The 47,693-nt window shown below is 65.5% G+C and carries 44 protein-coding genes; 36 read left to right on the top strand and 8 right to left on the bottom strand.

The features are described from left to right. The 5 genes from ACWIQA_RS06745 to ilvC form a co-directional block, all read left to right on the top strand. Window positions 1-263: PEPxxWA-CTERM sorting domain-containing protein (locus tag ACWIQA_RS06745; RefSeq protein WP_448582303.1), on the top strand; the 263-nt coding region annotated here is incomplete at its 5' end. Window positions 264-436: 173 nt separating this feature from the next. Next, window positions 437-2,188 carry an acetolactate synthase 3 large subunit gene (locus ACWIQA_RS06750; RefSeq protein ID WP_448582304.1) on the top strand — a complete coding sequence of 584 codons (1,752 nt, stop codon included), beginning with the start codon at window positions 437-439 and terminating at the stop codon, window positions 2,186-2,188. A 34-nt stretch (window positions 2,189-2,222) separates the two neighbouring features. Continuing rightward, the gene (locus tag ACWIQA_RS06755; protein ID WP_448582305.1) at window positions 2,223-2,714 is read left to right on the top strand and encodes a DUF2306 domain-containing protein; all 492 of its coding nucleotides are present in this window, start codon (window positions 2,223-2,225) and stop codon (window positions 2,712-2,714) included. Next, a complete protein-coding gene (ilvN, locus tag ACWIQA_RS06760) occupies window positions 2,711-3,226 on the top strand; it encodes an acetolactate synthase small subunit (protein WP_448582306.1) in 516 nt (171 codons plus the stop codon). Before ACWIQA_RS06755 ends, ilvN begins: the two co-directional genes overlap by 4 nt. Before the next feature lie 27 nt (window positions 3,227-3,253). Then, entirely contained in the window at window positions 3,254-4,273 is a 1,020-nt protein-coding gene (ilvC, locus tag ACWIQA_RS06765; RefSeq protein WP_448582307.1) for a ketol-acid reductoisomerase, read from the top strand. 38 nt (window positions 4,274-4,311) lie between these two features. Here ilvC and ACWIQA_RS06770 read toward each other — a convergent pair whose 3' ends face one another. Further along, a complete protein-coding gene (locus ACWIQA_RS06770) occupies window positions 4,312-6,399 on the bottom strand; it encodes a hypothetical protein (RefSeq protein ID WP_448582308.1) in 2,088 nt (695 codons plus the stop codon). A gap of 32 nt (window positions 6,400-6,431) precedes the next feature. After that, window positions 6,432-7,292, bottom strand: a complete 861-nt coding sequence (locus ACWIQA_RS06775) for a CDP-alcohol phosphatidyltransferase family protein (protein WP_448582309.1) — start codon at window positions 7,290-7,292, stop codon at window positions 6,432-6,434. A 69-nt stretch (window positions 7,293-7,361) separates the two neighbouring features. Between ACWIQA_RS06775 and ACWIQA_RS06780 the strand changes: the two genes are divergently transcribed. The 15 genes from ACWIQA_RS06780 (at window position 7,362) to ACWIQA_RS06850 (ending at window position 24,226) form a co-directional block, all read left to right on the top strand. After that, window positions 7,362-8,714, top strand: coding sequence for a CDP-alcohol phosphatidyltransferase family protein (locus ACWIQA_RS06780; protein ID WP_448582310.1), 1,353 nt, complete (start codon window positions 7,362-7,364; stop codon window positions 8,712-8,714). Between the two features lie 59 nt (window positions 8,715-8,773). Continuing rightward, window positions 8,774-9,892, top strand: coding sequence for an inositol-3-phosphate synthase (locus tag ACWIQA_RS06785; RefSeq protein ID WP_448582311.1), 1,119 nt, complete (start codon window positions 8,774-8,776; stop codon window positions 9,890-9,892). A gap of 19 nt (window positions 9,893-9,911) precedes the next feature. Next, on the top strand, window positions 9,912-10,598 hold the full coding sequence (locus tag ACWIQA_RS06790) for a phosphocholine cytidylyltransferase family protein (protein WP_448582312.1): 687 nt from the start codon (window positions 9,912-9,914) through the stop codon (window positions 10,596-10,598). Between the two features lie 2 nt (window positions 10,599-10,600). Further along, a complete protein-coding gene (locus tag ACWIQA_RS06795) occupies window positions 10,601-12,076 on the top strand; it encodes a capsule assembly Wzi family protein (protein ID WP_448582313.1) in 1,476 nt (491 codons plus the stop codon). Window positions 12,077-12,116: 40 nt separating this feature from the next. Continuing rightward, window positions 12,117-12,788, top strand: a complete 672-nt coding sequence (gene pdeM, locus ACWIQA_RS06800; protein ID WP_448582314.1) for a ligase-associated DNA damage response endonuclease PdeM — start codon at window positions 12,117-12,119, stop codon at window positions 12,786-12,788. Further along, window positions 12,785-13,444 (top strand): fumarylacetoacetate hydrolase family protein, encoded by a 660-nt coding sequence (locus ACWIQA_RS06805; RefSeq protein ID WP_448582315.1) that lies wholly within the window; start codon window positions 12,785-12,787, stop codon window positions 13,442-13,444. Before pdeM ends, ACWIQA_RS06805 begins: the two co-directional genes overlap by 4 nt. A gap of 69 nt (window positions 13,445-13,513) precedes the next feature. Beyond that, window positions 13,514-14,095, top strand: coding sequence for an EipA family protein (locus ACWIQA_RS06810; protein WP_448582316.1), 582 nt, complete (start codon window positions 13,514-13,516; stop codon window positions 14,093-14,095). A gap of 204 nt (window positions 14,096-14,299) precedes the next feature. Then, a complete protein-coding gene (locus ACWIQA_RS06815; protein WP_448582317.1) occupies window positions 14,300-16,423 on the top strand; it encodes an LPS-assembly protein LptD in 2,124 nt (707 codons plus the stop codon). A gap of 131 nt (window positions 16,424-16,554) precedes the next feature. Further along, on the top strand, window positions 16,555-17,898 hold the full coding sequence (locus ACWIQA_RS06820) for a peptidylprolyl isomerase (protein WP_448582318.1): 1,344 nt from the start codon (window positions 16,555-16,557) through the stop codon (window positions 17,896-17,898). Window positions 17,899-17,981: 83 nt separating this feature from the next. Then, window positions 17,982-18,971: a 4-hydroxythreonine-4-phosphate dehydrogenase PdxA gene (gene pdxA / locus ACWIQA_RS06825; RefSeq protein ID WP_448582342.1), complete on the top strand. Its 990-nt coding sequence runs from the start codon at window positions 17,982-17,984 to the stop codon at window positions 18,969-18,971. Next, window positions 18,968-19,861 (top strand): 16S rRNA (adenine(1518)-N(6)/adenine(1519)-N(6))-dimethyltransferase RsmA, encoded by an 894-nt coding sequence (gene rsmA / locus ACWIQA_RS06830; protein ID WP_448582319.1) that lies wholly within the window; start codon window positions 18,968-18,970, stop codon window positions 19,859-19,861. The genes pdxA and rsmA overlap by 4 nt, the downstream gene beginning before the upstream one ends. A gap of 10 nt (window positions 19,862-19,871) precedes the next feature. Next, window positions 19,872-21,095, top strand: a complete 1,224-nt coding sequence (locus tag ACWIQA_RS06835) for an LptF/LptG family permease (RefSeq protein ID WP_448582320.1) — start codon at window positions 19,872-19,874, stop codon at window positions 21,093-21,095. Further along, window positions 21,095-22,216, top strand: coding sequence for an LPS export ABC transporter permease LptG (gene lptG, locus ACWIQA_RS06840; RefSeq protein ID WP_448582321.1), 1,122 nt, complete (start codon window positions 21,095-21,097; stop codon window positions 22,214-22,216). Before ACWIQA_RS06835 ends, lptG begins: the two co-directional genes overlap by 1 nt. A gap of 115 nt (window positions 22,217-22,331) precedes the next feature. Then, window positions 22,332-23,081 (top strand): sterol desaturase family protein, encoded by a 750-nt coding sequence (locus ACWIQA_RS06845; RefSeq protein ID WP_448582343.1) that lies wholly within the window; start codon window positions 22,332-22,334, stop codon window positions 23,079-23,081. Window positions 23,082-23,086: 5 nt separating this feature from the next. Then, window positions 23,087-24,226, top strand: a complete 1,140-nt coding sequence (locus ACWIQA_RS06850; protein ID WP_448582322.1) for an N-acetyltransferase — start codon at window positions 23,087-23,089, stop codon at window positions 24,224-24,226. Here the strand turns inward: ACWIQA_RS06850 and ACWIQA_RS06855 are convergent. The 4 genes from ACWIQA_RS06855 to gltX are packed head-to-tail and all read right to left on the bottom strand — an operon-like array spanning window position 24,221 to window position 28,100. Next, complete coding sequence (locus ACWIQA_RS06855; RefSeq protein WP_448582344.1) at window positions 24,221-24,985, bottom strand: exodeoxyribonuclease III; 765 nt, start codon at window positions 24,983-24,985, stop codon at window positions 24,221-24,223. The two genes, ACWIQA_RS06850 and ACWIQA_RS06855, sit on opposite strands and share 6 nt — an antisense overlap. Further along, entirely contained in the window at window positions 24,982-25,302 is a 321-nt protein-coding gene (locus ACWIQA_RS06860) for a HesB/IscA family protein (protein WP_448582323.1), read from the bottom strand. The genes ACWIQA_RS06855 and ACWIQA_RS06860 overlap by 4 nt, the downstream gene beginning before the upstream one ends. Window positions 25,303-25,342: 40 nt before the next feature. Then, window positions 25,343-26,626 carry a citrate synthase gene (locus ACWIQA_RS06865; RefSeq protein ID WP_448582345.1) on the bottom strand — a complete coding sequence of 428 codons (1,284 nt, stop codon included), beginning with the start codon at window positions 26,624-26,626 and terminating at the stop codon, window positions 25,343-25,345. A gap of 28 nt (window positions 26,627-26,654) precedes the next feature. Continuing rightward, window positions 26,655-28,100: a glutamate--tRNA ligase gene (gltX, locus tag ACWIQA_RS06870; RefSeq protein ID WP_448582324.1), complete on the bottom strand. Its 1,446-nt coding sequence runs from the start codon at window positions 28,098-28,100 to the stop codon at window positions 26,655-26,657. A 53-nt stretch (window positions 28,101-28,153) separates the two neighbouring features. Between gltX and ACWIQA_RS06875 the strand changes: the two genes are divergently transcribed. Both ACWIQA_RS06875 and ligA read left to right on the top strand, forming a co-directional pair. Further along, window positions 28,154-30,301, top strand: a complete 2,148-nt coding sequence (locus ACWIQA_RS06875; RefSeq protein ID WP_448582325.1) for a ComEC/Rec2 family competence protein — start codon at window positions 28,154-28,156, stop codon at window positions 30,299-30,301. Next, on the top strand, window positions 30,277-32,418 hold the full coding sequence (gene ligA / locus ACWIQA_RS06880) for an NAD-dependent DNA ligase LigA (protein ID WP_448582326.1): 2,142 nt from the start codon (window positions 30,277-30,279) through the stop codon (window positions 32,416-32,418). Before ACWIQA_RS06875 ends, ligA begins: the two co-directional genes overlap by 25 nt. 183 nt (window positions 32,419-32,601) lie before the next feature. Here ligA and ACWIQA_RS06885 read toward each other — a convergent pair whose 3' ends face one another. Further along, window positions 32,602-33,534, bottom strand: a complete 933-nt coding sequence (locus tag ACWIQA_RS06885; RefSeq protein ID WP_448582327.1) for a 50S ribosomal protein L11 methyltransferase — start codon at window positions 33,532-33,534, stop codon at window positions 32,602-32,604. Further along, on the bottom strand, window positions 33,534-34,043 hold the full coding sequence (locus ACWIQA_RS06890) for an AAA family ATPase (protein WP_448582328.1): 510 nt from the start codon (window positions 34,041-34,043) through the stop codon (window positions 33,534-33,536). Before ACWIQA_RS06890 ends, ACWIQA_RS06885 begins: the two co-directional genes overlap by 1 nt. 55 nt (window positions 34,044-34,098) lie before the next feature. On the opposite strand from ACWIQA_RS06890, the gene ACWIQA_RS06895 reads away from it, so the two are divergent. The 14 genes from ACWIQA_RS06895 to ACWIQA_RS06960 form a co-directional block, all read left to right on the top strand. Further along, window positions 34,099-35,139: a phosphotransferase family protein gene (locus tag ACWIQA_RS06895; protein ID WP_448582329.1), complete on the top strand. Its 1,041-nt coding sequence runs from the start codon at window positions 34,099-34,101 to the stop codon at window positions 35,137-35,139. Then, window positions 35,136-35,483 carry a DUF6285 domain-containing protein gene (locus tag ACWIQA_RS06900; protein WP_448582330.1) on the top strand — a complete coding sequence of 116 codons (348 nt, stop codon included), beginning with the start codon at window positions 35,136-35,138 and terminating at the stop codon, window positions 35,481-35,483. Before ACWIQA_RS06895 ends, ACWIQA_RS06900 begins: the two co-directional genes overlap by 4 nt. Continuing rightward, entirely contained in the window at window positions 35,480-35,950 is a 471-nt protein-coding gene (locus ACWIQA_RS06905; RefSeq protein WP_448582331.1) for a DUF1330 domain-containing protein, read from the top strand. The genes ACWIQA_RS06900 and ACWIQA_RS06905 overlap by 4 nt, the downstream gene beginning before the upstream one ends. A gap of 47 nt (window positions 35,951-35,997) precedes the next feature. Further along, a complete protein-coding gene (gene sdhC / locus ACWIQA_RS06910; protein ID WP_448582332.1) occupies window positions 35,998-36,387 on the top strand; it encodes a succinate dehydrogenase, cytochrome b556 subunit in 390 nt (129 codons plus the stop codon). Continuing rightward, window positions 36,387-36,803, top strand: coding sequence for a succinate dehydrogenase, hydrophobic membrane anchor protein (sdhD, locus tag ACWIQA_RS06915; protein WP_448582333.1), 417 nt, complete (start codon window positions 36,387-36,389; stop codon window positions 36,801-36,803). Before sdhC ends, sdhD begins: the two co-directional genes overlap by 1 nt. Continuing rightward, window positions 36,796-38,583, top strand: coding sequence for a succinate dehydrogenase flavoprotein subunit (sdhA, locus tag ACWIQA_RS06920; RefSeq protein WP_448582334.1), 1,788 nt, complete (start codon window positions 36,796-36,798; stop codon window positions 38,581-38,583). Before sdhD ends, sdhA begins: the two co-directional genes overlap by 8 nt. 2 nt (window positions 38,584-38,585) lie before the next feature. After that, the gene (locus tag ACWIQA_RS06925; protein ID WP_448582335.1) at window positions 38,586-39,368 is read left to right on the top strand and encodes a succinate dehydrogenase iron-sulfur subunit; all 783 of its coding nucleotides are present in this window, start codon (window positions 38,586-38,588) and stop codon (window positions 39,366-39,368) included. Window positions 39,369-39,676: 308 nt separating this feature from the next. Next, window positions 39,677-40,120: a PaaI family thioesterase gene (locus tag ACWIQA_RS06930; RefSeq protein ID WP_448582336.1), complete on the top strand. Its 444-nt coding sequence runs from the start codon at window positions 39,677-39,679 to the stop codon at window positions 40,118-40,120. Beyond that, window positions 40,117-41,232, top strand: coding sequence for a cell division protein ZapE (zapE, locus tag ACWIQA_RS06935; protein WP_448582337.1), 1,116 nt, complete (start codon window positions 40,117-40,119; stop codon window positions 41,230-41,232). The genes ACWIQA_RS06930 and zapE overlap by 4 nt, the downstream gene beginning before the upstream one ends. A 152-nt stretch (window positions 41,233-41,384) precedes the next feature. Beyond that, window positions 41,385-42,347 (top strand): malate dehydrogenase, encoded by a 963-nt coding sequence (mdh, locus tag ACWIQA_RS06940; protein ID WP_448582338.1) that lies wholly within the window; start codon window positions 41,385-41,387, stop codon window positions 42,345-42,347. A gap of 10 nt (window positions 42,348-42,357) precedes the next feature. Then, window positions 42,358-43,551: an ADP-forming succinate--CoA ligase subunit beta gene (gene sucC, locus ACWIQA_RS06945; RefSeq protein ID WP_448582346.1), complete on the top strand. Its 1,194-nt coding sequence runs from the start codon at window positions 42,358-42,360 to the stop codon at window positions 43,549-43,551. Window positions 43,552-43,554: 3 nt separating this feature from the next. Next, a complete protein-coding gene (gene sucD, locus ACWIQA_RS06950; RefSeq protein ID WP_448582339.1) occupies window positions 43,555-44,439 on the top strand; it encodes a succinate--CoA ligase subunit alpha in 885 nt (294 codons plus the stop codon). Window positions 44,440-44,528: 89 nt separating this feature from the next. Beyond that, window positions 44,529-47,372, top strand: coding sequence for a 2-oxoglutarate dehydrogenase E1 component (locus tag ACWIQA_RS06955; protein ID WP_448582340.1), 2,844 nt, complete (start codon window positions 44,529-44,531; stop codon window positions 47,370-47,372). Between the two features lie 11 nt (window positions 47,373-47,383). Further along, window positions 47,384-47,693: biotin/lipoyl-containing protein (locus tag ACWIQA_RS06960; protein WP_448582341.1), on the top strand; the 310-nt coding region annotated here is incomplete at its 3' end.

Here is a 47,693-nt window from a genome sequence, read left to right on the forward strand (position 1 = left end):
TCTATGGCCTGCCCGCCGGCCTCGATCTCGTCACCCCCTGCCTTGCTGCGGTTCCGCCAGGGCCGGGAATCGACTGCACCGGCTTCCTCTCGTTCGACGGCATTCACGTCACCCGCGCGGTGCAGCAGGCACTTTCGGTCCAGATCGGCAGGCTGGTCGGAATCGCGGTCGTGCCCGAACCGGCAAGCTGGGCGATGATGATCGCCGGCTTCGGGCTGGTCGGCGGCGCGCTGCGGCGGCGGCGGGAGGCGCTTGCCGCCTGACCCGTGGCGGCCGGGCAACAGACGCTGCAACTTCCCGGCGCGCGGTCGGAATCTTGTTGCGGTCTCAGATAACGCCCTGTCACGAAGCGATTCCGCGCGCGTTGACAGTCTGCGATTCGCTCCCTAGCCAGCCCGCCTTCGCGGCCATTGCCGCATGTGCGAAGGAGTGATCCATGTCAGGCCGCGACCTGTCGGGTGCAGAGATCCTGCTCGAGGCCCTGTCGGACCTCGGGGTCGAGGTCATCTTCGGCTATCCCGGCGGCGCGGTCCTTCCTGTCTATGACGCGCTCCACCGCCAGAAGCGCATCCGCCACATCCTAGTGCGCCATGAGCAGGGCGCAGTCCATGCGGCCGAAGGCTATGCCCGGGCATCGGGCAGGCCGGGCGTGGTGCTCGTCACTTCCGGTCCTGGTGCCACCAATGCCGTCACCGGCATCACGGATGCCCTCATGGATTCGATCCCCATCGTCGTCATCACTGGCCAAGTCGCAACCCACCTCATCGGCTCGGATGCCTTCCAGGAGTGCGACACCGTCGGGATCACCCGCCACTGCTCGAAGCACAATTATCTCGTGAAAGAGACGGCACGGCTTGCCGAGGTGGTGCACGAAGCCTTCCATATTGCCACCACCGGCCGGCCAGGCCCGGTTGTCATCGATCTCCCGAAAGATGTGCAAGTCGCCCGCGCGCGCTACCGGCGGCCGGGTGCCATCGCCCACAAGAGCTATCGTCCACGCCTCAAGGGTGACCTTGACGCCATTGCCGCTGCTGCGGAAATGCTGGCTTCCGCAGAGCGACCCATTCTTTACACCGGGGGTGGCATCATCAACGCTGGTCCTCTTGCTAGCGCGAAACTGCGTGAGCTTGCCAGGCTTTCGGGTGCTCCTGTCACATCGACTCTCATGGGCCTTGGCGCCTTTCCCGCCTCGTCGCCGCAGTTCCTCGGCATGCTCGGCATGCACGGCACCTTTGAAGCCAACATGGCCATGAACCAGTGCGACTTGATGCTCTGCCTTGGCGCCCGCTTCGACGATCGTGTCACTGGCCGGCTGGACGGTTTTTCGCCCGGCAGCCGCAAGATCCATGTCGATATTGACCCTTCCTCCTTCAACAAGACGGTGAGGGTGGATCTTCCGATTGAAGGCGACGTTGGCCATGTCCTCGACGACATGGTCAAGATCTGGAAGAGCCGGGGCTTGAGGCCGGCGGTGTCCGAGGAATGGTGGAACCGGATCCGCGGCTGGCGCGCCCTCGATTGCCTTGCCTTCAACCAGCAGGGCCCGGAAATCGAGCCCCAGCACGCAATCGTCCGCTTGCGGGAAGCAACCGCCCATCTCGACCCCATCATCACCACCGAAGTCGGCCAGCACCAGATGTGGGCTGCTCAGCATTTCCACTTCGAGAAGCCGAACCGCTGGCTCACCTCGGGCGGGCTTGGCACCATGGGCTATGGCCTTCCGGCTGCAATCGGTGCCCAGGTCGCTTTCCCGGGCAAGCTTGTGGTCGACATCGCCGGCGAGGCTTCCATCCTCATGAACATGCAGGAAATGTCGACTGCCGTCCAATATCGGCTTCCAGTCAAGGTGTTTGTTCTCAACAACGAGTATATGGGCATGGTCCGCCAGTGGCAGGATCTGACCTACGAAGGCCGCCATGCCGAAAGTTATACGGCTGCCCTTCCTGATTTTGTGAAACTGGCCGAGGCCTTCGGCTGGAAGGGCATCCGCATTGAGACCGAAGAGGAGCTGGACCCCGCGATTGCGGCCATGCTCGCTCACCCGGGCCCCGTCTTCGTCGATTGCCGGGTGAGACGCCACGCCAATTGCTTCCCGATGATCCCAAGCGGTGCTGCCCACACCGAAATGCTGCTTTCGCAAGCCGATGTTGCAGGCGAACTCGACAGTAGCGCCGAGGCGCTGGTCTGATACGCGCGGGGCACGGCAGAAAGGGGCGGGTGCAATGACTGCCATGATCGGCCTCTATCTCGCGCTGGCGAGCGCTGCGCTCCTCCTGGGCGCCATGACTCTCGCCAACCCCAAGGGCAGCGTTCGCCACCGGTTCCCTGGCTGGTCCTATTGTGCTGCCATGCTGGGTGCGGCGCTCACAGGCCTTCTCGTCACCCTGGAATATGGCCGCTTCTTGCCCTTCCTGATCTTCAGCCTGATCGTGCTCGTCACGGTGCCGGCTGGGGTGTGGGCGATCTGGCGAGTGGTCGTGCGTCAGCAACGCGGCCTGCTCGAAGGGCATGCAACCGCCATGGTCTGGTCTTACGCTGGTCTTCTCTTGGCGCTGGGCTCTCAGATCGGGCTGACAGTGATGAAGCTCGGCCTCGTCTCCGATCGCAAGATGTTCACGATCCTGGTCTTTGTGCTTCTTGCCCTCGGCAATGTCTTGGCTTCGGCGGTGGTCCCCCGGCAGGTCCGCTGCATGCTTGCATCCCTTTCGGCATGACGCGGGCGCAGGAGCCATCCGAGCGCCACACGCTCTCCGTCATCGTCGACAATGAGGCCGGCGTGCTGGGGCGGATCACCGGCCTCTTCTCGGCGCGCGGCTATAACATCGAGTCGCTGACCGTCGCTGATGTCTCGCCCGATCACGCGGTCTCTCGCATCACCATCGTGACGACGGGCCCGCGCCGTGTCATTGACCAGATCCACGCCCAGCTGGAGCGGCTGGTCCCCGTGCACTCCGTCACCGACCTGACGGAAGCCGGCCCCCACGTCGAGCGCGAGCTTGCCCTCGTCAAGGTAGCCGGCAGAGGCGATGCGCGTGTCGAAGCCCTGCGCCTTGCCGACATCTTCCGCGCCCGCCCCGTGGACACCACAACATCGAGCTTCATCTTCGAGATTTCCGGCTCGACGCAGAAGGTCGACCAGTTCATCGCCCTCATGCGCGAGGTCGGCCTCGTCGAAGTCGCCCGCACTGGCGTCGCCGCCATGGCCCGCGGCGCCGGGCCGGCCTAGATTTTCTTTGAAGAGACTGGGGGAACCATGCGTGTCTTCTATGAGTCCGATGCCGATCTGGCGCTCATCCGGGCAAAGAAGGTGGCCGTCATCGGCTATGGTTCGCAGGGCCATGCCCACGTGGCCAACCTTCGCGATTCCGGGGTTGCCGAGGTTGCAACAGCGCTGAAGCCTGGCTCCGCGACGGCCGAGAAGGCGCGCGCCGCTGGCTTCACCGTGATGACAAACGCGCAAGCCGCGCAATGGGCGGACATTGTGATGATGCTCGCGCCTGATGAGCATCAGGCCGCCATCTGGGAAACAGACCTCAAGCCTCACATGCGGGAAGGTGCCGCGCTTGCCTTTGCTCATGGGCTCAACATCCACTTCGGCCTTATTGAGCCGCGCCCTGATCTCGACGTTTTCATGGTCGCGCCCAAGGGCCCCGGCCACACGGTGCGCTCGGAATATCAGAAGGGCGGCGGCGTTCCCGCGCTCGTGGCCGTCGCCCAAAATGCCAGCGGTAACGCGATGGACTTGGCCCTCAGCTACGCGTCCGCACTCGGCGCCGGCCGCTCGGGCATTATCGAGACCAACTTCCGCGAGGAGTGTGAGACCGACCTCTTCGGCGAGCAGGTGGTGCTCTGCGGCGGTCTCTCGCACCTCATCATGGCCGGGTTTGAGACGCTCGTTGAGGCTGGCTATGCGCCCGAGATGGCCTATTTCGAATGTCTCCACGAAGTGAAGCTCATTGTCGACCTCATGTATGAAGGCGGGATTGCCAACATGCGCTACTCCATTTCCAACACTGCCGAATTTGGCGACTATGCAACCGGCCCGCGCATCATCACCGAGGAGACGAAGGCGGAGATGAAGCGGGTGCTGGCCGATATCCAGAAGGGCCGCTTCGTCGCCGACTTCATCACCGACAATCGCGCCGGCAGCCCGCGCCTGAAAGCCGCAAGGAAGCTCCAGAACGCCCACCCGATCGAGGAGGTGGGCGAGCGGCTGCGCGCCATGATGCCCTGGATCGCCAGGACCAAGCTGGTGGACCGGGCAAGGAACTAGCCCGCCTGTCCGCCTCCCTGCCGGGCCGTCTTGCGGCCCTAGTCCTCGAGCACCTCGGCCAGCGCTGCCGCCAGCCGCCCGACCTCGGATGAGCGGAGGATGGCGGCGAGGCCCGTCGGCTCGCCGCTGTCCAGCCGCGCCACCATGGCTTCGAACCCGGCTGTCAAGCGGCGCGCAGCGCTTGCAAACTCCGGGTCTCTTGCCACCAGCGCCTTCAGGGCCTTGGCTTCCCGCTTGTCCAGGAGCGCCAGCGCCCGACGATGGAACAGGCCCCGTTCGCCCATGCGCCATTTCGCCCAGTCCTCGGCATCCATTTCCCGGCCGAGGGCTGAGGCAATGGTGACAGCTTCGGCTGCCATCCGGTCCGTCAGCAGCTGTGCAGCTGCCACCAGCTCGCGGGTGCCAAGGTCGGCAAGCTCGCGGAACCGCTCTTGCGCCTTTGTGTCGACAAGCTTGAGCGCTTGCGCAAGCCCGGCAAGCGCTTGTGCCGAACGTTCGGCCGCGGCCCGCGCGCTCGCCTCGGCAGCTGCTGCCTGCTCGGCAATCGGCTTGACAAAGCCAGCCTCGAGCGACTCCTGTGCGGCTTTGCCGAGTGCCTCGCGCGCCTCGGCAACCACGCCTTCGAGCATCTCGCGCATGGTTCCCGTCGCTTGGGCGGAAACATCCCGGACTCGGCTCAGGGCATCGACAAGCCGGGTGGCCGCCGCCAGCGAGCTTGCCTCCGTCGTCCGCTCCACTTCCGCAACCAGCTGGCGCGCCTGCTCAAGCTCGACGACCAGGGCTTCGCCGGCAATCTGCACAGCCTCACGTTGGGCCTCGAACCGGCGGGTCGCCTCCTCGACCACGGCGCGGCTGTTCGCAACCGGGTCGGCGAGCGCCTCGGCCCGGGCATGGGCACGTTCGATCGCATCGAGCAGGTCGCGCACTTGACGGCCCAGGGTTTCCGCTGCCGCCGCAGCCGCCACCGCCTGCTGCGGCAGAGTGCCGGCCAGAAGATCCGTCACGGCGAGCGCTGTCTCGCGCACGCCGCCTATCGCCTGGTCGAGTTCACCAACAGTGGCGCGGCCAGTCCGCACTGGTTCCGCCAGCGCATCGATTGCTGCGGCTGCCGCCTGGATGCGGGCCTGGAGCTGGTCGAGTGTTTGCCCGGTCGTCGCAGTCGTGTGCGCGAGCCGCTTGTCGAGAATCTGGAAGCCCTGATCTGCGGCCTTGACCAGCTCCTCGGTGGCACCCGCCTGCCCGGCGATCCGCGCCTCAAGCTCCCGCGCCTGGCCGACCAGAACATCCAAGTGCCGCCCGAGCGCTCGCGCTGCTTCCGAGCCGATCGCAGCCACAGTGGCTCGCGCTTCGGCAGTCGTCTGCTCCATTGCTGCCCGGTGCTCAGCAATCGCGCCTGAAAGCGTCCTGGCGGCATCCTGGGCGAGCGCCATCGCAGTTTCGGCGTCGGCGGCAATCCGCGCTGTCTCGTTTGCAAGTGCTGCAGCGCTTGCATCCGTTGCTTGCGTTAGCGCTGCATGCCGGGCGACTGCATCGGCCTGGATCCCTGCCAGGCGCTCGCCCATGGCGGCAAGATCATCTCCCGCCTGCACCAGCAGGCCACGTTGGGCTTCGATATTCCCGGCGAGGCTTGAGAGGGCAGCGGTGAGCTCCCCAGTTGCGGCAAGTCCACCACTTACGCTTGCATCGAGCCTCTGTGCCACTTCGGATATCCTGTCGGCAGCAGCAGTTGCGTCGCGAAGCTGTGCAGCCGCTGCTCCTGCGCGCTCCTCAAGCGTGCTGGTCAGCGCTTCAACGGCAGCGATATCAAGCGCGAGCATCTCCCTTGCCGCCGCGAGCCGGGCCGCCAGCGCGCCGGCAGTCGCCACTGCTTCCGACTCTGTTCCTTGGGCTGCCGCGATGAGATCCTGTTGCACCACCACCTCAGCCCGGCGGAATGCCGCGGCGATGGCAAACAGGAGCGCTGGCACAACAAGAACTTTTGTTGCGAGGTCGAGGAGGGTTGCCGCCGAAGGCCCAGCCCGAAGCGCTGCCGCCACCCCGGGCTCGGAAAGCGCAAAGGCGATCCAGGCGAGGCTGAGGAGGGCGGCAATCACTGCCAGCACAGGGATACGCTGCGCTCTTTCCATGCCCTTCATTCCCAGCGCCAGAATTTTGGGGATTAGGCGGCAGGTGGCGGGCCTGCAACCGTCGGAGCCCCTTCGGCTTCATCCAGCCGCTCAGCCCGCCCCAGCACGCGGGCGCAAAGCAAGGCAATTGGCGTCAGCACCAGCAGTTCCCACCACCATGCCAGGCGCGGGTTGCCAAGCAGACAAGCGACAAGGATGACATGGGTGCGGGCATTGGCACTCAGAAGCCACAGCAGCCGCATCGCCGGAAGCGCCGTCCGCGCCCATCGCATGACAAGCCGCAGCCGCATGTCGGGGCCGGCGGCAGCAAGCCGATGGTCGAAGGCCGTCGCCTGGTGACCCAGCCGAGCCTCCATCGCATTGTAGAGCCGCTCGATAACGCCGCCAGCAGCCGTTCTCGGCGGCACGCAGACTAGGCCGGCCAGCCGCCGGTACCACATCGCCCGGCGCGCTTCATAAAAGGCGGACTGGACGGCATGGGCAAGCCCCGCTGCAATCGCTAACGCAAGCGCGGCCACCGGGTCGGGCAAGGACAAGGCCAGCGCCACATGCACCAGCACGAACACACCATAGTCGGCGAAGCCGTCGAGAAAGCGACCGAAGGGCGAAGCGGTGCCGGTTGCACGGGCAATCCGGCCATCAAGCCCGTCTAGCAGGTGCCAGAGAAGCATCAGGACCCAGCCAGCGACCGCCAGCCGCCAGTCCTGCCAGTGGAAATAGGCGAGCGCTGCGGCGAGCCCGACTGCAAGCCCGGCGAGGCTTGCCATGTTGGCGCTCAATCCGGCAGCGATCGCCGGCCCGACCAGCCGGTCGGCAAGCGGATGCAGAAGGAACCGATTCGACGGCACCTCAATGGCGCGCGGATCGGGCAGCGGAGGGCGAAGGGTGGTCACGCAGCACCGCCTTGCCGAGCAGGCGTGCCTTGGCAAGCCGACGCGCCCGGTCCTAAGGGCGCGCCGGCCATGGCTAGCACATCGCGCCTCCTCGCCCTTGTGTCAGCTGGCGATGCCGTGCCTGGCGAGCGTCGGTCCGGCCTGCAGCATGTCGCTGGCCAGACCATTCTTGAACGCCAGGTCCGCCTTGCCTTGCGCGCTGGCGCGCATGCTGTGCTCATCGTCTCCCCGCCCTTGCCAGCCGAGCTTGAAAGGCGGCTCTCACGACAAGGCCCAGTCACGCAGCTGAGCGATTCGGCGGCGCTTGCAACCCAGCTCTCCCATGCGCAGGCAGACCTGCTGCTGCTCGAGCCGGGAGCCGTGGTCGATGAGCGTTTGGTCGAATCGATCGCTGCCGAGGGGGAGGGGGGACGCGTGCTGGTGTTTGACTGCGACCCGCCGCCCGGTGCCGAGCGCATTGGCAGCAGCGAGCACTGGGCTTCGGTTGCGCGCCTGCCGGCCAAAGAGGCAGCAGCAGCGCTTGCCCGGCACCCGGAGTGGGAGCCCGTTGCCACCTTGCTGCGCGCCGCCCTTGCTGGCGGTGCAGCGCTGGTTCCCGTCGAGTCGCTGTCGACCTATTCGGAAGGCCGGCGTCGCAAGGTTCCGTTCGTCTGGGCTAAACCGGCTGCGGCTGGCGGCCGGGCCGAGGCGGAGCAGCAGCTTCTCGCTGCTGCCCAGAAAGGATGTCTCGACTGGCCAGCCAGGTTTCTCCACCCGCCGATTGAGAATGCGCTGGTCCGGCTGCTGTGGCCCACACCCGTCACGCCGAACATGGTCACGCTTGCAACTGCGCTCCTCGGTGTTGTTGCCCTTGCCCTTATCGCCTCCGGTGCGCTTCTGTCGGCGCTTCTCCTCATCCTGGTGATCGGCCCGCTCGATGGAGTCGACGGCAAGCTTGCCCGCACCCGGATCGAATTCTCGCGCTGGGGCGATCTTGAGCATGTGCTCGACAAGCTGCTCGAATATGGCTGGTTTGCAGCCTTTGGCTTCTGGTTCGCAGGCGTCGGCCATGGCCTTGCCGCCATGCTTGCAGCTTTCGCACTCATCCTCTTTGCCTTTCTTGAGGCTGTGCATGGCGAGATTTTCCGCCGCATCACGGGCCGTCAGCTCGACGACTGGGGCAGTTTCGAACGCCGATTCCGGCTCATCGCCGGGCGGCGGAACACCTTCTTCTGGACCCTTCTTCCCTTCGGTCTTGCCGGGCTGTGGTGGCAGGGGTTTCTCGTGCTCCTTGCCTATGCAGCTGTCACCTTCGCTGTTGCCCACTGGCGGTTCCTGCGCGGGCTTCTTGCGTTCCTTCGCCGGGAGGCGCCATCTGTGCGCCGAAATCTGGAGGTCACGCGCTATGCTTTCTTGCCCAAGTCGGGCCGGCAGGGTAGCTGAACGCGCGAAAATTTCACTTGTGTGTCAACGCAGCGCCTGCTGCGGCCACCAGGAAGAGGATGCCAGCCTTGGCTATCAATGTCGCGCTTGCCGGGGTCGGGAACTGCGCCAGTTCCTTGGTGCAGGGCATCGCCCATTACAGCAATGGCGGCGCCAACGAGGCCATCGGTCTCAGCCGCTGGGACATGGGCGGCTACCGGCCGAAGGACATCCGGATCGTTGCGGCCTTCGATGTTGATCCGCGCAAGGTTGGTTTGGATGTCGCTGACGCCATTTTCGCGCCGCCCAACTGCACCACCACTTTCTGCACCCATGTCGCGCCAACCGGTGCGATTGTCGCCATGGGTCCCGTGCTCGATGGCGTCTCCGCCCATATGCTCGAGGCCCCGCCCGAGCGCAGCTTTCGTATTGCCGATCTTCCCCAGCCCAGCTTGCGCGAGGCTGCCGAACTGCTGCGGCGGGCCGAGACCCAGGTGCTGGTGAACTACCTGCCCGTCGGCAGCGAACAGGCCGCTGCCTTCTACGCCGAGGCCGCGCTGCGTGCTGGCGCTGCGTTCGTGAACGCCATGCCAGTTTTCATTGCAAGCGATCCGGGCTGGGCCCGCCGCTTCGCTGAAGCCCGGCTTCCGCTCATCGGTGATGACATCAAGGCCCAGCTTGGCGCCACCATCCTGCATCGCACGCTTGCAGACCTGTTCGCACGCCGCGGCGTGCGCCTTGATCGTACCTACCAGCTCAACACCGGCGGCAACACGGACTTCCTCAACATGCTCAATCGCGACCGGCTCAAGAGCAAGAAGCGATCGAAGACTGAAGCGGTGCAGGCGGCCGCCGAGCACCGGCTCGATTCTGATGACATCCATGTCGGCCCGTCCGACTATGTCGCCTGGCAGAAGGACAACAAGGTTGCCTTCGTCCGCCTCGAAGGCCGCCTTTTCGGGGGTGTCCCGATGAACATCGAGCTCCGTCTGTCGGTTGAAGACAGTCCGAACAGTGCGGGTGTTGCAATCGACATGATCCGCGCTGCCCGGATCGCACTCGACCGCGGCATTGGCGGTGTCCTTGCCGGTCCTTCAGCAGCGTGGTGTAAGCATCCGCCCGCCCAACTGCGGGATGAAGAGGCCGAGGCAGCAATCGAGGCCTTCCTGCGCGGCGGCAGCCCCCACGCGACCCACTGACGCCTCCATCCCGCCGGCCGTGCCGCGCCCTGCCATCCTTCTTGCTGCCGGCGCAGGGACCCGGTTGCGTAACCAGGCCCCCATCAAGCCACTGGCAACGGTCGCGGGCAAGCCCCTCATCTTCCACGCAATCGAGTCCCTGCGGGCCGCCGGTGTCGGGCCTGTCACAGTGGTCACTGGTTACGCCGGCGACGAGATTGCGGCAGCGCTTTCTGCCCTTCCTGCTGTTGCCGTGGTTCCCAATCCGCGGTGGGCAGAAGCTCCCAACGGCGTGTCGCTGCTTGCCGCCCGCGATCATGTCGCAGAAGGCACCCTCCTCTTCATGGCGGACCATCTGGTCGCGCCTGCACTCCTTCACCGCCTCATCCAAGGGGGCCAGCCTGCAGGCGGCCTTGCGCTTGCAGTCGACCGACGCCTCGGGCATCCGGCAATCGACGAAGCGGATGTGACTCGTGTCCGCACCCGGGGGAACCGGATCATGGACATCGGCAAGTCGCTCAGGGTCTATGATGCCTATGACTGCGGCGCCTTCCTCATAGGCCCGTCTCTTGTGGCAGCGTTATCGGCCCTCGTGTCCCCGGCTCTGACCGACGGCGTGCAGGCGCTTGCGGCTGCCGGTCGCGCCCAGGCAACCGACATCGGGGATGCCTTCTGGCTCGACGTCGATGACGCCCGCGCGCTGGCGCTTGCCAACGCCATGGTCTGAGCATGCGGGTTGCGCTTGCCACCATGCTGCTCACGCTCACAGCCCCGGCTGCAGCCGGCCCCTGGGCGGAGCCCGGCGATGCCCGTCTTCGCGCCGATATCGAGCTCATGCGCTCCAACGGCCTGATTTCTGGCCCGATGGGCAGCTGGCCGCTGCCCTGGGCGCAGATCGATCGTGGTCTCGCGCGTGCAGACGGCCTGGCGCTGCCGCCAGGCGTTGCAGCAGCCGTCCGGCGCGTGAAGGCGCTTTCCGATTACAACCGAAAGAAAAACCGGTTCCGGGCGGAAATGACCGTAGCCAACGCCCCAGCGCTGGTGCGCGGCTTCCAGGAGAGTGCTCGCGGCCAAGTCGACATGGAAGTCGGCGCCGAGCATGATTTGGACTGGATCACCCTCGGCTGGGGTGCAAGCTACATCAAGCCCGGCGACACACCGGCAACCGCGCAAGGCGGCGGGGTCCAGCTGCGGCCGCTCTATGCTGCCGTGCCCATCGGCAATTGGGCCTTCTATGGCGGCCATGTCGAGACCTACTGGGGCCCAAGCGAGGAGGGCGGGCTTCTCTTCTCAACATCCGCACGGCCTTTCCCGAAGATCGGCTTCAAGGTGCTGGAGCCGCGGCCTCTCAGGGCACCTGTTCTGCGGTGGCTCGGGCCAGTCGGATTCGATATCTTCGGGGGAGTCCTCAACGAAGAGCGCGACTTTGCGAACACGGCCGTCATTGGCATGCGGCTTGCATTCGCGCCCGCCCCCGGATTGAGCGTCGGCCTCAACCGGGCCATGCAGCTTTGCGGCCGCGGACGTCCCTGCGATGCACGCATTTTCGCTCTTGCCTTCGTCGGCTTCGGCGATGCGGACAACACAGGCACGCCCGATGAGCCCGGCAACCAGCTTGCCGGGTTCGATCTTGCCTACAGCTTCCGAATCGGCCGCGCTGGCCACGGTGGCAAGCTGTTCTTCGAAACGGTCGCAGAAGATGCCGACAACATCGTCATCGAGCAGTTTGCAAGGCGCGGCGGCGGCCGCCTCCATGGCCCGCTTGGAACGGCTGGCGCCGTCTACTCGGCGGGAATCGAATATGTGGACTCGCTTGCCTCCAACTTCTTCGGTGGCAACAAGTTCCCAGGTTCCCTCTACAATAACTTCATCTATGTGAGCGGCTTTACTTATGATCGCCGTCCGATCGGCTTTTCTCTCGACGGCGACACCCGGCTCCTCACATTCGACGCTGCAGTGACGGACGCGCGCAACCGGCGCGTCTACGGCTCCATCCGGCAAGTAAACATCAATGTGAGCGAAAGCCCGAGCTATCGCATTTCCAAAAACAACGAACGCTTCCTTCTCGCAACCGTTGGCGCCGAAATGCCGACCCGTTTCGGCGATGTTCGCCTCGAGCTTCGGGCCCAGGGCGACCAGCCCGACACGCCAGGCACAAGAGACGGCGCAGTCCAGTTCGAGGCTGGTTGGAAAACCCGCTTCTGATGCTTGCACATGGGTACGCGTTCGCGCAATGTTCCCCCCAATGACGGATTCGCTCCTGCTCGGCGGCCACCGGCTGGTTCCGCTTGCCTGCGGCGCCCTCTACTGGCCAGCGCAGGCCCTGCTTGCCGTTGCTGACCTTCACCTTGAGAAGGGGAGTGCATTGGCGCGCCGGGGTTGGATGCTGCCCCCTTATGACAGCTGCGATACCTTGGTTCGGCTTCAGCGCGCGATTCGGCAGACCGGTGCCCGCGTCGTCCTCGCGCTTGGCGACAGTTTCCACGATCCGCTGGGCCCGGCCCGGCTGCCAGCGCAAGCGCGGCAGATGCTTGCCGAGCTGATCGGCGCGGTTGCCTGGACCTGGATTGCCGGCAACCATGATGGCGTGGCGGCCGGGCAGCTTGGCGGCGCCGTCGCTGACGATGTCGTGGTCGCCGGTATTGCCTTCCGCCATATCACCGATCCGGCTGCAGAGGGTCCGGAAATCTCCGGCCATTTCCACCCCAAGACGCGGCTCTTGAACGGTCACGGGGCTGCCCGTCGCTGCTTTGCCCTCGCTGGCGAGCGGCTGCTGCTGCCAGCCTATGGCAGCTACGCGGGAGGACTTGATATTTCGCGCCCTGAGCTTGTGGCAGCGCTTGGCCAAGCTCCGCTCGGCCTGTTGCCGACTGCCCGGGGCCTCGTCTTCGTTGACTCTCGCACGCAGGCGGCATGAGCTGGTTTCCGGCCAAAGACGCGCGCATCTTCTGCGCTGCAGTCAACTATGCTGCCCACCGCGACGAGATGGGCCGCGGCGAAACCAGCGCCCATCCCATGCTGTTCCTGCGTACGCCGGCTTCGCTGGTGCGCGCAGGAGAAGCGATCGTGAAGCCGAAAGCCTCTGACTGCCTCGACTATGAAGGCGAGCTGGCGCTCGTCATCGGCAGGGCAGGGCGGCACATCCCGCGCGAACGCGCGCTTGATCATGTGGGTGGCTGGACTTGCTTCATGGACGGCTCGGTCCGGGACTGGCAGCGCCACACGGCCCAGTTCACGCCAGGCAAGAATTTCGACCGCTCAGGAAGCATCGGCCCTGCCCTCCTGTCGCCTGCCGCCTTCGGGGACTGGCGCGCCCACCAGCTGACAACGCGTGTGAACGGGCAAGTCGTGCAACAGACCGAAACGGCGCTGATGCTCGTCGATGTCGAAACTTTGGTGAGCTATGTCAGCAGCTTCACCGAGCTCCGCCCTGGCGACGTCATCGCAACTGGAACTTGCGCTGGCGTGGGAGAGAAGCGGACGCCGCCACTCTACCTCTTTCCAGGCGATGTGGTGGAAGTCGAAGTCAGCGGCTTGCCGCTGCTGCGAAATCCGGTCATTGCCGAGGCGTGAAGGGAGACACCGGGCCAGCCAGCAACAGATTCACTCCCGATTCACTTCGCCTCCCCAAGGGATTGGACCATGTCTGCAATGCTCAGATCCCTCCTGTTCCTGCTCCTTGCCTTGGCGGCGCCGCTCCATGCCAGGCAGTCAGCGACACCGGCTGCCTCCGCGAAGGCTGGCGCCTACAGCCTTGAGGAAGTCGTCGCTGCTGCCGAGAAGGCATTCGGGAAGGGCAGCGCTGGCATTGCCAAGGCGATCGAGCGCGCCTTCGCCGAAAACGGCCAACCCAACGGCTATGTCGTCGGCCGCGAAGGGGGGGGCGCCTTCGGGCTCGGCATCCGCTATGGCAAGGGAACCCTCCATTCGAAAGTGGAGGGCAGCAGGCAAGTTTACTGGCATGGACCCTCGTTCGGCCCGGACGTCGGTGGCGATGCCTCGACGGTCTTCATCCTCGTCTATGACCTCCATGACACCGAGGAGCTGTTTCGCCGCTATCCTGCCGTCGAAGGCCGGGCCTATTTGATTGGCGGGGTTTCGCTCGGCTACTACCAGCGCGATGCTGTCCGCCTGGTTCCCGTCCGGCTCGGTGCTGGCTGGCGGATCGGCGCCAATGTCGGCTATCTCCACTTTTCGAAGGCCCGGCGTATCCTGCCAGTCTGAAGCGGCTCTTGCGCATGATAGGCTGTCTTGCGCTGCCCGCCCGCGGCCCGCAAAGCGTCAGAACAGATGGGGATGTGCCGAAATACGCTGCCGTTGCTGATCGGCGCTGCTGTGCTCATGACAGCTGCGCCCGCCTCGGCGGCAACAGCCGAAGCAAGTGAGACCAGACGCCCGCTAGTCCCGGCGGATGCAGGAGCGCCGGACATGCCCGCCGCCGAGGACGACGAGCTGGTCAGCTTCGCAGCCGACGAGCTGGTCTATCTGGAGCGCGAGGACCGCGTCATTGCCTCGGGCAATGTCATCCTGCGCCGCGCCGACCAGGTGCTGACTGCCGACCAAATCCTCTGGGACCGGCGTGCGCGCACGGTCGAAGCCATCGGCCAAGTGCGGATCGGCGATTCCCGCGGCAATGTTGCTGTCGCTGATCGATTGACGCTTGGCGATGACTTGCGTGATGGGGCCATCGCAAACCTCCTTGTCGTACTTGCCGATGGCGGCCGCCTTGCCGCGCGGAATGCCAGCCGGATGGGCACGGAGTCCCGGCTCGAGCGGGCCATCTACTCGCCATGCCAAGTGCTCGATGATGCCGGCTGCCCGCAGCAGCCGCTGTGGGCGGTGCGCGCGGTCCGGGTCCGCCATGATTCGGCCGAAGGCCGCGTCCACTACCGCCAGGCGCGGTTCTTGGTCCTTGGCGTGCCCATGATCGGCTTGCCGACCTTCTCCCACCCCGACAGTGCGCTGCGGAACCAGTCCGGCCTCCTGTCACCTGATCTGCGAATCTCGAACGAACTTGGCTTCGAAGTTGCAGTCCCCTACTATTGGGCGATCAGCCCCAATCGTGACCTTACCACCACGGCCCGAATCTATTCGCGCGAAAACCCACTTCTTGATCTCGAGTATCGCCACTTGCTGACAGCTGGTCCGGTCCGTGCCAGGCTTGCTGCCACCTGGTCGGAAGGCCGGGTCTTCAACGAGAATTTCCAAATCATCTCATCCGGACGGGAAGCCTTGCGCGGCTTGGTCGAAGCCAATGGCCGCGTGCAGCATCAGGATGGCTGGGGCTCGACCTTCTCCGCCCGGCTCACCAATGATCGCACCTTTCCTGGCCGCTATGAGCTCACCTACGATACCACCCTCAGGACCACGTTTGCCCTCGAGCGGCAGACAAACACCCTCTACATTGGCGCCCGCGGCTGGTATTTCCAGGATCTCGCGCCTGCAGCGGTTGCAGCCGAGGTCCCGACCGTCCTGCCGCTGCTCGATCTTTCCTGGCGGGCACCTGGTCGCCCGCTTGGCGGGCGGGTGCGAGTGGATGCCAATGCACTGAGCCTGTTCCGCGAAGACGGCCAGGACATGAACCGTGTCCTCGCCCAGGCCCAGTGGGAGCGGCTGTTCACAACAGCGATGGGGCACCGCGTGACTGTCTCTGGCCTCGTTCGCGCTGATGGCTACCATGTGGAGGACAGCGCATTTGCCGACAATCCCGCCTATGCCGGCGCCGATGGTCTCGAGGGCCGGATTGTCCCGCTCATTGCCATCGACTGGCAATGGCCGCTCGTTGGCCCGCTAGGCGCTGGCACCCAGAATCTGACGCCAAGAATCCAGTTCGTTGCTTCCACGTTCAGCGGCAATGACAAGATTCCAAATGAGGACAGCCGCGCAATCGAGCTTGAGGATACCAACCTCTTTGCCTTCAACCGCTTTCCGGGCTTTGACCGGTGGGAAGGGGGAGCGAGGCTCGCCTATGGCCTGTCCTGGGACTGGGCCCGCCCCGGCATCGCGCTCGCCGCCGACATCGGCCAGAGCTTCCGTTTCGCCCCGCAGGCGAGCCCATTCCCGGTTGGAACTGGCCTTGAGGATCGCATGTCTGATATCGTCGGCCGGTTCACGCTCCGGGCTGGGCGGTTTGGGGCGCTCACCCAGCGCATCCGGCTCGACAAGGATGACCTGACCGTCCGGCGCAGCGAACTCGACCTTTCCTTCGGCACCGACCGGACATTTGCGACCATCGGCTATCTTCGCTTCAACCGCGACAGCGCGCTTGAGGACCTGGCTGACCAGGAAGAGCTCAGGTTCGGGACCCAGGTTGCCTTGTTCCGTTACTGGTCGGCCTTTGCCTCCATGATCCTTGACCTGACGTCGAGAGCAGAAGAACCCACCACCGTCAACGATGGCTTCCAGCCTATCCGCCATCGGGTCGGCTTCATCTACACGGATGAATGCTTCGATTTCCGCTTCACTTGGCGCCGCAACTATGTGGACAATTTGAATGCGCCCAGGGGCAACAGCTTTTCCTTCTCCTTCCGGCTGACCAATCTCGGCCGGTAAGGGCCTTGGGCCATGCAGCCGCCGTTCAGTCGCGTGCCGCTATGGAATCTCGGTATCGAGGCCGCTAAGGCCTTGGCATCCTGCGACCCGGCAGCAGGCCGGCCGCGCAGGTTGAACATGAGTCCCAGTCCATGCCCGAGCGCACGCTTGCCCCTTTCCTCTTGCTCCTTGTCATCCTTGCCCTCCCTCTTGGACAAGCCCGTGGTCAGCAGGTGGCAGGCCTGCGCGGCTCCGGCGCCTTTGCGGACCTGCCGGAACTCGTCGTGCTCGGCACGCTCGAGCCCAATGTCCGCAAGGCGACGGCGATCGTGAACGGTGACATCATCACCGACACCGATGTTGACCAGCGCCTCAACCTCGTCCTCGCCGCCAACCAGGGCCGGGTTTCCGCCCAGGAGCGCGATATTCTGAAGGTCCAGGTGCTGCGCAACCTGATCGATGAGAAGCTGCAGATCCAGGCGGCAAGCGAGAATGAAGTCACCGTCTCGGAGGCCGAGGTCGAGCAGGCCTACCAGCGGGTTGCCGCCAATTTCCGCCAGACACCTGAGCAGTTTGCAGCCTTCCTGCGGCAGTCGGGCTCGTCGCCGGCCTCGATCAAGCAGCAAATCCGCGCCGAGCTCGCCTGGTCACGGCTGCTTCGCAAGCGCATCGAGCCCTTCATCAATGTCGGAGAAGAGGAAGTCGCTGCCATCATCCGGAAGCTTGAGGAGTCCAAGGGGAAAGACGAGTATCGGGTGGGCGAAATCTTCCTCTCCGCCAGCCCGGACGAGATGCCGCGCGCCCTCGCGGATGCGAGCCGCATGGTCCAGGCAATCCGCGCGGGTGCAAGCTTCGTTGCCTATGCCCGCCAGTTCTCGGAAGCCTCGACAGCAGCCGTCGGCGGCGACCTCGGCTGGGTCCGTGCTGAGCAGCTCTCTCCAGAGCTTGCCGAAGTCATCCAGCGCATGCCGCGCGGCACCATTTCCGATCCCATTGCCGTCCCGGGCGGTGTTGCTGTCCTCGCCCTTATCGACAAGCGCCAGATTCTTGCTGCCAATCCGGCGGATGCGATCCTTTCCATGAAGCAGATCACCGTCGCCCTTCCCGAAGGCACGACCGAAGCCCGGGCGCGCCAGCTCGCCGACCAGATCCAGTCGCGCACGCGGTCCATGGGCGGCTGTGGCCGGGTGGAAGCAGTTGCAGCGGAAATCGGCGGCTCGGTTGTCGCCAACGACAGCATCCGCCTCGGGGATCTGCCCGGGCCGCTCCAGGATATCGTTGGCAAGCTGCCGGTCGGCGGGGCGACGCCCGTGTTCGGCTCGCAGCGCGACGGGCTTCGCGTCCTCGTCCTGTGCGGCCGGGACGACCCGAGCGCGAATTCGGGAACGCCCTCGTTCGACGCCATCTACGCCCAGATGAACGACGAGCGGGTCAACAGCGCGGCCCGGCGCTATCTCCGGGACCTGCGGCGCGACGCCGTCGTGGACTACCGTTGATAAACGCTGCCCCGGGAGCGCTTGCAGTGCCGGCAGTGCCGCCGGGCGGCTTGGTGCCCGAAGAGGCCGACGCGCGGACTAAGCTGCCGCCACTTGCCGTTGCCCTGGGCGATCCGGCCGGGATCGGGCCCGAAGTCATCGCCAAGGCTTGGGCCATGCGCGAGGCGCTCGGGCTCGACCCCTTCTTCGCCATTGGGGACCGGCGCTCGCTCGAGGCCGTCTCATCGGTTCCGGTTGCAACCCTTACGCGTCCGCAGGATGCGCTTGGCCTGTTCGATGCGGCACTGCCGCTGCTCCAGGTCGATGACCCGGGCGAAATCGAGCCGGGGCGACCCAACCTCGCCGGTGCCCGCTGTGCGCTTGATTCGCTCGAACTCGCCGTCGGCCTTGCCCGCGCCGGGATCGCCTCGGGCCTGGTCACTGCCCCTGTCGCCAAAAGCCAGCTCTATGCCATCGGCTTCCAGCATCCCGGCCAGACCGAGTTCATCGCCGAGCGCTGCGGAGTTGCTGCCAGCAATGTTGCCATGATGATGGTCGGGCCGGATCTGCGCACAGTGCCGGTGACGATCCACATCCCGCTCGCCGAGGTCCCGCAAGCGCTCACCACCGATCTCATCCTCGCTCGCGCTCGCACCACGGCACGGGGCCTTGTGCGCGATTTTGGCATTGCAACGCCCCGCCTCGCCATTGCCGGGCTCAACCCCCACGCAAGCGAGGGTGGCGCCATGGGCAGCGAGGAAGCCCGGATTATCGGCCCCGCAATTGTCCAGCTGCAGAGCGAAGGCCTTGATGTGACCGGCCCCCACGCACCGGACTCGCTGTTCCACGCCGCTGCCCGGCCGCGCTACGATGCCGTCATCTGCATGTACCATGACCAGGCGCTCATCCCGCTCAAGACCCTCTATTTCGACGAGGGCGTGAACATGACGCTTGGGCTTCCGATCCTGCGCACGGCGCCCGACCATGGCACGGCCTTTGCGATTGCAGGCAAGGATCTTGCCTCGCCGCGGGCGATGATCGCTGCCATTCGCCTAGCCGGGCAATGCGCCCGGTTGCGTGCCTCGGCGGCGTGACGGTCGCTGCGCCGCCGGGCCTTGCTGCGCTCGCAGAGCGGATTGCCGCCCTGCCGCCCTTGCGCGAGGCGATTGCGGCTGCGGGTCTTCGCGCCGAGAAGGCGCTCGGGCAGAATTTCCTTCTCGATCGCAACCTTCTCGACCGCATTGCGGCCCTCGTGCCGCTGTTGCCCGGTGAGACCGTCTATGAAGTCGGCCCTGGGCCTGGCGGGCTCACGCGCGCCCTGCTTAAGGCGGGCGCTAGGGTGGTCGCTGTTGAGTGTGATCGCCGGGCAGTCGCTGCGCTCGCGCCGCTGCTCGCTGTCGCCGATGGCAGGCTTTCTCTGCTCGAAGCTGACGCCCTTGCCGTCGATGAGGCTGCAATTGCTGGCACTGGCGCCCATATTGCTGCCAACCTCCCCTACAATATTGCAACGCCGCTCGTTGCGCGCTGGCTCGCTGCCGAGCCCTGGCCGCCCTGGTGGCGCTCGGCAACGCTCATGTTCCAGCGCGAAGTGGCCGAGCGGATTGTCGCCGCACCCGGGTCCAGGGCCTACGGCCGTCTGTCGGTGCTCGCTGGCTTCCGCGCGCGCGCGCGCATCCGGATGCAGCTTCCGCCCCGCGCCTTCACGCCTTCGCCCGCCGTTGACAGCGCCGTCGTCCAGCTTCTGCCCGCGCCGCCACCCCTTGCAGTGCCGCTTGCTCGGCTGGAGGCCGTCACCGCCCTTGCCTTCGGCCAGCGGCGCAAGATGTTGCGCCAGTCCTTGAAGGTCGTGCTCGACGCCGTTGAGCAGGCCGGGATTGATCCCACGCGTCGCGCTGAGACCCTGTCCCCATCCGAATTTGCAGCGATTGCCGCACGGGCAGACCCGGCCCGACTCGGCCTTTCGACCCTGACAGCCGGCTGCTAGGGGAGGCTCTGTGTCGCCGATCCTCGTCTTCGACCGCTACCTCCTGCGGCTTATCTTGGCACCGCTGTTTGGCACGCTCATCCTTGCTGCAATGCTTCTCCTCCTTGAGAAGATGCTCAATCTTTTCAACTTCGTCATCAACGAAGGCGGCCCAGTCTCGGTGGTCTGGCGCATGCTCGGCAATCTCGTTCCCGAATATCTTGGTCTTGGCATCCCGATCGGGGTCATGCTCGGGATCCTGCTTGCCTTCCGCCGGCTGGCGCTTTCCTCCGAACTCGATGCGATGCGCGCAGTCGGCCTCTCCTATGGCCGGATGCTCCGGGTTCCCTTCCTCATCGCCGGCGTCTTCGCTGTCATCAACTTCGGCATTGTCGGATTCCTCCAGCCGCTCGCCCGCTATAATTACGAGGAGCTCCGCTATGAGCTCCGCAGTGGTGCGCTCGGCGCCAGCATCCGCGTTGGCGAGTTCGCGACCTTTGGCAAGTCGGTCACTCTTCGCGTTGAAGAAAGCCAGGACGGCGGGCGCAACTTGAAGGGCATTTTCTTGCGCACAACCAACGCGCAGGGCCAGTCGCTGGCCGCGACGGCTGCGACGGGTCAGTTCCTCCGCTCAGACGATCCTGACATCATCCTGCTGCGCCTGCGAAATGGCACCCTCGTCCACGAGCCAGGCGGCGACCAGCCGCCGCGGCTCCTCGCCTTTGCCCAGCATGACCTTCCCATCAACCTGCCGCCGATGACTCAGTTCCGCGCCCGCGGCGATGGCAGCCTGGAGCTCTCCATCCCCGAGCTCGTGCAAACCGCGAGCGATCCGGCTGCGCCAGCTGGGTCGCGCCAGCAGGCTGCCGCCACGCTCCACCGCCGCCTCATTCAGTGCGTGGTGCTCTTCGTCCTGCCGTTCCTTGCCGTTGCGCTTGCCGTGCCGCCCAAGCGCAGCACGTCGGCGCTCGGAGTCTTCCTCTCCGTCGTCATCCTGGTCAGCTACCACAAGTTCACGGAATATGGCGAACGGATGGCGGGAATCGGCCGGGTTGATCCCCTGCTTGCCCAGTGGGTCCCCTTCGCTTTGTTCACGGGCCTTTGTCTTTGGGTCTATCATGTGCTCGCCCACCGGCCCGGCGGCCAGCCGATCGGCGCGCTCGACCGCTGGTTTGCTAACTTTGCCAAATGGCTGGGAGGCCTTATGGGCAAGCGCCGCCGCCTCCTTGATGATGTCCCGGTTCCGGCTGGCTGATGGCATCGCTCACGGCCAGCCAGCTCCCGCCATCGCGGCTTTTCCCGTCGCCGACGCTTGCCCGCTACACGGCGCGCATGTTCCTCATCCGCACGCTCGCCTTCCTCGCCGGCCTCGTCGTCATCCTCCAGACACTCGATCTCCTGGGGGAGTCGAGCCGGATCCTCGCAGTCGAAGGCAATGGCGAGGCTGAGCTCTGGCGCTATGTCCGCCTGCGCGTGCCCCAGCTCATCGCCCTGTTCCTGCCCTTTTCAGTGCTGCTCGCCACTCTCCTTACCTTCATCACCTTGAACCAGAACAGCGAGGTGGTCATTCTGAAGGCATCGGGTCTGTCGGCACACCAGATCCTCGCGCCACTGGTGCTTGCCGGTCTCCTCGTCACGGGCTTGAGCTTCGCCTTCAACGAATTGGTGCTAACCCACGCCCAGGCCCGTTTCGATCCCTGGAAGGCCGCTGAATATCGTCCAGTTGCACACAATGGCCGAGCAGCAGGCGACATCTGGGTGCGCAGCGGCTCTGATCTCCTGCGCGCCGGCCGGGTTGAGGGAAGTGGCGCGTCCATCCGGATCCGGGATGTGACTGTCTTCGACCGAGAGGTCGACCGGCTTGTCGCCCGGATCGAGGCTGAGGCTGCCGATCCTGTCCCTGGCGGCTGGCGTCTCCGCGATGGCAGGAGATTCGATGTTGCAACAGCAACCGAAACCCCGTTCGCAACCCTTGACCTGCCACTTGCCGCCACGCCTGACCAGTTCACCACCGTCAACATCAACCCCAAGCACACCCCCTTCTGGCACTTGCTTCCCGCCATCCGGGCGCTTGATGCTGCTGGCAAGCCAACGGATCGCCTGCGCGCCGAACTCCATCACAAGGTCTCCGGCCCCCTGTCGGCAGCGCTCATGCCGCTGCTGGGTGCTGTTGCCGCCTTCGGGCTGGCGCGCTCCGGCAAGCTCTTCTTGCGCGCCGTCATCGGGCTTGCGCTCGGCTTCCTCTATTTCGTCGCGGACAATTTCGCCATGGCCATGGCCGATTTCGGCAATCTCCCGCCTGTCGCTGCCGCCTGGGCGCCTTTTCTCCTCTTCCTGCTCATCGGCGAGAGTGTGCTATTCCGGACCGAGGAATAACCCGATTTCTGCCGCATTGCAGCGATAGCGTGGGGGCAAAATGAGGAGCAGTGTCGTGACCAAGCCCGTCCTGCGGCGCCCGGGGATCTGGAGCCGCGCCCACTATCTAGACCGCATGAGCTTCCGCGAGCTGGTTGTCGCCTATTTCCAATATTATGCAATCCAGGCCTATCTGCTTCTCGCCGCTGCGGCGCTTGGAGCGGCAACCCTGGTGCCGCCGACGCTTGGCGAAGCGGTGGCAGCAGCGCTGGCGGCCGTCCTCATCTACCCGCTCGCCTGGTATCTCATCCACCGGTTCATCCTGCATGGAAGCTGGATGCTCCGCATCCCCCAGCTGGCGAAGACCTGGAAGCGGATCCACTATGATCACCACCAGGATCCCAATCATCTCGAAGTGCTGTTCGGCGCTCTCCACACCACGCTGCCGACGATCGCGCTCGCGACAGCACCGCTTGGCTATCTCATCGGCAGCGCCGGCGGCGCGCTGGTCGCCTTTGCTGCCGGTCTCTTCATCACCTGCTTCTACGAGTTCGCCCACTGCATCCAGCACCTCTCCTACAAGCCCCGCCACCCCTGGCTTGCCGAGATGAAGCGCCGGCACATGGCGCATCACTTCCATGATGAGACCGGCAATTTCGGAATCGTGAGCTTCTGGCCTGACCGGCTGTTTGGCACCCTCTATGAACGGCAGGATCGGCCCGCCAAGTCTCCAACTGTGTTCAACCTGGGCTATACCGAAGATGTCGCTGCGCGCTATCCGTGGGTCGCAGCGCTGTCCGGAGGTGTCGCGAAGGGCCATCCGCGCCGGCGCACGTCACCTGCAGCACCTGCGAATGATGACTCTCTGACCGCCGACGCCGCCTGACTGCAGTGGACGTGTTGATTGCGCCGGCGGCAGGCCGCGCCGACCTTGCCGCCTTCGTCGACCTTCTGTGGCGCGTCTACGCAAGAGATCCGCACTGGGTGCCACCGCTCCGGCGCGATGCGCTCGCCCTCATCTCGGGCGCTCGCACCAATCCCTATTTCGGCCATGCCGAAGTCCAGTGCTTCCTGGCCCGCCGGCAGGGACGGGTCGTCGGCCGCATTGCTGCCCACATCGATCAGCTCGTGCTCGCGCGCCGGCCCGGGCTCGGGCTCTGGGGCCTGTTCGAAGTCGCCGATGACGACCAAGAGGTCGGCCTCGCGCTCATCAAGGCTGCAGAAGACTGGCTCCGGACCCGCGGCATGGTGCGCGCCCAGGGGCCAATGAGCCTTTCCATCTGGGACGAACCCGGTCTCCTCGTTGCCGGCTTTGACCGCCCGCCGGCCGTCATGATGGGCCATCATCGCCCCTCCTACGAGAATATGCTCACGTCTGCTGGCTATGCCAAAGTGAAGGACCTCCACGCTTGGGAGCTTGATATTGCAAAACCCTTCCCCGAGCTCATCCAGCGTATCATCGCTGCCGGCGAGCGCAATCCGAAGATCCGGGTGCGCGAGGCGGATGCCCGCCGCTTCGACTCCGAAGCGAGGCTCGTGCTCGGGATCTTGAACGAGGCCTGGTCCGACAATTGGGGCTTCGTGCCGCTGACCGATGCCGAGATCGCCCATGCCGCGAAGAAGCTCCGGCCGGTCATGTTCCCTGATCTCATCCGTATCGCCGAAGTGGAGGGCGAACCCGTTGCCTTCATGCTTACTCTGCCCGATGTGAATGAGCTCACGCGTGACCTTGATGGCCGGCTCTTTCCCTTCGGCTGGGCAAAGCTTCTCTGGCGGCTGCGCAGACCGAAGGTCAGGCGCATGCGGGTGCCGCTCATGGGGGTCCGGAAGCATCTCCAGGGCACCCGCATGGCGTCGCTGCTTGCCTTCATGATGATCGAATACACGCGCCGCGCGTCCGTTGCGCGCTATGGCGCCCACCGCGGTGAGATCGGCTGGATTCTCGAGGACAATGAGCCCATGCGCTCGATCGCCAAAGCCATCGATGCCGAGATCACCCGCACCTACAGGATTTACGAGCGCAACCTATAGCTCCACCCACACCGGGACATGGTCGGACGCCTTCTCGAGGGCGCGGACCTCGCGGTCGATGCCAGCCTCCACCATCCGGTCGGCCGCCGCGGGCGAGAGCAGCAGGTGATCGATGCGCAAGCCCCAGTTCTTCGCCCAGGCACCGCCCTGATAGTCCCAGAAGGTGTAAAGCGTCGCGTCGGGGAAGCGGGTGCGGATTGCCTCCGTCCAGCCCTGGGCCAAAATCCGCCGGAAGGCCGCGCGCGACTCGGGCTGGCACAGGGCATCGTCGGCCATCAGGTCGGGCCGGGCGACATCAGCGTCCGTTGGGCAGACATTCCAGTCCCCTGCCAGCACCACTGGCGCTTCGGTTGCAAGCAACGCGCGCGCCCGCGCCTCCAGTCGCTCCATCCACGAAAGCTTGTAGGTGAACTTGGGGCCGGGCAGGGGATTGCCATTGGGAAGATAGAGGCAGGCGAGCCGGATGCCGCCAACGGTCGCCTCGATGCAACGCGCCTCCGCATCCGTCGGGTCGCCCGGAAGCCCGCGGACCACGTCGAAAAGCGGCAACCGCGACAGGAGCGCGACGCCATTGAACCCCTTCTGGCCATGGGTTTCGACTTGCCAGCCGCGGTCCTCGAAGACGGCCCGCGGAAAGCGCGCATCCTCGCACTTGATCTCCTGTAAGCCCACGACATCGGGCTTCGCTTCCTCCAGCCATTCGAGGAGGCGGGGCAGGCGCGCGGCAATCCCGTTGATATTGAAGCTTGCAAGCCTCACACGGAGAAGCTGGTGCCACAACCGCAGGAGGAAGCGGCGTTCGGGTTCTTGACCTGGAAGGCAGCCCCTCCCAGTGACTCGACATAATCGATGAGACTCCCCTCGATAAAGGGGAGCGAGTCGGGGTCGATCACCAGGGCCACACCATCGGTCTCGGCCACGAAATCGTCCGCAGCCCGGTCCTCGGCCAGGCCGAAGCGATACTGGAAGCCAGCGCAACCTCCGCCTTCGACCGAAAGCCGCAGGAGAGGTCTCTTGCCCTGCTTCTCGGCAATCTGCCGCACGCGAAGGGCAGCACGGGGAGAAAGTGCGATCATGCCACCAACCTAGGATGTCGGCACGCGTCCGGGAAGCCCCTCAGCGTGCCTCGATCGGCACATAGTCCCGGCGCGGCGAGCCAATGTAGAGCTGGCGCGGCCGGCCGATCTTCTGCTCGGGATCGCCGATCATCTCGTTCCACTGCGCCACCCAGCCAACGGTGCGGGCCAGCGCGAACAGGGCCGTGAACATCGAGGTCGGAAAACCGATCGCAGAGAGGATAATGCCAGAGTAGAAGTCTACATTCGGGTAAAGCTTCTTTTCGATGAAATATTCATCTGAAAGGGCGATGCGCTCAAGCTCACGCGCCACGTCAAAAATAGGGTCCTGCACGTTCAGCTTGTCAAGCACTTCCTTGGCAGTCTCCATCATCACCTTCGCCCGGGGATCATAGTTCTTATACACCCGATGACCGAAGCCCATCAGCCGGAACGGATCGTCCTTGTCCTTCGCGCGGGCGATGAACTGCGGGATTCGCTCTGGCCGGCCGATTGCGCGCAACATGTTGAGCGCAGCCTCGTTCGCGCCCCCATGGGCCGGGCCCCACAGGCAGGCGATTCCGGCGGCAACGCAGGCGAAGGGATTGGCACCCGAAGAGGAGGCAAGCCTGACAGTCGAAGTCGAGGCATTCTGCTCATGGTCGGCATGGAGCGTAAAGATCCGGTCGAGCGCACGTTCGATAACCGGATCGACAACATAGGGCTCGGCCGGAACCGCGAATGTCATCCGCAAGAAATTGCCGGTATAGGAGAGAGAATTGTCCGGATAGATGAAGGGCTGACCAACCGAGTATTTGTAGGCCATAGCGGCAATCGTTGGCATTTTGGCGATCAGCCGATGGCTCGCGATCATCCGCTGCTTGGGATCCTCAATGTCGGTGGAATCATGATAGAAGGCGGAAAGTGCACCGACCACGCCACACATAATGGCCATCGGGTGGGCGTCGCGCCGGAACCCGCGGTAGAAGTTCATCAGCTGCTCATGCACCATCGTGTGGCGGGTGATGGTATAGACGAAGCGGTCGAGCTCGTCCTTTGTTGGCAGCTCGCCTTCGGTCAGGAGATAGGCGACTTCCATGAAGCTTGAATGCTCGGCGAGCTGCTCGATCGGATAGCCTCGGTAAAGGAGCGTTCCGGCATCGCCATCGATGTAGGTGATGCCGCTGGCGCAAGCCGCAGTCGAAGTGAAACCGGGATCATAGGTGAAGACATCAGCCTGGCCATAGAGCTTGCGGATATCAACCACATCGGGGCCGATCGAGCCGGAGAGGACCGGAAGCTCGTGGGTCCCGTGCGGCAGTTCCAGCCGTGCCATGCGTGTCATGCCGCCCTCCGCCACCTTGTGCATCACTTCATCCTTCCTCCCGATCGCACGCCTCGGCAAGGCGCGCGAGGCTTTCATCGCGCCCGAGGAGCTCGAGGATCCCGAACACCGACGGCGAGACCGTGGTTCCAGTCAAGGCCGCGCGAATGGGCGCAGCGACCTTCCCAAGCCCCACTCCGGACGCCTCGGCCACGGCTCTTGCCGCCGCCTCAAGCCCGGAGCGCTCCCACTCGACAAGGCTGGCAAAGGAGTCCACCACCCGTCGCAGGAGCTCACGCGCCGGCAAGTCTAGCAACGTTGCTGCGGCTGCGTCCATGGAAATGGGCCGCGTTTGAAAAAGATAGGCAGTCGAGGCCGCCAACCCATTGAGATCCTTCGCCCGGAGTTTGAGCTCGGGCATGCTGCGAAGCAGCAGATCCTGCTCATGTGCGGTCAGCGCGCGGCCGAGCTCCAACGCAATCCTGGGGGTGACCAGAGTCGCCAGCCGGCTGTCGTCCGCTTGCCGAAGATAATGGGCGTTGACGCTTTCGAGCTTTGCCATGTCGAACCGGGCTGGCGAGCGGCCGATGCCGTCAAGGTCAAAGAGCGCAATTGCCTCGGCGCGCGAGAGGAGCTCGGCATCGCCATGCGCCCAGCCCAGCCGCAGCAGATAATTCTCGAGCGCTTCCGGGAGAATGCCTTTTGCGTCGCGCCATGTTTCTACCCCCACGGCGCCGTGGCGCTTCGAGAGCTTGGCGCCGTCTGGCCCGTGGATCATCGGCACATGGGCATAGACGGGCTCTGGCCAGCCAAGCGCCCGGATGAGTGCGAGCTGGCGATGGGTATTGGAGAGATGATCATCCCCGCGGATGACATGGGTCACTCCCATGTCATGGTCATCGACCACAACCGAGAGCATGTAGGTTGGCGTTCCGTCCGAGCGCAGCAGGATGAAGTCGTCGAGCTCCTCGGCCCTGACCGTCACTGGGCCCTGCACCCGGTCATGGACCGTGATCTCGCCTTCCAACGGTGCCTTCAGCCGCACGGCGTAGGGCTGGTCGGCTGGCCAGTCGGTCCGGTCGCGCCAGCGCCGGTCATAATGGGGCGGCCGGCCCTCGGCGCGAGCGGCCGCGCGCATCGCCTCCAGTTCTTCCGGCGTTGCATAGCAGCGGTAGGCCCGTCCGGCCGCCAGGAGCGCCTTTGCCACTTCGACATGGCGCCCAGCCCGTTCCGACTGGAAGACCACCGGCCGGTCTGGCGCCAGGTCAAGCCAGGCGAGGGAGTCGAGAATGGCGTCGATTGCGGCCTTGGTCGAGCGCGCCCGGTCTGTATCCTCGATCCGGAGCAGGAAGGTGCCGCCATGGTGACGTGCGAAGAGATAGTTGAATAGGGCTGTCCGCGCCCCGCCGATGTGGAGATAGCCAGTGGGGGAGGGCGCAAAGCGGACAACCGGTGGGCGTAGGTCCGAATAGAGCGGCGCCTCGCTTGCAACCATGGGAAATCCGTCCGATGAAGCCTCGTGGGTCGGCCAACCGCGAGGGAGTGCGCGTGGCAACCCTTGTCGAGCGCCTGTCGCAGAAATCTTGGGGTGCGCCAAGCGCCATCGCCACCCGACCATGGTCGGTCTTGCCCTTCATCGAGGCCGAGCGGGCGCAATGGCCGCTCTTCATTCCTGTTGCGCTTGGGGCCGGGGTTGCCGCCTGGTTCCTCCTGCCGCTTGTTGGGCAGCGGCAGGCGGCGCTTCTCTTCGGCCTCGCCCTTGCGCTTGCCGGTCTTGTGGCAAGCGGTCTAATCCGCAGGCTTCTGGTCGGTGCGGGCCTCTTGTTTGCAACTGGCCTCGTGGTTGCCGAGCTTCGCAGCCTCTCGGTCGCAGCGCCCGTCCTCCACCATCGCCTCGCAGCCGGGGAAGTTGCCGGCGTGATCGAGGAGATGACGCCTCGTCGCGGCGGGGCAGCTGTCGAGCTTCGCCTGCGCCGCGCCGACGGGATCCGCCTCGCAGTCACCCTGCCGATCCCGGTGCCGCCGTTCCTCGCGCCTGGCGCCGAAATCGCAGTCGAGGCCGCGTTCGAGCCCCGGCGCGGGCCGACGCTCCCGGGCGGCTTTGACCCAGCGCGCCGGGCCTGGTTTGAAGGCGTCAGTGCGAGCGGCCGCGCCACCGGCCCGCCACGCCTCATCGCACCGGCGCCCCTGGGCACGGGGCATCTGCTCACCAAAACGCGCACCCGGATCGACCGCTTCCTTGCCGAAAGCCTCGGCAAGGAGCAGGGCGCCATCGCTGCAGCGCTGGTCACCGGCCGCCAGGGCGCAATCCCGGAAGAGCTGAGACGCGCAATGCAAATTGCTGGCCTTGCCCATCTGCTGACAGTCTCTGGGTTCCACATCGGCGTCGTTGCCGGCGCTGCCTTCCTCTTTGCGCGCCGGCTCCTTGCCTTGACGCCTGCGGCCCGCAGCCGCTCGCTGCGGCTGCCTACTGCCGCCTTTGCCATCACGGCAGCCTGGGTCTATGTTGCCATCTCCGGCGCCGAGGTTCCGGCCATCCGCGCTGGCGTGACTGTCAGCCTCGTTCTCTTCGCGCTCAGCCTCGGTCGTGATCCCTTCTCGCTTCGGCTGATTGCCTTTGCTGCCACCGTCATCCTGCTCCTTCGGCCCGAGTCGCTGGTCTCAGCGAGCTTCCAGCTCAGTTTCGCTGCCGTCACCGCCTTGGTCCTTTTCACGAACTCCGCCTTCTTTCGACGCTGGCTTGCTCCTGCCGCAGATGCTGGACTTCTGCGGGCGGCGAAGTGGGTCGGGGCCATGCTCTTGTCCTCCCTCGTTGCCGAACTGGTGCTCACCCCCATTGCTGCTGCCCATTTCGGCCGTGCCGGGGTCTATGGCGTTGCTGCCAACATGCTAGCCATTCCACTTACGAGCCTCCTCGTCATGCCGCTCCTTGCCCTCCACCTGCTGCTCGGCACCTTGGGGCTCGCTGCCCTCTCAGCGCCGCTGGTGGGTGGGAGCATCGGCATCCTCGCGCAGATCGCAACCGAAGTTGCCGCACTTCCCGGAAGCAGTGTCGAAGTCGCCCGCATCGGGTCTCTCCCCTTCGGCCTCGCCGTCGCCGGTGCACTGCTTGCCTTCCTGCTTGCAGGGCCATTGCGCTGGCTCGGGGTTCCGCTCCTCGTTGCGGCACCGCTCATCCATTTCGCCCAGCCAAAGCCCAACCTCTTCGTCAGTCACGACGCCCGCCAGATCGGCCTTCTCGCATCAGACCAGACCCTCCATCTCGGCCGGGGCACGGGCAAGAGCTTTACGGCCCGCACCTGGGCGGAGGCGGCCGCAGCTCCCGCCGTCCGTCCGCTCAGTGCCTGGCCAGGTGCCCGCTGCGGCGACTTTGGCTGCCTCGTCGAAGCGCGGCCTGGCGTCATGCTCCTCTTCGTTGTCACTGACGAGGCGGCCGATCCTGCCCTCTTTTCCTGGTGCAGCCGTGCCGATCTCGTCATCGGCCACAGGCTGCCCCCCGGCTGCCAGCCACGCTGGCGCGCAATCGACCGGGACTCCCTCGTCCGCTCCGGCGCGCTTGCCATCCACCTTGAAGGCCGCCGAATCCACGCCCAGGCCGATGTCGCAGGCGATCATCCCTGGAGCCCGGCGGCCCTTCCGGGAGTGCAGAAAACCCTGCTAGGGACGGTGAGATGGACCGAGCCGCTGGCCGAATAGACAGGCCCGTCGAATCGCTGGACAGAGCTTCTGCAGCCGCCGAGGCAGCTCGGCTCTCCGCTGCCATCCGGCGTGCAAACCAAGCCTATTATCAAGAGGATGCGCCGGAAGTCTCGGACGCTTGCTATGATGCGATGCTCGCCCGTCTGCAAGCGATCGAAGCCCGCTTCCCGGAGCTTGCCGCAGCCGACAGCCCAACCCGCCAGGTCGGGGCCGCGCCTTCGGAAGGGTTTGCGAGGCTCGTCCACGCGCGGCCGATGCTGAGCCTTGATAACGCCATGTCGGAAGGCGAAGTCCGGGACTTTGCCGCGCGCGTCCGGCGCTTCCTGTCGCTTGCCCCAGATTGCCCCCTGCCGCTCACCGCCGAAGCCAAGATCGACGGCCTCTCCTTGTCCCTTCGCTACGAAGGGGGCGCTCTCGTCTCCGCAGCAACCCGCGGCGATGGCGCAACCGGCGAGGATGTCACGGAGAATGCGAAGACCATTGCCGACATCCCTCAGAGGCTCCCCGCAGGCGCGCCAGCCATCCTCGAGGTGCGCGGCGAAATCTATTCAACCTGGGCCGATTTTGCCGCCCTCAATGCCGCCCAGGAGGCCGCCGGTGAGAGGGTTTTCGCCAACCCCCGCAATGCCGCGGCAGGCTCGCTCCGCCAGCTTGACCCGCGCGTGACGGCAAGCCGCCCGCTGCGCTTCCTCGCCCATGGCTGGGGCGAGCTTTCGCAGCCGCTCGCCGAAACCCAGTATGAGAGCATGATGGCACTCTGTGCCCTCGGCTTTCCGGTCTCCGATACGCTTGTGCGGGTCGAAGGCGAGGAGGAGGCCCTCAAGCACTGGGCGCATCTTCTTGCCTTGCGGCCGAGCCTCGGCTTCGACATCGACGGTGTTGTCTACAAGGTCGACCAGCTTGACTGGCAGGAGCGGCTCGGATTTGTCGCCCGCAGTCCGCGCTGGGCGATCGCCCACAAGTTTCCCCCTGAACAGGCGCTCACCCGCCTGCTTGCCATCGACATCCAAGTCGGCCGCACGGGCGCCCTCACGCCCGTCGCCCGGCTTGCTCCCGTCTCGGTCGGCGGCGTGGTCGTCACCAACGCAACGCTCCACAACGAAGACGAAATCTCCCGCAAGGATATCCGGGTCGGCGATTTGGTGCTGGTCCAGCGTGCTGGCGACGTCATTCCTCAGCTGCTCGGCCACCGCACGCCCGCAGCCGAGCATGCGGCCCTCCCGCCATTCACCTTCCCAGACCATTGCCCCGAATGCGGCAGCCTGGCAGCGCGGGAGGCGGGAGAGGTCGTCCGGCGCTGCACTGGCGGCCTGACTTGCCCCGCTCAGCGGATCGAGCGCCTCAAGCATTTCGTCTCCCGTCGTGCAATGGACATCGAGGGATTGGGTGGTGAGCGCCTTGTCCAGTTCGCCGAGCAAGGCTTGGTCGCAGGCCCTGCTGACCTCTACGGCCTTCGCGAGCGCGAAGGGGAGCTTGCCGCGCTCCCTGGCTGGGGCGCGCAATCCACGGCGCGGCTGCTTGCGGCAATCGACAAGCGCCGGCGAGTCGGCCTCGACCGCTTCCTCTTTTCGCTCGGCATCCGCCATGTCGGCGAAGTGACCGCCCGCGATCTCGCCCGCGCCTGCGGGGACTGGCCCTCGCTTGCCCGGCTTCTCGACAGCCTGGTCGCCCATGCGCCGCCGCCGCTTGCAGGCGAGACTCCAGAGCGTCATGAGAGGCGCCTTGGCGCTGAACGCGCTGCGCTCGTCGGCGTCGCCGGAGTGGGGCCGGAAGTCGCCAATGCGCTCCGGGAGTTCTGGGCCGAACCGCACAACCGGGAGACAGTTGCGTCGCTCCTGTCCCATATCAGCGTTGAGCCGGTCCGGCTGGAGGCGCGAGCATCCCCCGTCGCTGGCAAGACCCTCGTCTTCACGGGCACGCTTGCGACCATGAGCCGTGATGAGGCTCGCGCTGCCGCCGAGCGGCTGGGTGCCCGCGTTGCTGCCAGTGTGTCCGCAAAGACCGACCTCGTCGTCGCCGGGCGCGATGCCGGCACGAAGCTCCGCAAGGCAGAAGAGCTAGGCGTGGCCGTCATCGACGAGACGGCATGGCGGGACTTGCTCGCTGCGAGCTAGGCATGCATCTCCTGCATGGAAAACATGAAAATGAATGAGATGAAACATGATGGATTCACTCCCATATCGCGCGCCGAGAAAGGAGTGAGTCCATGTCGCAACAGACTCGTATTCCTGACCAGCCGGACCTGCGGGTGTGGGATCCGACCGGTCTCGAGCGGCGTCTGCGTCGCCAGCGTCGAGTCAGATTGACTCTGCCGAGCGCAGGCCTGCCTGATTTCCACGCCTGGCGGCCCTGACAGCTGCAGCCGGTCCCCTCGCTCGCCCGCCACGGCGAGCGAGGAGGAGGACCGGCCACTCGCCGGCAGTTCGTGCCACCAGCCGGAAGCCTTGGCCGCAATAGGCGGCTTCGATGGCCCTGCGCTGCGATTGCAGCAGCCCGGCAAGCACCAGTTGTCCGCCCGGCCGAATCGCCTGCGCCAGCGCGCCAGCAAGCGCCAGCAGGGGCGGGGCGAGAATATTCGCCAGCACGAGATCGAAGGGGGCGGCCGCCCGCAGCTGGGCGATATCAAGGCCAGAGGCGACTGCAAAGCGCACGCCAGCCGCTCGGTTAGAGCGGGCGTTGGCGCGCGCTACCCGGATGGCCCTTGGGTCGATGTCGCTTGCCCACACGCGCGCCCGCCGGTCTCCTCGGGCGGCAGCGATGGCAAGGATTGCAGTCCCCGTGCCGAGGTCGAGCACGCGGCCCAGCCGCCCGTGGCGACAGAGCCGGTCGAGCATGAGGAGGCACCCTCTGGTCGTTGCGTGCTGGCCGGTCCCAAAGGCCAGGCCAGGGCCGATTTCGAGCCCGATCCGGCCTGGCTTGCTTGCCCTCGCATCCGCTGCCACACGAAACCGGCCGGCCTCGACCGGGGCGAGCCCGTCCTGCGACAGCGTCACCCAGTCGCAGTCAGGCAACGCCTCGGTCTGCGCCGGGCCAGCCGCAAGCGCGCCTAGCAGGGCGCGCATATCCGCGGACGGCGCACCTTCAGTGTAGAGCCGAAGCTCCCAACCCTCTTCTGTTTCGCTTGCCACCAGCACTGGCGGCGGATCGGCGCCCGCAAACGGATCTTCAAGTGCAAGAGCTGCTTCGGCCTGAGCGCGCGAGCAGCTGATGCGGGTCAGGAAGCTCGTCATCAAAGCCGTGCCGCAATTGCGGCAATGGCGGCAGCCTCGCGTGCTGCAAAACCGCCACCGATCCGCATTGGCCCGATACCCCTGGCATCGAATTCGGCTTCGATGAGGGCATGAAATCGCGCACGTGTATCTGGGTCTGCGAACATCCGCACCGGGTCGGGCACGAAGGGCACATCCGGGAGCAGGAGCAAGTGCAGGTCTGCCGCTGAGGGTATCGCGGCAAGGGTGGGGTCCCGGTGACCGAAAAGCATCGTCGCCCAAGCGGTCGTCATGACGATGTCGGTATCCTCAACCAGGATCGGTGGGTTCGCGGCTTTCGCGTCTTCCGCCCGCTGGCGATGCCCAGCTGCAATCGCGTAATGGTCGCAAAGGGTCAGCGGCCGATCGAGCGCCTCGGTATAGGCGCGGCCAAACTCCGGCACCCACACGCCCCCGAAACGCTCGGCAAGCCGTGCTGCAAGCCGTGTCTTGCCAACGGACTCAACTCCAGAGAGCACCACGCTCAGCACGGCCTTGCCCCCGGGCGGGGCTTGCAGGAGCAAACGGCAGGGCTAGGAAAGCGGTATGGCGACACGGTCCGCCCCTGGGGAGGGAAGGGAACTCCTGTCAACGCACGACCCGGCAGGCGAGGCCGGCCGCGCTGCACTCGAGGCCCTGCTCGCAGATGCGCTCGAGAGGCCGGTTGCAATCGCAGCCGTCGTCCCCCTCTCCGGCGGGGCCAATAGCATGACCTGGCGCCTTGACCTCGCACCGACTGTGCCCAGGGGCCCGGAGCGCGTGATCTTCCAGCGCTCTGCCAATGGGCTTGGGCTCACTCGCCGAGTCCAGGCCGAGGTGATGCGCCGCGCTGCGGCACTCGGTGTTCCCGTCCCGCCCGTCATCGCCGTGCCAGCACCCGAGACCGGCCTTGGCGACTGTGTGATCACGGGCTTTGTTGAAGGCGAGGCACTGGCACCGCGCTGGCTGCGCGACGATCGCTTTTTGAGCGCACGCGCTGCACTCCCCGGCCAGATCGGGGCAGCACTCGCCCGTCTGCATGCGCCACCGCCATCCCACTGGGACGACCTTCCGCTCGGCGGCGGCAGCGGCGCTGCCCTTCTTGAGACGATGTTCGAGACCTACCGGCGAATCGGAGTCGATGTGCCGGCCTTCGATCTCGCCTTCGCCTGGCTACGGCCCCGCATGCCCGAGACGCCGCCGACCGCCCTTGTCCACGGTGATTTCCGCGCCGGCAACTTCCTCGTTGACACACGAGGGCTTGCTGCCGTCCTCGACTGGGAGCTCCCCCATTTCTCAGTGCCAGAGGAGGATCTCGGTTGGCTCTGCGTCCAGGCCTGGCGTTTCGGAGCCAGGCTTCCCGTCGGTGGCTTTGCCACCCGGGAGGCGCTGGTTGCGGCCTATTGTGCTGCCGGCGGCACGGTCGAGGCCCAATCACTCTGGACCTGGGAGGTGTTCGGCAATCTCAAATGGGGCATGAGCTGCCTCCAGCTCGCCGATGACCATGTGTCGGGGCGCGTGCCGAGCATCGAGCGCGCAGCGATCGGCCGGCGCGTCTCCGAAGTCGCTGCCGATCTCGTGCATGCCATTGCCCGGGGCGACTTGTGAGCCATCCGAGCGTCCCCCAGCTGCTCGAGGCGGTCCGGCTGTTCCTGAAGGAGGCCGAAGCCGCGCTTCCGGCCCGGCTCGGCTTTCACGCGCGGGTCGCCGGCAATGTGCTCGGCATCGTCGGGCGCGAGCTCGCCGCAGACCCAGATGCGGCGGAAGCCGCAGCACTTGCCAGCCATGGCGGCGTGACTGCAGTCTGCACGGGTCTTCGCAGCGGCTCCCTCTCGCCCGAGGATCCCGCGCTTCTCGCCGCGATCACGGAAGGCGCCATCGCCCGGCTGGAGGTCGACAATCCGCGCTACCCGACGCTTGCCCGCCTCAAGGAGTTCAGGGAGACGAAATGAGCTTTCCGCCCGCCAACCACGATCCCGCGATCGACCCGACCGCGGACCAGGTCCGGGATCTCCGCGACCATGGCCCCGACGGTCCCGTCGTGATGCTGAACCTGCTCAAGTTCCACGACCGCGCCCGCTACCCGGAAGGTCATCCGGACTCCGGCCTCTCTGGCGCCGAGGCCTATGCCCGCTACCAGCACGCCTTCACCGTGACCGTGGGTGCGACTAGCCAGGCCGAACTGCTGTTCGAGGGGCCGGTCGACCAGGTCTTCATCGGCGACCCGGCCGCGAACCCGTGGGACAAGTGCCTGATCGTGCGCTATCCTTCGCGCCGTCATTTCCTCGCGATGATGGCCGACCCGCCCTACCGCGACGCCCTCGTCCACCGCTATGCCGGCCTCGCCCGCACGCTCCTCTTTCAGATGCATGGGAGCTGCGACGAACGGGCCGCTTTCGCCGCCACTTTCTTGCGCTAGGGCATGGGCCGGGGCATAGCCGCGCTTCCCCCGACAAGGACATGGGCATGACAAGACCACTTTCGCCGCATCTGTCGATCTGGAAATGGCGCCCCACCATGGCCGTTTCGATCTTGCACCGGGTGTCGGGCCATGCGCTTGCCTTGCTCGGCCTGCTGTCGCTTGCATGGTGGCTGATTGCTGCCGCCACGTCTGACGCAGCCTATGCGACCTTCACCGATGTCGCGACTTCGCCATTTGGCTGGCTGGTCTGGATTGGCCTCTCTTGGATGGCAGCCCAGCATCTCCTCTCCGGCCTCCGCCATCTCCTCATGGACTCCGGCTGGGGCTATGATCTCGGCACGGCCCGTGCCTCGGCCATTCTGGTCTTCGTCGGCGCGCTGCTGCTCGCTGGCGGCTTCTGGGCCCTGTTCTTCTTCGGTCCGAGCTTCCGCTGATGGCAACGGCGTTCCGTTCCGCGTCCGGCCTCAAGCGAGTGCGCGGCCTGGGTGCCGCCCACTCGGGCACGCATCACTGGTGGCTCCAGCGCTTGACTGCGGCTGGCAACCTTCTTCTCGGCATCTGGTTCGTCGTAAGCCTCGTCTTCCTGCCCGATCTCTCGCGGGCCACGGTCACTGCCTGGCTCACATCGCCCCTCAACGCCATCCCCATGCTCCTCCTGGTCCTCTCGACAGCCTGGCACATGCGCCTCGGCGTCCAGGTGATGTTGGAAGATTATGTCGCTGCCCCTGGCAGCCGGCGTCTTCTCCTCCTTCTGCTCGACCTCTATGCGGTGGCAGTCGCAGCAACCTCGCTATTTGCAATCCTGAAGATTGCCTTCACCAGCATTGCCGCTGGAGCCTCAAATGGCTGACGCCTACACCATCATCGATCACGCCTATGATGCCGTTGTCGTCGGCGCTGGCGGCTCGGGGCTTCGCGCCACCATGGGCATCGCCGAGGCGGGTCTCAAGACCGCCTGCATCACCAAGGTCTTCCCCACCCGCTCGCACACCGTGGCAGCCCAGGGGGGCATTGCCGCGGCGCTCGGCAACATGGGGCCAGATCACTGGACCTGGCACATGTATGATACTGTCAAGGGCAGCGACTGGCTCGGGGACCAGGACGCGATCGAATATCTCTGCCGGGAAGCGCCAGCTGCCGTCTATGAGCTTGAACATTATGGGGTGCCCTTCAGCCGCACGGTAGACGGGCGCATCTACCAGCGCGCCTTCGGCGGCATGACGCAGAACATGGGCGAGGGGCCGCCTGCCCAGCGCACGTGCGCAGCGGCCGACCGCACGGGCCATGCCATGCTGCACGCGCTCTACCAGCAGAGCCTCAAGCATGATGCCGACTTCTTCATCGAATATTTCGCCATCGACCTCATCATGGTGAACGGCGAGTGCCGCGGTGTCGTTGCCATGTGCATGGAAGATGGCAGCATCCACCGCTTCCGGGCGCATGCGGTCGTGCTGGCAACGGGCGGCTATGGCCGAGCCTATTTCTCTGCCACCTCTGCCCACACCTCGACAGGAGATGGTGGCGGCATGGTGCTCCGCGCTGGGCTCCCCTTGCAGGACATGGAGTTCGTCCAGTTCCATCCAACGGGCATCTACGGCGCTGGAGTCCTCATCACTGAGGGCGCGCGCGGGGAGGGTGGCTATCTCACCAATTCTGCCGGCGAGCGCTTCATGGAGCGCTACGCACCTTCCGCCAAGGATCTCGCCAGCCGCGATGTCGTCTCCCGCTCCATGGCCCAGGAAATCCGCGAGGGCCGTGGCGTCGGCAAGGAAGGGGACCATATCTTCCTCCATCTCGACCACATCGACCCAAAGATCCTCGCTGAGCGGCTGCCTGGCATCTCGGAGACCGCGAAAATTTTCGCCGGAGTCGACGTGACCCGCCAGCCCATCCCGGTGGTGCCCACGGTCCATTACAACATGGGCGGCATTCCGACCAACTATTGGGGCGAGGTGGTGACCGTGAAGGACGGCGATCCGGACTCCGTCGTCCCCGGCCTCTATGCAGTCGGCGAGGCGGCCTGTGTCTCGGTCCACGGTGCCAACCGGCTCGGCTCCAACTCGCTTATCGATCTTGTCGTCTTCGGCCGCGCTGCCAGCAAGCGGATTGGAGCGACAGTCAAGCCGATGACCACCTTGCCGCCCTTGCCGAAGGATGCAGCAGACCTTGCGCTGCAGCGGCTCGACTCGCTCCGCCATGCGAAGGGCGAGGCGCCGACCGCCCAGCTGCGCCTTGCCATGCAGAAGACGATGCAGGCCAATTGCGGCGTCTTCCGCGACGCCGAAATCCTCGACGAGGGCGTGCGCCGAATCGATGCAGTCTACCAGCAGATGGCCGACATCGGCATCTCGGACAGGAGCCTCGTCTTCAACACCGACCTGATCGAGGCGCTCGAGCTCGACAACATGATCGGCCAGGCAGTTGTCACCATGCACGCCGCGCGCAACCGTACCGAAAGCCGCGGCGCCCACATGCGCGAGGATTTCCCAGCGCGCGATGACGAAAAATGGATGGTGCATTCGATCGGGTGGTTCCGCGACGGCGCCGTCACGCTTGCCACCCGCCCCGTCCACACCCGGACGCTCACCGACGAGATCGACTACATCAAGCCCAAGGCGAGGGTGTACTGACCATGGCCAAATTCACCCTTCCCGCCAACAGCCGGGTGACCGGCGCCGGCAAGAGCTACCCCGCGCCCGCGGGCGCGAAGCGCACCAAGACCTTCAAGATCTACCGCTGGTCTCCGGACTCGGGCGAAAACCCCCGCTTCGACCGCTACACCATTGACCTTGACGACTGCGGCCCCATGGTCCTCGACGCCCTCATCAAGATCAAGGGCGAAGTCGACTCAACGCTCACCTTCCGCCGCTCCTGCCGCGAAGGCATTTGTGGCTCCTGCGCCATGAACATCGCCGGCTCCAACACGCTCGCCTGCACATGTGCCATCGAGGACGTGCCTGGCGAGGTCACCATCACGCCGTTGCCGCACATGGAAGTGGTGAAAGATCTCGTCCCCGACATGACCCACTTCTACGCCCAATATGCCTCGATCAAGCCGTGGTTGCAGACGGTCACACCTGCACCCCATATGAAGGAGCGGCGCCAGGCCCCTGAAGACAGGGCGAAACTGGATGGCCTTTATGAGTGCATCCTGTGTGCTTGCTGCTCCACCTCCTGCCCTTCCTACTGGTGGAATGGCGATCGCTTTCTGGGGCCCGCCATCCTCCTCCAGGCCTATCGCTGGCTCGCCGACAGCCGCGATGAAGCAACTGGCGAACGGCTCGACGCCCTCGAAGACCCGTTCCGCCTCTACCGCTGCCACACCATCATGAACTGCGCGACTGTCTGCCCCAAGGGCCTCAATCCCGCCAAGGCGATCGCCGAAATCAAGAAAATGATGCTCGAACGCGCGTAGGCGGCCGCGGCCTGTGCCAGGGCACTGGTCCGCGGACACGCCGAAGCGCGCGGCCAGCGGGCTGGGGCAGGCCGCAGGCGGCGGCTTTGCCGACCGCCGGTGGCAGGGCGCTGGTCCCGTCCGACGTCACGCCGGCATAGCGGCTGCAGCGATGGCGAAGCGATCGTGCGCAGACTCGCGTAGCGCGCGGCCGGCGGGGCCCGGCAGAGCCGTGGATTTGCTACGGCGCCGCCGGGAACCCGTCCGACGTCACGCGCGTGCCCGAGATCCGCTTGCGCCGCCTCGCCCACCCCGCTAGCCGCAGGGCCATGCCGGCGAAACTGGTGGAAGACGGGCCCTGGGCGGGCTGGAAATGCTGGCACGCCCGCCCCGAGGGGCGCTTTGTCGACCATCTTGGCGATGTCTATTATCGTGAGGCCGATGGCGAGGTCGTCTCTGCCATTGAGACCGCGCGCCGCCATGCCAATGGCCTCGGCTTTCTCCACGGCGGCTTCTTGATGGCCTTCGTCGATGTCGCCATGTTCGCAACCATCCGCCACATGCTTGAAACCCAGGCGGCGGTCACCCTCCAGTCCGCAACCGACTTCCTCGGGCCCGGCCACGTCGGCCGGGTGCTCGAAGGGCGCGGCCACATCGTCAAGGAAACCGGCAAGCTGGTCTGGGTCGCTGGCACCCTCACCCAGGACGAAGGCACCCACCTCGTCGCCCAGTGGCACGGGATCTTGCGGAAAGTGCCCCGGGCCGCCCGGTGACGGGCGTTCTTTCCGCCTATCGCGCGCTTGTTGCAAGAGGCGAACTCCGCCCCGACTGCGACCAGGAGGCAGTCGCCACCCACCTCGACCGTCTCGCCACGGCCCTTGCCACCCCTCCTCCCGGTCGGCTCGCCCGCCTGTTCGGCGCCAGGCCCGCTCCCGTGCGCGGGGCCTATGTCTGGGGTGGCGTGGGCCGCGGCAAGTCGATGCTGATGGACCTCTTCTTCCGCCATGCCGAAGGCGTCACCAAGCGCCGGGTCCATTTCCATGCCTTCATGCTCGAGGTCCACGCCCGTATCGCCCGCCAGCGCACCGCCGATCCAGGCGACCCCATCCCGCCGGTCGCAGCGGGGCTCGCCGCCGACTCGCGCCTGCTCTGCCTTGATGAAATGCAGGTCACCAACGTTGCCGATGCCATGATCCTCTCGCGTCTCTTCGATGGGCTCTTTGGCGCTGGCATGACCATCGTCACCACCTCCAACCGCGCGCCAGCCGAGCTCTACAAGGACGGCCTCAACCGCGAGCTTTTCCTCCCCTTCATCGCGCTTCTCGAAACCCGGCTCGATGTGCTCCGCCTCGACGGCCCGGTCGATTACCGCCTCGAACGGATGGCGGGGCTTCCGGTCTACCATGTCCCGAACGGGCCCAAGACGACTGCCGCGATGGCCGAGCTCTTCTTCCGCCTGACCGACTTCCCGGTCGAGGACCGCGCCCATGTGCCGACTGCCGAGCTTGCGCTCCCCTCGGGCCGCACCCTCCATGTCCCCAAGTCGCTCAAGGGCGTTGCCGTCTTCTCCTACAAGAAGCTCATCGAGGGCCCCCATGGCGCTGAGGATTATCTTGCCATCGCCCAGGCCTATCACACCGTCTTTCTGGTCGGTGTTCCCGTGATGGGGCCCGAGCGCCGCAATGCTGCTGCCCGCTTTGTCGCCTTCGTCGATGCGCTCTACGACTGGCGGGTGAAGCTGGTGATCGGCGCCGACGCGCCGCCGGAGGGCCTCTATCCAGAAGGCGATGGCAGCTTCGAGTTTGCCCGCACCGTCTCCCGCCTCCACGAAATGCAGTCGGCCGCCTATATGGCCGAAGGCCACGGCATCCGCGCGCACGCCTGAGCTCCCTCTTGGGGATGGCAGTGGGCAGGGGCAAGACGCTGTGTCCCAGCCGCCGCGCCAGCAGGCCCAGGCCGTGCTACCTACGCGTGCCCCCGTTGCCCCTGCCGGCTTGAGAGGCTAGGCCCGCCCGCGCACAACAGGAAGGGGATGTCATGGCTCGCCCGAAGATCGCGCTCATCGGTTCCGGCATGATAGGCGGCACGCTTGCCCACCTCATCGGCTTGAAGGAGCTGGGCGATGTGGTCCTCTTCGACATCGCCGAGGGGCTTCCACAGGGCAAGGCGCTCGACATCGCGCAATCCGCCCCTGTCGACGGCTTTGACGCGCGCTTTCGCGGCACCCAGGATTATGCCGACATCGCTGGCGCTGATGTCGTCATCGTGACCGCAGGAGTCCCGCGCAAGCCCGGCATGAGCCGCGACGATCTCCTTGGCATCAACTTGAAGGTCATGAAGGCGGTGGGGGAGGGCCTCCGCGCCCACGCGCCCGGCGCCTTCGTCATCTGTGTCACCAACCCCTTGGACGCCATGGTCTGGGCGCTGCGCGAATTCTCTGGGCTTCCGCATGCCAAGGTGGTCGGCATGGCCGGCGTGCTCGACTCCGCGCGCTTCCGCCACTTCCTCGCCGAGGAGTTCGGCGTGAGCGTGAAAGATGTGACCGCCTTCGTGCTCGGCGGTCATGGCGATACCATGGTGCCGGTTGTGCAATATTCGACCGTCGCCGGGATCCCCGTTCCCGATCTTGTCGCCATGGGCTGGAGCACCCAGGAACGGATCGATGCGATCGTCCAGAGGACGCGCAGTGGCGGCGGCGAGATCGTCGGGCTCTTGAAGACTGGCTCTGCCTATTATGCGCCAGCCGCCTCGGCAATTGCGATGGCCGAGAGCTATTTGAAGGACCAGAAGCGCCTCCTCCCCTGCGCTGCGCACGTGACTGGCAAGTATGGAGTCGATGACCTCTATGTCGGCGTCCCCGTCATCATCGGCGCCGGCGGCGTCGAGCGCATTGTCGAGATCGATCTCGATGCGGCCGCCCGCGCCAATTTCCAGGTCTCGGTTGATGCAGTGCGCGAGCTGGTCGCAACCTGCCGCACGCTTGAACCGGCGCTTGCCTGAGAGAGACATTATGAACATCCACGAATATCAGGCCAAGGAGCTGCTCGCGCGTTTCGGGGTCCCGGTGCCGAAGGGCGTTCCCGCCTTCTCGGTCGAGGAGGCCGCCGCCGCGGTCGATATGCTCCCCGGCCCCCTCTACGTCGTCAAGGCCCAGATCCACGCCGGCGGCCGCGGCAAGGGCAGGTTCATCGAACTCCCGCCGGAAGCGAAGGGCGGAGTCCGCCTCGCCCGCACCAGGGCCGAAGTCGAGGCCCACGCCGCCGAGATGCTGGGGAACACGCTGGTTACCGTCCAGACCGGCCCGGCAGGCCGAAAGGTCCAGCGCCTCTACGTAACCGACGGCGTCGATATCGACCGCGAATTCTACCTCGCCTTCCTGGTTGACCGCAGCTCGGGCCGGATTGCCGCTGTCATCTCAACCGAAGGCGGCATGGACATCGAGGCGGTCGCCCACGAGACGCCCGCGAAGATTGTCACGCTGACAGTTGATCCGGCGACGGGGTGGCGCCCCCACCATGGCCGCCGTGTAGCAGCAGCCCTTGGCCTTACCGGCGATCTCGCCAGCCAGGCGACAGACATTGCCGCAAAGCTCTACCAGGCCTTCGTCGCACTCGATGCCTCGCAGATCGAAGTGAACCCGCTTGCCATCTCCGGGGACCGCCTCCTCGTGCTCGATGCCAAGATGAACTTCGATTCAAACGCCCTTTCTCGCCACCCCGAGATCCTGGCCCTGCGAGACCTTGGCGAAGAAGAGCCAACCGAAATCGAGGCCTCCCGCCATGACCTCGCCTTCATCAAGCTCGACGGCAACATCGGCTGCCTCGTCAACGGGGCCGGGCTTGCCATGGCAACCATGGACATCATCAAGCTTTCGGGCGGCGAGCCAGCCAATTTTCTCGACGTCGGCGGCGGCGCCAGCCGCGAGAAGGTGACAGAAGCCTTCAAGCTCATCCTCGCCGACCCGGCGGTCGAGGGCATTCTTGTGAACATCTTCGGTGGCATCATGCGCTGCGACATCATCGCCGAGGGCATTATCGCGGCGGCGAAGGAGGTCGATCTCAAGGTCCCGCTCGTCGTCCGCCTCGAAGGGACCAATGTCGAGTTGGGCAAGGAGATTCTCGCCCGATCCGGCCTCGACATCGTCCCTGCCGATGATCTGGGGGACGCCGCCCGCAAGATTGTGGCAGCAGTCAGGGGGGCCTGAGCCATGTCCATCCTCGTGCATCACGCCACTCGGGTGATCTGCCAAGGCTTCACTGGCCGGCAGGGCACCTTCCACTCCGAGCAGGCTCTTGCCTATGGCACGAAGCTGGTCGGCGGTGTCTCGCCAGGCAAGGGCGGCACCACCCACCTCGGGCTTCCCGTCTTCGACACCGTCGCAGAAGCAAGAGCCGCAACAGACGCGGACGCCAGTGTCATCTACGTCCCGCCCCTGGGGGCGGCAGATGCCATCCTCGAGGCTATCGCCGCCGACGTGCCCCTCATCGTTTGCATCACTGAAGGAATCCCGGTCCTTGACATGGTGCCAGTCAAGCGCGCGCTTCAAGGTTCCAAGTCGCGCCTTATCGGCCCCAATTGTCCCGGTGTGCTGACGCCTGGCGAATGCAAGATCGGAATCATGCCGGGCAGCATCTTCACCAAAGGCTCGGTCGGCATCGTCTCGCGCTCGGGCACGCTCACTTACGAGGCCGTCTTCCAGACAAGCGCCGTTGGCCTCGGCCAGACAACGGCAGTCGGCATCGGCGGCGACCCAGTCAATGGCAGCAGCTTCATCGACATGCTCGAACTCTTCCTGGCAGATCCGGAGACGCAATCGATCATCATGATCGGTGAGATCGGAGGCTCGGCCGAGGAAGAAGCTGCCGCCTTCATTGCCGATGAAAGACGGCGCGGCCGGGCCAAGCCCATGGTCGGCTTCATTGCCGGCACTACGGCGCCGCCAGGCCGGCGCATGGGCCATGCCGGTGCCATCGTCTCCGGTGGGCGGGGGAAGGCGGAAGACAAGATCGCCGCCATGGAAGCTGCCGGCATTTCTGTCTCGCCGAGCCCCTCCGAGCTCGGCCGGACTCTCAAGGACACGCTTTCCGCATGACTGCCATGTCAGAGGCCATCATCCGCTCGTGCGGTTGAGCCCATGCCAGCAAAAGACTAGGTTGGCTTGCGTTCTGCCAGGGCTTTCCCATGCTTGACCATCTGATGTTGGAATCCGCGCTACGTCCCAGCTGGGCGCGGGATGACTGGCCGCTTCTTCCTGCGGATGACTTGACGCTTGCGCTCGATGCGGGCCTTGCGCCCGGCATCGATGGCGCCAGGGCGGCAGCTGCTATTGCCCGCGCAGCACCCGCGGCTCCAGCTCCTTCCGCGCACGAGGCGGCAGCGGATTCGATCCGGGCGGTCATGCTCATCCGCACCTACCGGGTGCGAGGCCATCTTGCTGCCAATCTCGATCCCCTGGGCCTCGAGTCTCGCCCGCTTCCCGCCGATCTCACGCCCGAGTTCCATGGTCTGACGGACCCGGATCGCACCGTCTATCTCGGCGGCATGTTCGGTGGGATCGAGACCATCACGGTCCGCGAGCTCGTTGAGCTCCTGCGCCGTAACTACTGCGGCAATGTCGGCCTTGAATATATGCACATCAACGATGTCGAGGAGCGCCGCTACCTCCAGGAAAAATTCGAGGGCCGCGACAAGGAAATCCACTTCACGCCTGAAGGCAAGAAGGCGATCCTCAACAAGCTCATCGAAGCCGAGCAGTTCGAGAAGTTTCTGGCGCGCAAATATGTGGGCACAAAGCGCTTCGGGCTTGAAGGCGCCGAGGCCGCCATCCCTGCACTTGAGTCGATCATCAAGGTGGGCGGCGCCCATGGCGTCACGGAAATTGTGATTGGCATGCCCCACCGCGGCCGCCTCAACGTGCTCGCCAACGTCATGGCCAAGCCCTTCCAGACCATCTTCCATGAGTTCTCCGGCGGCTCAGCGCACGAGGACGAAGTGGGCGGCTCAGGGGATGTCAAATATCATCTCGGAACTTCGACAGACCGCAGCTTCGACGGCAATACGGTCCACCTCTCGCTCACTCCCAATCCCTCGCACCTTGAGGCGGTCAACCCGGTGGTGCTGGGCAAGGCCCGCGCAGTGCAGGATTTTCTTGCCAATGAAGCCGGCACCGACCGCGATGACAGCGCGCAAGACGCCGTGCTCCCCGTGCTTCTCCATGGTGATGCTGCCTTCGCCGGCCAGGGAATCGTCGCCGAATGCCTCTCCTTCTCGGGCGTGCCTGGCTATTCCTCAGGCGGGGCCGTCCATTTCATCATCAACAACCAGGTCGGCTTCACCACTTCGCCTGCCTTCGCCCGCTCCTCACCCTATCCCTCCGATGTCGCCAAGCTTGTGCAAGCGCCCATCTTCCATGTGAATGGCGATGATCCCGAGGCCGTGACCTACGCGACCAAGATCGCAACCCAGTTCCGCCAGCGCTTCAACCGTGATGTCGTCATCGACATGTGGTGCTACCGCCGGTTCGGCCACAACGAGACCGACGAGCCGGCCTTCACCCAGCCGCTCATGTACGCAAAAATCCGCGCGCATCGCCCGGTTGCAGAACTTTACGCGGAGCGGCTCATCGCCGAGGGGCTCGTTACCGAGGCCGATGTGCGTGCGATGACGGACACGTTCGTCGCGCGCCTTGAGGCGGAGTTCGAAGCAGCAAAAGCCTTTGTCCCTGGCAAGGCGGAGTGGTTCGGCGGCCGCTGGGCCGGCATCCACCAACCCGAAGACCCGGTCACAGCCCGCCGCGGCGCCGAGACGGGCGTGGCGTGCGAAACTCTGCGCGACCTTGGGCACCGTCTGCACACGGTCCCGGAAGGCTTTACCATCCACCCGACGCTCGCGCGCATCCTCCGGGCGCGAGATGATGCAATTGCCGCCGGCGAGGGCCTCGACTGGGCAACGGCCGAGGAGCTTGCGCTCGCAAGCCTCCTTGCTGTCCCGCCCGTCCACAGGGTGCGGCTTTCAGGCCAGGATTCGGGGCGTGGCACCTTCTCCCAGCGCCATGCCGTCTGGGTCGACCAGAAGACGGGCGCCAAGCATGTCCCGCTCAAGACTCTCGGTGGCTTCTGCGAGATCCTCGACAGCCCCTTGTCCGAGTTTGGCGTGCTCGGCTTTGAATATGGCTATGCCCTGGCCGACCCGCGCTGCCTTGTCCTGTGGGAAGCCCAGTTTGGCGATTTCGCCAACGGCGCCCAGGTGATGATCGACCAGTTCATCGCCTCGGGCGAGGCCAAATGGCTGCGTGCCAACGGCCTTGTCCTGCTGCTGCCGCATGGCTTCGAAGGGCAGGGTCCAGAACATAGCTCCGCCCGCCTCGAGCGCTTCCTCCAGCTCTGCGCCGAGGACAATCTCCAGGTCGCCAACTGCACGACGCCCGCCAATTACTTCCACATCCTCCGCCGGCAGATGCTCCGCGATTTCCGCAAACCCCTCGTCCTTATGACGCCAAAATCGCTGCTGCGGCACCGGCGGGCGGTATCCCGGCTCGATGAGCTGGGAGAAGGCACGAGCTTTCACCGCGTGCTCGATGATCTCACGACGCCCGATCCTGACCGAGTCCGCCGGCTCATCCTCTGCTCCGGGAAAGTCTATTACGACCTTGCCGATGCCCGTGACGCCGAAGGCCGCGAGGATCTCTACATTCTTCGAATCGAGCAGCTCTATCCTTTCCCGGGCGATATTGTGGCGAGCTACGCGGCCCGCTTCCCCAAGCTCGAGGCCGTCGTGTGGGCGCAGGAGGAACCGCAGAATGCCGGCGCTTGGAGCTTTGTTGCGCCGCTGATCGAAGCTGCCCTTGGTCGCCGGCCGCTCTATGCCGGCCGCGCCGCTTCGGCTGCCACCGCAACTGGGCTTGCCCGCCGCCACGTCGCTGAGCAGGCCAAGCTGGTCGCCGAGGCCCTCGGCCATTCCCCGGCCGAAATCCGCTCCGCCATCCGCTCGACGTTGCGGGGCAGCAGCAAGGCGAAAGCGGCCTGAAGGGAGCGCGCATGGCAACCGATGTCCTCATCCCCCCGCTTGGCGAAAGCGTGACCGAAGCAAGCGTCGGCCAATGGCTGAAGGCGGTCGGCGACGCGGTCGCAGCTGACGAGCCTATCGTCAGCCTCGAGACGGACAAGGTGGCAGTGGAAGTACCGGCACCCGTTGCCGGTGTGTTGGCGGAACAGCTTGCGAAAGTGGGTGAGACCGTCGAGGTTGGCGCCCTCATCGCCCGGATCGAGGCCGGCACAGCGGCGGCAAAGCCCGCCCCGGCAGCCGAGACCAAGCCCGAACCCGCACCCGAACCCGCACCCGAACCCG

This window comes from Thermaurantiacus sp. (assembly GCF_053487655.1).

What these genes read in the sequence shown, in the direction of transcription:
- ACWIQA_RS06750 (WP_448582304.1), top strand. Translation starts at nt 437, where the DNA reads ATGTCAGGCCGCGACCTGTCGGGTGCAGAGATCCTGCTCGAGGCCCTG.
- ACWIQA_RS06755 (WP_448582305.1), top strand. Translation starts at nt 2,223, where the DNA reads ATGACTGCCATGATCGGCCTCTATCTCGCGCTGGCGAGCGCTGCGCTC.
- ilvN (WP_448582306.1), top strand. Translation starts at nt 2,711, where the DNA reads ATGACGCGGGCGCAGGAGCCATCCGAGCGCCACACGCTCTCCGTCATC.
- ilvC (WP_448582307.1), top strand. Translation starts at nt 3,254, where the DNA reads ATGCGTGTCTTCTATGAGTCCGATGCCGATCTGGCGCTCATCCGGGCA.
- ACWIQA_RS06770 (WP_448582308.1), bottom strand. Translation starts at nt 6,399, where the DNA reads ATGGAAAGAGCGCAGCGTATCCCTGTGCTGGCAGTGATTGCCGCCCTC.
- ACWIQA_RS06780 (WP_448582310.1), top strand. Translation starts at nt 7,362, where the DNA reads ATGGCTAGCACATCGCGCCTCCTCGCCCTTGTGTCAGCTGGCGATGCC.
- ACWIQA_RS06785 (WP_448582311.1), top strand. Translation starts at nt 8,774, where the DNA reads ATGCCAGCCTTGGCTATCAATGTCGCGCTTGCCGGGGTCGGGAACTGC.
- ACWIQA_RS06795 (WP_448582313.1), top strand. Translation starts at nt 10,601, where the DNA reads ATGCGGGTTGCGCTTGCCACCATGCTGCTCACGCTCACAGCCCCGGCT.
- pdeM (WP_448582314.1), top strand. Translation starts at nt 12,117, where the DNA reads ATGACGGATTCGCTCCTGCTCGGCGGCCACCGGCTGGTTCCGCTTGCC.
- ACWIQA_RS06805 (WP_448582315.1), top strand. Translation starts at nt 12,785, where the DNA reads ATGAGCTGGTTTCCGGCCAAAGACGCGCGCATCTTCTGCGCTGCAGTC.
- ACWIQA_RS06810 (WP_448582316.1), top strand. Translation starts at nt 13,514, where the DNA reads ATGTCTGCAATGCTCAGATCCCTCCTGTTCCTGCTCCTTGCCTTGGCG.
- ACWIQA_RS06815 (WP_448582317.1), top strand. Translation starts at nt 14,300, where the DNA reads ATGCCCGCCGCCGAGGACGACGAGCTGGTCAGCTTCGCAGCCGACGAG.
- ACWIQA_RS06820 (WP_448582318.1), top strand. Translation starts at nt 16,555, where the DNA reads ATGCCCGAGCGCACGCTTGCCCCTTTCCTCTTGCTCCTTGTCATCCTT.
- lptG (WP_448582321.1), top strand. Translation starts at nt 21,095, where the DNA reads ATGGCATCGCTCACGGCCAGCCAGCTCCCGCCATCGCGGCTTTTCCCG.
- ACWIQA_RS06845 (WP_448582343.1), top strand. Translation starts at nt 22,332, where the DNA reads ATGAGCTTCCGCGAGCTGGTTGTCGCCTATTTCCAATATTATGCAATC.
- ACWIQA_RS06860 (WP_448582323.1), bottom strand. Translation starts at nt 25,302, where the DNA reads ATGATCGCACTTTCTCCCCGTGCTGCCCTTCGCGTGCGGCAGATTGCC.
- ACWIQA_RS06865 (WP_448582345.1), bottom strand. Translation starts at nt 26,626, where the DNA reads ATGACACGCATGGCACGGCTGGAACTGCCGCACGGGACCCACGAGCTT.
- gltX (WP_448582324.1), bottom strand. Translation starts at nt 28,100, where the DNA reads ATGGTTGCAAGCGAGGCGCCGCTCTATTCGGACCTACGCCCACCGGTT.
- ligA (WP_448582326.1), top strand. Translation starts at nt 30,277, where the DNA reads ATGGACCGAGCCGCTGGCCGAATAGACAGGCCCGTCGAATCGCTGGAC.
- ACWIQA_RS06885 (WP_448582327.1), bottom strand. Translation starts at nt 33,534, where the DNA reads ATGACGAGCTTCCTGACCCGCATCAGCTGCTCGCGCGCTCAGGCCGAA.
- ACWIQA_RS06895 (WP_448582329.1), top strand. Translation starts at nt 34,099, where the DNA reads ATGGCGACACGGTCCGCCCCTGGGGAGGGAAGGGAACTCCTGTCAACG.
- ACWIQA_RS06905 (WP_448582331.1), top strand. Translation starts at nt 35,480, where the DNA reads ATGAGCTTTCCGCCCGCCAACCACGATCCCGCGATCGACCCGACCGCG.
- sdhC (WP_448582332.1), top strand. Translation starts at nt 35,998, where the DNA reads ATGACAAGACCACTTTCGCCGCATCTGTCGATCTGGAAATGGCGCCCC.
- sdhD (WP_448582333.1), top strand. Translation starts at nt 36,387, where the DNA reads ATGGCAACGGCGTTCCGTTCCGCGTCCGGCCTCAAGCGAGTGCGCGGC.
- sdhA (WP_448582334.1), top strand. Translation starts at nt 36,796, where the DNA reads ATGGCTGACGCCTACACCATCATCGATCACGCCTATGATGCCGTTGTC.
- ACWIQA_RS06925 (WP_448582335.1), top strand. Translation starts at nt 38,586, where the DNA reads ATGGCCAAATTCACCCTTCCCGCCAACAGCCGGGTGACCGGCGCCGGC.
- ACWIQA_RS06930 (WP_448582336.1), top strand. Translation starts at nt 39,677, where the DNA reads ATGCCGGCGAAACTGGTGGAAGACGGGCCCTGGGCGGGCTGGAAATGC.
- mdh (WP_448582338.1), top strand. Translation starts at nt 41,385, where the DNA reads ATGGCTCGCCCGAAGATCGCGCTCATCGGTTCCGGCATGATAGGCGGC.
- sucC (WP_448582346.1), top strand. Translation starts at nt 42,358, where the DNA reads ATGAACATCCACGAATATCAGGCCAAGGAGCTGCTCGCGCGTTTCGGG.
- sucD (WP_448582339.1), top strand. Translation starts at nt 43,555, where the DNA reads ATGTCCATCCTCGTGCATCACGCCACTCGGGTGATCTGCCAAGGCTTC.
- ACWIQA_RS06955 (WP_448582340.1), top strand. Translation starts at nt 44,529, where the DNA reads ATGCTTGACCATCTGATGTTGGAATCCGCGCTACGTCCCAGCTGGGCG.